Source organism: Halpernia sp. (assembly GCF_048269545.1).
GTDB lineage: Bacteria > Bacteroidota > Bacteroidia > Flavobacteriales > Weeksellaceae > Halpernia.
In genome coordinates, this window is record NZ_JBLXIJ010000006.1 from 1 (window position 1) to 57,671 (window position 57,671).

Here is a 57,671-nt window from a genome sequence, read left to right on the forward strand (position 1 = left end):
AAAAAAATAATTTTAAATTTTTGTATAAACCTTAATTAGTAACGCTTGCCTCAAATCTAACTTTAAATAAAGCCTTTAAATATGAAAAAAATAAAATTATCATTTCATATTTAATTTAACAAATATTCTAAATTGTTTATTAAAAATATAAAAATAGTTTGCGTATTCTTAAAATTGTTTTATATTTGCTTAATATCATTTTACAAAATAACCTTTAATAACTTATTTATTATGAACAAATCTGAATTAATAGATGCAATAGCTGCAGATGCAGATATCACAAAAGTATCTGCAAAAAAAGCTTTAGAATCTTTTGTATCTAACGTAACTAAAGCTTTAAAAACTAAAGATGGTAAAGTTTCTTTAGTTGGTTTTGGTACTTTTTCTGTAGCGCATAGAGCTGCAAGACAAGGAATTAATCCTGCTACGAAACAACCCATTAAAATTGCAGCTAAAAATGTAGCAAAATTTAAAGCTGGATCTGACTTAGCTAATGCCGTAATGGGCGCTAAAAAGAAATAAATCTTTTTGAAAAATATTAATGCCGCTTTTACGCGGCATTTTTTATGGAGCTAAACGAGAGATTTTCCATTTATTATCTTTGCCTTTTTTATAAACAATCCTATCATGAAGCCGATTTGGACGACCTTGCCAAAATTCTATTTCATAAGGAATTGCCAAAAAACCGCCCCAATTTTGAGGTCTTGTAATTTCTTTACCTTCAAATTCTTTTTCTAAAATCTCTAATTTATTTTTTAAAAAATTTCGGTCTGGAATTTCAAAACTTTGTGGTGAAACAACTGCACCTAACTGACTTCCTCGTGGTCTGGAATGAAAGTAAGTTTCAGAATCTTTTTCTGAAACTTTTTCTACATTGGCTTTAATTGTAATTTGTCTTTCTAAATTGGGCCAGAAAAAATGAAGACATGCCTTTCCTGTTTTAAGAATTGCATGTCCTTTTTGACTGTTATAATTGGTATAAAAAATAAAACCTTTTTCATCATAAGCTTTCAGTAAAACGACTCTTGTTCGAGGACAACCGTCTTCATCTAATGTAGAAACCGACATTGCATTTGCTTCCGAAATTTGTGAAGAATTTTCCGCATCTTTAAACCAAATTTTGAATTGGCCTATGGGGGATTTTTTTATTTCACTTTCTAAAAGTTCTGCTTTGTTATAATTTTTTCTTTTATCATAAAGGTTTTCCATAGAAAATTTATTATTTTTGAATATGAATTATTCTTGCAAAGGTAAAATTTTAATTTCCACACCCGATATTTCTGGAGACGTTTTTTCTCGCTCTGTTGTTTTAATTATAGAGCATAATGAAAATGGAGCATTTGGTCTAATTTTAAATAAGAAAAATCCACACGCTTCTGAGATTATGTTGCATTTATTAGGATTTCCTGTAGAAGTTTATGAAGGTGGTCCTGTAGAAAGTGATAAAACATTTTTCATCATAAATGGACCAAAGATTTCAGAATTTTCTATTGAAATTAATGACAATTATTATCTAACAGAAGATGAAAATGCAGTTATTAAAGCCGTTTCTCTGGGTGATCTGGAAATAGAAAATTTAAAGATATTTTCTGGATATTCTGGATGGGCGGCTTTACAACTAGAAACAGAATTAAATGCTAAAATGTGGACTATTGTAGAAGTTTACAATTTAGATTACACCTCGCCAAATGATCAAAATCTATGGAGAAATATTATGCAAAATCTAGGCGGTGAATATTTACTTTGGGCAAATTCTCCCGAAGATATAAGTATGAATTAATTTAACAAAACTTTAGCATTTTTTTAAATACTTTTTAAGAGACAATAATCGTTTCTTTGTAACAACATTGAAATGCTCTTGCAAAACATTCGAGCTATTTTAACTCAAAAAACTCGGTAAAGAACTAATAAACTGGTTGTTTACCGAGTTTGTCAATTTTATTGCAAACTCAATTTCCAATTATATAAAAATTCTGAAAATCTTTTATTTTCAAAAGATTTGTTTCTAATTTTAGATACAGAAAAAATTCCTTTAGCTTCGGAAATCATCAAAATTTCTTCTGATTTTTGAGATTCAAAAGCTAACATTTCTACTTCAAGAATTTTCACCAAATTACTTTTGTGCAAATACGTAACAAAAGCTTCCATCAAAGGAGAAATATATGCTCCTTCTGTAGTTTTTGGAATTTTAATATCATTCTCCGTTAAAAATAAAAAATTTCCATTGATACTTCGCGCCACTCTTTTCTGTGGATTTAGAAAAATAACATCATCCAAATCATTTTCACGAGCATAAATTTCTGCATAAATATTTTCTGAAGAATGTGTGTAAATATTACTAAAGAGATTATTATTAACATTGATTTCTTTTATTAAATCAATTTCAATATTCTTTTCAATACTTAAAATATCTATCTTTTCGATAAATTCACAAAAATGTGAAACACTAGATTTTGCAAGATTTTCATTGTCAGAATTTCTAAAAATCATCATTTTAATAATGCCTTCTTGAAGATTTTTATTTAAAAATTCCGTTTGAAATAAATTTTCAAAATATTCTAAAGTATAATTTGCCGGAATATGCATTCTCATTTTCCGCATGGAAGACATTAAAAAAAAGTAAGAATCTTCAACTAAAAATAATTGATTTTGCCGTACATAAAAAGACACCCAAACCGCATCACCAAATAAAAAGGCTCTGTTTTGCAAGTCAGAATTCACCATTAAAAAAAATTTAAAATTGATATAAAAAAAGAAAGTGATAAAAAAATTACCACTTTTAAAATTAAGAAGCGCCTAATTTCAGGCGAAGATTTTCAATTAAATTTTCCCAATATAATTTATTTTCTTCTCTGTCGTCTTCTTCACAAAAATCTGTAATATTTAAAGATAAATCATCTGTAATTTCGTCAATAACAATAATTAGCTCGAAATAATATTTGCTTCCTTCATCTTCTTCCCATCGGAAACGCACAAAACTTTCTGGTTTATATCGTATTAAAGTCGCTTTTTCTTCCATTCCACCGTTCCAACTGAAATAAAAATCGTCTCCTCTTTCCACTACCTCATCTGCAAACCATTCAGAAAGCCCTTCCGCACTCGCCATATATTCATACAAAATCTCTGAAAGGCAGTGCATTGTATATTCATACTGCACTTTAATTTTCGTCATACTTACTCCTTTTAATTGCCCGCAATATATAAATTAATTTTATATCTAAAAAAAAATTGCATAATTTTCAATTTAATTTTTTAATGAGATTTTGCAGGTTTTTCATCTTTGAAATGTAAAGTAACTTATGAATTATCTAAAAAGTAATTTTTAAAAATTAGTTCTTCTTTTTTCCCTTTTAATTGAAATTTTTTAGATAATAAATTTCTTGCTAAAGCCCGCATAAAAGCTTCTTTATCAATCATTTTCCAATAAAAATCTTCGTGAATTAATTGTGGTTTTCTTATTTCAAAAAATTCTGTTTCCCAAGAATCTGGGTTGTGATAAAACTCTATAATGCCGCAATGCAAAGGAATGTTTTCTTTTTCCACCATTCCCATTGGAAGAAGAAAACTGAATTGATTGCAAATATAATCGCCACAACTAATTTTGTCATGTTTCAAAAATTTTTCTCCAGAAGTTTTATTGGTGTACGACTTTTTAAAATCATTTTTAAAATCAGCTTTAGACAATTTTATTTCAATTTCATGGCTAAAACCTTCTTTATCAATTATTAAAATATCTGCTTCCCAATCCGTGTGAAAATGGTTGGTTAAAATTAAATGCTCTTCCAAATCACAAATTTGCGAAATATAAGCGTGCGTTAATTCTTCAACTTTAATCATTTTTAACTTACCAATAAACTACAACCACGAATATCCGAATGATCTATTCTTCCCAAAACTTGAAATTGATTTCCGTGAATAATTTTTCCTAAATCTTGTGTTGCAATAAAACTACAAGTGTGAAGATTTGCCAAATCAATTATGTTTAAAGCACCGGTTTTTCCTAGAAATTCATAAGAAAGTGGGTCTTCTGTGTTTCTAACTAAAATTCTCATCCAAGATGGACAATCGTAAATATTATTTCCTAAAGAATAAGCTTGCGAAAGCAATTCAGTCATAGAATATTCGGAGTAAATTTTTTCAGTTTTAAAACCATTTTGCAAAATTCTTAACAATTCATCTTTGGTAATTTCTTCTTTTCTGCCTTTCATTCCACCTGTTTCAATAACGATGAAATTAGAGTTTTCTTTTAAAATTAATTGATTTAATTTTAAACTATCCAAAAAATCTAAAAGCGCAAAAGAAACGCCAAACAAAATCACTTTTTTATTTTCTCTTGCTAATTTTTCTAACAAAATATAGAGTTCTAAATGGTTGTAAAGAAAATAATTATTTTCTGCTTTTTCGGATTTCTTCATCAAAAAATCGACCATATAAATTAAGGAAGAATGTTCATTTTCCGAATAATTTGGTAAAAGTCCGAGGAAAATATAATCTTTAGTTTTGCCGATAAATTGCTCGAAACTTTTTGAAATACTTTCTCGGTATAAATTCGTATCCGCAATCCAATGTTTACTTCTAGTTTGCAAAGACGTTCCAGAACTTTGAAAGTATAAATCTGAGGTTTTGCTTTTATCTAAAATCTGGTGATTTTTAAACATTTCAATTGGTAGAAAAGGAATTTTTTCAACTTTATCAATTTTTGAAATATCAATGTTTAAAAAATCTACAAACTTTTTATAGACTTCAACATTTTTGTATTGATATTGGAAAGTTTCTAAACACTTTTGCTGGAATTCTAAATCAGTTTTTATGTTGAATATATTTTTTAACACGGAGTTTATTATTTTTACCACAAAGGCACAAAGATTTTCACAAAGTGCTCAAAGATTTGTTTAATTATTTTGTGTGTCCTTCGCGAAAATCTTTGTGTCTTTGCGTTTAAATGTATTTAATTGAAACTCATTTCCATCAAAAACGCCATAAGTAAAATATGAAATCCAATCGCCAAGATTGATGTATTTTGCTTTTATTATGCAGTGAGAAGTAGAAGCATCTAAATCCAGAACCATTGGAAGATGTCTATGTCCATAAATAAAGAAATCAATTTTTTCATTTTTTAATTTTTCTTTGGAATAAAGAATTAGAAATTCTTTGTCTTCACCGAGAAAAGCTTTGTCTTCATCGCCAGAAATCATCTTGTTTTTAGTGGAAAAATAAATTGCCATTTTCATTGCAATATCTGGATGAAGCCATTTGAAAAACCATTGTGCAACAGGATTTGTAAAAACTTTTTTCATTCTTTTATAACCTTTATCTCCCGGACCAAGCCCGTCTCCGTGAGCTAAGAGAAAGTTTTTAGAATTAATTTCAAAATATTGTTTTTCATAAAAAATAGTCGCACCAATTTCTTGTTCGAGATAATTTTTCATCCATAAATCGTGATTTCCTACAAAAAAATAAATATCAATTCCGGCATCTTTTATTTCGGCTAATTTTCCTAAAACGCGCACAAAACCTTTTGGAATGACGTGTTTCCACTCATGCCAAAAATCAAATAAATCGCCCATTAAAAATAAAACTTGCGCATCTTTTTTTATTTCATCTAACCAAGAAATAAATTTCGCTTCCCGAATCTTGCTGCTTTCAGGATTTGGCGCGCCAAAATGTTGATCGGAAGCGAAGTAGATTTTTTTATCTTTTTGTAAATCGATTTTTATCATTTATGCTTAATTATCTTCCGCAAACCATTCTCCGTAAGAATTCTCTGTTTCGTGCAACTTTAAATAAGCCAATTGAATTTCTGCGGGTAAATTATTTTTAATTTTTTCTGCAATTTCATACAACATATTTTCACACGTCGGTTGATAATCGCAATAAATTACTTTATGTCCTTCTTTTTCTAAGCTTTCTCCTAAAATTTTGTGAGGCGAATTAGCGTTTAACATAACTGCGTGATCCCAATTATCCACGATTTGAGATTTTACAATATCCTTTAAATCACCAAAATCCATTACCATTCCATTTTTTGAACTATCCAAATTGTGAATTGGATTCCCCTTTACAGTTACAAACAATTTATAAGAATGACCATGCATATTTTTGCATTTTCCGTCGTAACCATAGAGAATGTGTGCCGTTTCGAAAGTAAAAATTTTAGTAATTCGTATCATTATGCAAAGATAAGTGAAATTTTAAAGTGAATTCTTTTTGATTTTTGGATTGTTTTTGCAAAATAATTTATGCAACTTCCATTTTTAATTTTAACTTTAGAAAAAGATTCTGAAATGTTTGCAGACTTCTTCTTCCCCGATCGTTGTGTGAATTGCAATCTCATAATTGCAGCGAAAACCTACGTTTGTGAACTTTGTAAAAACCAAATCAGTTTTTGTAATTTAGAATTTGAAGCAGAGAATATGTTAAAAGAACATTGCAAAACGCTTTTTCCTGTGGAGAGTGCATTTTCTTTAATGGAATTTCAAAAAGAAGGTTTTTCACGAGAATTAATGCATCAATTAAAATATAAAAACAGACCAAATATTGGTGAAATATTTGCAGATTGGACGATTGAGCGACTTCATTTTAAACAAAAACCAGATTTAATAACTTCGATTCCACTTCATCCCAAGAAAATGAAAGAACGTGGCTACAACCAACTTCATATTTATACTGAAAAAATTGCGAATTCTTATAAAATTCCATTTGATAATGAATTAATTAAAAGAAATTATTATACAAAAGCACAAGCTTTAAAAAATAAAAAAGGAAGAGAAAAGCAAGAACAATTATTTTCAATAAACAAAGAAATCGTGGGAAAGCACGTTTTAATAATAGATGATGTTTTTACTACTGGAAATACTATGAGTATGATGGCTTGGGAAATTTTAAAAAATAAACACAATAAAGTGAGTATTTTGGTAATGGCACATGATTATTAAAATCAAAAATTACAGAATAAAAATCTAAACACTAAATTACTATATTTGCACTTATGGAATATAATACCGATAGAACTCAACTTCATATGCCGGAATATGGCAGAATTATACAAAGTTTAGTAGAAAGTTGCAAAAAACTTCAAACCAAAGAAGAACGTAATGAAATGGCAACTGCAATAGTAGATTTTATGGGACAAAGAAATCCACAACTTCGTGATGAAGAAAATTACCATCATAAGTTGTGGGATCATTTATATATTTTATCAAATTATGATTTAGATATTGATTCTCCTTTTCCTTTATTGAGTCAGGAAGAGCTTCATACGGCACCAAAAAAAATGGATTATCCAAAATTACAAGGTGATTTTAAATTTTATGGTAAAAGTATTTTGCAACTCATAGAGAAAGCAATAGAATTAGAAGCGGGCGAGGAAAAAGAAGCTTTAATTGAAGTGATTGCAAATAATATGAAAAAGTCTTACAATGTTTATAATAAAGAACATGTACATGATGAAGTCATTTTTAGACATTTAAAAGAACTTTCTGAAAATAGATTGGATTTAACAAATATCGAAAGTTTAGATAAAAGCAAAATTTATTATGCGACTAATAAAAATAATAAAAATAGTCGCTACAACAATAATAATCAAAATAAAAGACGCATTTTTAATTCTAAAAATAATAGAAACCAATGAGCGGAGCCTTTCAAATAAGAGGTGGAAAACAATTGCACGGTGAAATTACGCCACAAGGTGCAAAAAATGAAGCATTACAAATTCTTTGTGCTGTTTTATTAACCGATGAAGAAATTAGAATTAAAAATATTCCAGATATTCAGGATGTTAATCGATTGATAGAAATCTTAGGAGATTTTGGCGTAAAAGTAACTAAAAATGGACACGGCGATTTTACTTTTAAAGCAGACAAAATCAATTTTGATTATATAAAATCTCCAGAATTTAAAAAAGATGGAGCAAAACTTCGCGGTTCAATCATGATTTTAGGACCGATGCTCGCAAGATTTGGAGAAGCTTACATGCCGACTCCGGGCGGAGATAAAATTGGAAGGCGCAGATTAGATACGCATTTCCAAGGATTTGTAGAATTAGGCGCAGAATTTAAATATGATGAAAACGAATATTTCTACACTTTAAAAGCAAAAGAACTTCGTGGGAAATTTATTTTATTAGAAGAAGCCTCTGTTACTGGAACTGCAAATATTATTATGGCGGCCGTTTTAGCGAAAGGAAAAACCAGAATTTATAATGCCGCTTGTGAACCTTATTTGCAACAACTTTGTAAAATGCTCAACAGAATGGGCGCAAAAATTACAGGAATTGGTTCAAATTTATTAACCATTGAAGGCGTTTCTCATCTTCACGGAACTGAACATACGATGCTTCCCGATATGGTTGAAATCGGTTCTTGGATTGGACTTGCCGCAATGACGAAATCTGAAATCACTATAAAAAATGTTCAGTATAATGAACTCGGTGTAATTCCAAATACATTTAGAAAATTAGGAATTACTTTGGAGAAAAGTGGTGATGACATTTTCGTTCCAGCTCAAGAACATTATAAAATTCAAAAATTTATTGACGGTTCTATTCTAACCGTTTCAGACGCGCCGTGGCCAGGTTTTACACCAGATTTATTATCCATAATTTTAGTTGTAGCAACTCAAGCAAAAGGAACACTTTTGGTTCATCAAAAAATGTTTGAATCGAGATTATTTTTCGTGGATAAATTAATTGATATGGGCGCACAAATTATTTTATGCGATCCACACAGAGCGACAGTTGTAGGTTTAAATCACGAATCTCCATTACGCGGAACTACGATGATTTCTCCAGATATTAGAGCTGGAAATGCACTTTTAATTGCTGCACTTTCTGCGGAAGGAAAATCTATAATTCACAATATAGAACAAATTGATCGTGGTTATGAAAATATTGATGGAAGATTAAAAGCTTTAGGTGCAGATATTACGAGAATTTAATTTAAAACAATTCTGTAATTATTTATTTCAAAAATTCTTTCTCATAGAGCGTAATCCAATCAATTGCGCTCATTTTTTGTACTAATTCTGAAATTAAATCAAATGGAATATCGTCCATTTTTTTTAATCTGATACAAGATTTTCCTATATCTATTTTAGACTTTGTGTGTTTCGGATATTCTGACACAAACCAATCATACAAATTTTTATTTGCATACATTCCCATGTGATGGATTGCAATAAATTTTTTTTGGGAAGCAATGCTCAAAAATGGCAAAGGTAATTTTGTGTTACAATGATAACCTTTTGGATAAATGGAATGAGGAACAACCCATCCAATCATTCCATAACTTAAAGTTTCTTCAAATTCTTTTGGAATGTTTTTTTTAATGGTCAAATATAATTTTTTGAAAATTTCTGCTCTTTCTTGCGAAACATTTTCTAAATAATCTTTTACGGATTTTGCGGAATTATTCATAAACTTTTATTTTTTAAAAGAAAAAATTACCAAAATAGGTTTTAAATTTTCTACCAACCGCCTCCTCCGCCGCCGCCACCGCCGCCGCCGGAAAATCCACCACCGCCGGAACCACTTCCAGAACTTGAAGGGGGCGTAGAAGCTTTACTTACAGATTGCGAAAAACTAGAACTGAATGATTGCGAAAAATTATGTGGTGAAATCGTATTACCAATGAACCAAGTATTTTGATAGGTCTCTCCCATATTTTTCAAAACATTTTCAAATTTATTTCCCCAAATATCTTCCACTTTTAAAACCATCGCATACGGCAATAATTTCTCAAAAATTTCTGGTGTCATTTTGGGTGGATTGTGAAATTTTAAAACTTCACTTTCAGCTGCCATTAAATACATTTTAAAACCTTCAATTAGAGATTTTTCTTGAAGTTTTTCTGGCGTTGGTTGTCTAATTAAATAACTGTAAAAAACCAAAACACTAAAAGAAAATAATAAAAAAAGATAACAATAATTAAAATTAGAATCTTGCAGAATATCTAAATTTAACTTTATACCAAAACCTGATAGAAAATACAATCCGAAAATAAAAATGACAATAAATTTATAAGAAAATGAAACTCTTCCTATAAACTGAATGATAAATAAAATCACCATTAATACTACAAAAAGAACCACGCCAAAAACTACTTTTTCAATTTCTGGATTGATGTTATAACTAAAATAAAGCGCAATAAAATAGAAAAAAGTAATGATAAATCCAGGTAAAACCACTTTGTTTTGGTTGTTTCCTTTTGTCAAAAATGCGTTGTGTTGAAATTTAAGGTTCGCTTCAAAATTTTCTACCGCATCTTTTATTTTAGAATTATATTGTCCATCTAAAAGCAAAGATTTTGATTCTGCTGGAAAAAATTCTTTCATTAATAAAATTTCTTCTTCTGGTAAACTTTTATCTGAATCTTTAAGTTTATTTAATCTGTATTTTGTTTGACTTAAAAAACTAAAAACTCCTATTTTTTCTATTTCTTTAATTTGAACAAAACCTTTTATGGCTAAATTTACAAGTGACGCAGAAATAAATTCATTCCTAAAATTTTCAAATTTTAAATAACCCAATGAAGCAGGAGAATCATTATTGGGAACGCTGAATTGCGGATAAACAGTAGGTTTTTCTGGATCTCTTCCAAACTTATCCCAAGTTCTATAAAAATAAACCAATAAACCCAAAGAAATAAGAAAACTTAAAATGAGCAATCCATATTTTTCTAAAAAAGTTGGAGGCGGCGGCGGAATCATAATTCCTTTATTAAAACCAACTGCAACTGTTAATCCTTGATTTTCATATAAATCTTCTGCCGAAAAAAAAATCTCATTTTCCGATAATTTATTAAAAGTGCAGTTTTGTTCTTTACTTCCATAACTTCCTGTATAGCAAGAATTTTGGAGAATTTTTACGCCATCTGGTAATTTAATATTTGCTGAAATATTTTCAATGGGGAAATCCCAATTAACTCCACTTACATTCCAATAAAATTCATCATAATCTTTAAAAAAACCAATTTGATTTTCTGTGTGATAAGACAATTCGTAGTCGTATTTTCCCGCATCTAAATCCCTATCACGACTTCCCATATAAATAAGAATATTGCCGTTTGAATTTTCTGTGTGGAAATCTTCCGTTACTCCATCGCGTTTTACAGAAATATTATCGTAACTTATTCTTTGGTTTTTTCCGTTGATACTTCGGTTTAAAGGCAAAGTTCTAAAAATCCCATGTTTGATATTTTGTCCGTTACTGTAAACTTTAATGTGTTCCACAACATCGATACTATTATTTTTCTGAACTACAATATCGGAATGAAAAGAAATAATTCTCTCATTTGTATTCAAAGAATCTTGCTGCGCAAAAGTATATGCAGCAAAAAGCAACAAGAAAAATAAATAAAATCTCTTCAATTTAATTAAAATTTTACGTTCGGAACGGATCTTTCTGCGGTATTTTCTAATTCAAAGAAAGGAGATTTCGTGAATTTGTACATATTTGCAATAAAATTGCTTGGGAAAGTATCCACCAAAATATTATTTTCACGCACCGTTCCGTTGTAATATCTTCTGGATTTTTCAATGTCTGTTTCCAAGTTAGAAAGTTCACCTTGTAATTCTAAGAAATTTTGATTCGCTTTCAAATCTGGATATTGCTCTGCAACAGCATTTAAATTCATCATGGCTTGACCAAGATTTTTTTCTGCCGCTTCCTTTTCTTGAACGGAATTTGCGCTCATTGCTTGAGTTCTGGCTCTTGTCACACTTTCAAAAGTTCCACTTTCGTGTGCGGCGTAACCTTTTACAGTTTCAACTAAATTTGGGATTAAATCGTAGCGTTTTTTCATCATAACGTCCATACTACTCCACGCTTCTTGCACCAAAGTTTTTAATTTTACAAGTCGATTGTAAATTCCGATTCCGTAAAAGATAAATAATACGGCGATTGCGATAATAATTAAAAGAATAATCATAGTTTTAATATTTAAAGTAAATATAAAGAAAAATTATTGATGTCATTGCGAAAGCAAATCAATCTGTTGAATATTTTAAAAATTAGAAGCAAGACGGATTTCGCTTCTTAAAATTCATTACTCATTTGTAATGGAAAGCCGGAACCAATTTGAAACAGAAAAACCTGCGTCTTGCTCCTAAAAAATTCTTAAATTTGTAGAAAATATTTATAATGCCGAAAATTTCGCAGCGAGCCGTAGAAATGCCCGCTTCTCCAATTAGAAAATTGATTCCCTATTCCATCGAAGCAAAAAAAAGAGGAACCAAAGTGTATCATTTAAACATCGGACAACCCGATATTGAAACGCCAGAAACTGCTCTTAATGCGCTAAAAAATATTGATTTAAAAGTTTTAGAATATTCACTTTCGGAAGGTAATATAGAATATAGAACTGCGCTGAATAATTATTACCATTCTTTGGGTTTTGAAGATTTAACAACCGATAATTTCATTGTAACAAATGGTGGTTCGGAAGCATTAAATTTTGCTATTTCTGCACTTTGCGACGCAGGTGACGAAATCATTATTCCAGAACCGTATTACGCGAACTACAACGGTTTTACAAAAACTTTCAATGTGAATGTCGTGGCAATTCCGTCAACAATTGACACGGGTTTTGCACTTCCACCGATGGAAGATTTTGAGAAAAAAATTACCTCAAAAACTCGCGCGATTATTATTTGTAATCCAGGAAATCCCACTGGTTATTTATACACCAGAGAAGAGTTACAAAAATTGGCAGAAATTGCTTTGAAACACGATATCGTCGTAATTTCTGACGAAGTTTATAGAGAATATGTGTATGACGGAAAACAGCAAGTTTCTATGCTTTCTTTTTCAGAATTGGCGGAAAATTGTATTATCATTGATTCTGAATCAAAACGTTACAGTATGTGCGGCGTGAGAATTGGTTTTATGGTTACTCGGTCAAAAAAAATTCACGATGCGGCGATGCTTTTTGCACAAGCGAGATTAAGTCCGGTTTTAATTGGACAAATTATTGCGGCTGCAGCGCATCAAAATGACAGAGCGTATATTCTAAGTGTTCGCGAAGAATATACAAAACGCAGAAATCTTTTGGTAGATTTACTTAACGGAATTCCGGGCGTAATTTGCCCGAAACCAAAAGGTGCTTTTTATTGCGTTGCAGAATTACCAGTTGATGATACTGAAAAATTTGCGCAATGGCTTTTAGAAAAATATTCTAACAATAACGAAACAGTTATGGTCGCACCGATGGGTGGATTTTACAGCGATTCAGAATTAGGAAAAAAACAAGTAAGAATGGCTTATGTTTTAAATGAAAAAGATTTGCGAAGAAGCGTGGAATTATTGCATGATGCACTTTTGCAATATAATTCTAGGGAGATTTGAGATGTGAGACATTAGATTTTAGACTTTAAATTATGCATAATTTTCAAAAATTAATATTTTGGCAAAAATCGATGGATTTGGAAAAAGATGTTTATTGCTTTGTCTAAAATTGCCAAATGATGAAAAATTTGGTATAATTTCTCAGATGAAAAAATGTGCTATTTCGATTCCATCAAATATTTCTGAAGGATTCGGAAGAAACGGAAATAAGGAGTTTAATCATTTTCTTGGAATTTCAATTGGTTCTTCTTGTGAATTGCAAACTCAATTAATTTTAACTGTAAAATTAGGACTTGTAGATAATAACTCAATTGAAGATTTGTTAACTTCTATAAATGAAATTCAAAAGATGATTTATACTTTTATGAAAACATTAAATTAGTCTAATGTCTCAAATCTCAAATCTCAAATCTCTTAAAAACCACAACACTTTTGGTGTAGATGTTTCGGCGAAATATTTCGCGGAAGTTTCTACTTTGGAAGAACTTTTGGAAGCGTTAAAAACCTTACAACTTTACTACCTTACACCTTCACAACTACTTTTTCTCGGAGGAGGAAGCAATTTATTGTTCACCAAAGATTTTGATGGTTTAGTAATTCAACTTAATTTAAAAGGAATTTCAGAAGAACTAATTTCCGAAAATGAAGTTTTTATCACTGCAAAAGCGGGTGAAAATTGGCATCAATTTGTTCAATATTGTTTGACTAAAAATTATGGCGGACTTGAAAATTTATCTTTAATTCCGGGAAATGTGGGAACTTCTCCGATGCAAAATATCGGCGCTTATGGTGTGGAAATTAAAGATTCTTTTGTGAGTTGTAAAGTTTTAAATTTGGAAACTTTAGAAGTCGAAACTTTCGATAAAGAAAAATGTGATTTTGGTTATCGCGATTCTATTTTCAAAAAAGAAGGCAAAGGAAAATATGTGATTTTGGAAGTGACTTTTAAATTGACTACAAAAAATCATTTCATCAAAACAGAATACGGCGCCATAAAAGTGGAATTGGAAAAAATGGGAATTGAAAATCCAACGATTCAAGAAGTTTCCAAAGCGGTGATCGCCATTCGAGAAAGTAAATTGCCCAATCCAAAAATTGTTGGAAATGCGGGAAGTTTTTTTAAAAATCCAACAATTTCCAAAAAAAATTATTTAGAATTAAAGGAAGAATTTGACACAATTCCAGGTTATCCAAACGAAAACGGAATAAAAGTTCCTGCAGGTTGGCTGATTGAACAATGCGGTTGGAAAGGAAAACAAATCGGAAATGTGGCGAGTCATAAAGACCAATCTTTGGTCATCATTAATGCAACTGGAAAAGCGACGGGTGAAGAAATTTTTAATTTTTCACAGCTGATTATTGATTCTGTTTTGGAGAAATTTGGGATTTTGTTGGAACGGGAAGTGAATATAATTTAGGTTTTTAAATTTCTGTTCTTTTGCCTTGAAGTAAAAGAACCAAAAATTCAAGACTGGAAATTCCAACTAAAATTTTAAAGAATTTTCTAAAATTTCCAAAACTCGGGCGAAAAGAAAATTAGTTATGTAGAATTAAATTTACTGCCGCCACTCAAACAATGGAAATTTCTTAACGAAAATTATTTAAAATTTCTTAACGTTTCCATTTCCTAGGTCATTTAAAAATGCCAGAAATACTTACGAAATCTACGATAATGTTTCGTGAACTTAATCAAAAGTTAGAATTTAAAAATCTGCTTTATCTGCAAAATCTGCGAGAGTAAAATCCTGAAAGTAGAAATTTAAAATAAGCACTAAAACTTCTTTTATACCAATAATTTTTCGGGCGCTCATTTGGTGTAAATTTTGTTGAAATTATTTTATGAAAAATACTGAACTCAAACTTTCCGTTTTAGATTTAGCAACCGTAAAGGAAAACCGAAGTTTAAAGCAAACTTTTGATGAAATATTAGAATCTGCGCAACATTTAGAAAAATTAGGTTACGAAAGATTTTGGCTTGCAGAACATCACAATATGGCAAGTATTGCGAGTTCGGCAACTTCCGTTTTAATTGGATTTGTTGCGAATGGAACCAAAAAAATCCGTGTTGGTTCGGGAGGAATTATGCTCCCAAATCACAGTTCTTTGGTCATTGCAGAACAATTTGGAACTTTAGAAAGTTTATTTCCTGGAAGAATTGATTTGGGCGTTGGAAGAGCTCCCGGAACAGATGGACTTACCGCACAAGCTTTAGGAAGAAATCCCCGAATTATAAATGAACAATTTCCCCGTCAAATTTTAGAATTGCAAAAATATTTTTCAAAAGAAAATTCTTCCGCTTTAGTTCGTGCAATTCCTGGAGAAGGACAATATATTCCAATTTATATTTTAGGTTCGAGTACAGAAAGTGCGTATTTAGCGGCAGAATTGGGCTTACCTTATGCATTTGCAGGACATTTTGCACCAGAAATGATGCGCGAAGCTTTCTATATTTATAGAGAAAATTTTCAACCATCAGAACAATTAGAAAGACCTTACACAATTGCTTGTGTAAATGGAATTGCAGCTGAAACTGAAGAAGAATCAAAAATTTTAGCAACAACTTTATACCAAGCTTTTTTAAATATTATCAGAAACGACAGAAAACCTTTTCCCGCGCCGTCAAAAGATATGGATGAAATCTGGAATCCAATGGAAAAAGCAGGTATTTTGCAGAAATTAAAATATAGTTTTATAGGAAATCCAGAAAGTATTGAAAATCAAATAAAAGAATTTCAAAATACTTTTCATGTGGATGAATTGATGATTACTTCACATATTTACAGTCAAAAAGCAAAATTAAAATCTTATGAAATTCTGAAAACAACAGTTAATAATTTAAACCGTGAATTTGTGAATTCTTGACATTTATAAATACTACAATTTGCTAAAACATAATTTTGTCATTCCGTAGGAATCTAAGCAGTTTAGATTCCTACGGAATGACAAAATGGTTTAAATTAGAAAACTTTGAAGTATAAAATTTTCGTAATTTCGCACTTTGATTTCCCTATGAAATCGCCCTTAATTACTGTAAAAAATCGATATTAATCTGAGTAGGCGATAACATATGTCTTTTTAAAAAAATAAGTAAATCCATATGAAATATTTAGTTTTAAGTCTGATTTCTGCCGTGCTCTTCAGTCTTTCTTGGCCAACTTTCGGCATTCCTTTTTTTATATTTTTTGCTTTTGTTCCACTTTTAATGATGGAACACGACATTTCTAAATTTAGCAAATTAAAAAGAAAATCTTTATCGGTTTTTGGTTTAAGTTATTTGACTTTTATGATTTGGAATATCATCACAACTGGTTGGTTGTACAACGCTTTAAATCCAGATGGAAGTCATTCACTTTTAGCCGTTATTTTCCCAGTTTTATTTAATTCTTTGGTGATGTCTGTTACTTTTTTAATTTATCACCGATACAAAAACGCTGCAGGAACTTATTTCGGTTTGGTATTTTTTGTCGCGATTTGGATGTCAATGGAATTATTAGTTCGTAGTTGGCAATTTACTTGGCCGTGGTTAAATTTAGGAAATGCGTTTGCAGATTATCCGAAAATAATTCAGTGGTATGATACTTTTGGAGCAACAGGCGGCTCTTTTTGGATTTTATTGATTAATATTTTTGCATTTTACACTATTAGAATTTGGGAAGCAGGAAGAGTTCAGAAAAATTTGTTTAAAAATTTGGCAATTTTAACGGTGATAATTTTTGTTCCAATTGCAATTTCTTTTGTTAAATATTACCAGTGTGATGAAAAACCTATCGGAGAAGTGAATGTCGTTTTGCTTCAACCAGATTTAAATCCCTATTCCGAAAAATATACAACGGACAGTCTTACAATCGTCAATGATTTATTAAAATTAGCCGAAGTAAAACCAAATGCTAAAATTGATTATTTTATTGCGCCTGAAACTGCACTTCCCGGTTATGGTTCAATTTCGGAGAACGGATTTCAATCCAGTTTAATTTTAAATAATGTTAAACATTTTCTTAAAAAAAAGCCGAAATCTATTTTCGTAACAGGAATTTCTTCGCATAAATTTTACCCAAACGAAGAATCAAAATCAGAAACTGCTTTTCAAAATCAGCAAGGTTATTATCTTGACAGTTTTAATTCTGCGGTGCAAATAATACCTAATAAAAATGTGGAAGTTTACCACAAAGGAAAACTTGTTCCAGGCGTGGAAATGTTTCCTTACATCAATGTTTTAAAACCGCTTTTAGGAAACGCAATGATAGATTTAGGCGGAACTACAGTTTCTTTGGGAATGAGCAAAACTAGAAAAGTTTTCACTAATTCTTTTAACAAAGGGAAACTCGCTCCAATTATTTGCTATGAAAGTATTTACGGTGATTACGTAACGCAATATGTGAGAAATGGCGCTAATTTTTTAGCAATTATGTCGAACGATTCTTGGTGGGGAATTTCGCAAGGTCACAAACAATTAATGGCTTATGCAAGACTTCGTGCCATAGAAAACAGACGTGAAGTTGCACGAGCTGCAAACAGCGGAATTTCTGCGCACATTAATGCAAGAGGCGATGTTTTAGCAGATACAATTTATGGTGATAAAACGGCACTTCCTGCAACAATTCAACTTTATGATCATCTTACTTTTTACAGCAGAACTGGAGATTTACTCGCAAGAATTTCACTTTTCACTCTTGGGTTTTTGGTGATTTATTATTATGGTGAAAAATGGTTGGCTCGTAAAAAATAGTTTTAATTATTAAATTTAAAAACTTGTATTTATTAGAAAATAAGTATTTAAAAATTCTAAAAGAATAAGTTTAAAAATATTTGTAAGACTGAAAAATTCTTCGTTATTTTGCAAACTCAAATACTTAATCGTAAAAAGAACATCAGGATATGTCTAGAATATGCCAAATTACAGGTAAGCGTGCAATGGTAGGAAACAATGTTTCTCACGCGAAGAACAGAACGAAACGTCGTTTTGAAATCAATCTATTAGAAAAGAAATTTTTTCTTCCTGAGCAGGATAAAAGCGTAACCATAAAAGTTTCTGCACACGGTTTAAGAATCATTAACAAAATCGGTATTGACGAAGCTTTAGAAAGAGCTACTAGAAACGGATTTATTAAAAAAGCGTAAGAAATAATGGCAAAAAAAGGTAACCGAGTACAGGTAATTTTGGAGTGCACAGAACACAGAGAAAGTGGTGTTGCAGGAATGTCTAGATACATTACTACCAAAAATAAAAAGAATACAACTGAGAGATTGGAATTAAAAAAATTTAATCCAGTTTTGAAGAAATATACTATTCATAAAGAAATTAAGTAATTATATCAAATAATTTATAATGGCAAAGAAAGTAGTAGCAACACTTCAAGGTGGTGCAGGATCTAAAAAAATGACGAAAGTAATAAAAATGGAAAAATCTCCTAAATCTGGAGCTTACATTTTTAACGAAAAAGTAATGAATGCAGATGATGTAGAAGCTTATTTGAAAAAATAATTTCTCTTCATAAAATTATATAAAAACTATCCAAAAATTTTGGGTAGTTTTTTTATTATATTTGTTTTCTGTGGAGATTAACCACAAAGTCACAAAGATTTTTAAAATTTCAGAAAATAAAAGAGAACAGAGATAAATATTGTGGAAATTTAATTGAATTGAATTCCCACACACTTTATCAAAATTATTATCAGAGACTTAGAAAATTATTAAATGCGGATTGAAAAATCAATCATCATTTATCACATATCATTTATAAATTATGAGTTGGTTTAAAAATATTTTTAAAAAAGAAGAAAAGGAAACTTTAGATAAAGGTTTGGAAAAATCTAACCAAGGTTTTTTTGAGAAAATTTCCAAAGCAGTGGTTGGTAAAAATACTGTAGATGAAGATGTTTTAGACAATTTAGAAGAAATTTTAATTGCTTCTGATGTTGGTGCAGAAACAACTATAAAAATAATCAACAGAATTGAAGCACGTGTTGCGAAAGACAAATATGTAAATATTGATGAATTAAATGAAATTTTAAAACAAGAAATTTCAGGTTTGCTTTTAGAAAATCCACATGCACAGACTGGAAATATTGATGAAAGCAAAAAACCTTATGTGATAATGGTTGTAGGTGTAAATGGTGTGGGAAAAACTACAACTATTGGAAAACTTGCACATCAATTTAAATCTCAAGGGAAAAATGTGGTTTTAGGAGCAGCCGATACTTTTAGAGCCGCTGCAGTAGATCAATTGGTGATTTGGAGTGAAAGAGTTGGTGTTCCTATTGTAAAACAAAATATGGGTTCTGATCCAGCTTCCGTTGCTTTTGATACCGTTCAATCTGCGGTGGCGCAAAATGCAGATATTGTAATCATCGATACTGCGGGAAGATTACATAATAAAATAAATCTTATGAATGAACTTACTAAAATAAAACGTGTGATGCAAAAGGTTTTACCAGAAGCGCCCCATGAAGTTTTGTTGGTTCTTGATGGTTCTACCGGACAAAATGCTTTTGAGCAAGCCAAACAATTTACTGCAGCCACTGAAGTAACTGCTCTTGCAGTTACAAAACTAGATGGAACTGCAAAAGGTGGCGTGGTAATTGGGATTTCAGATCAGTTTAAAATCCCAGTAAAATATATTGGTGTTGGTGAAAAGATGACGGACTTGCAATTATTTAATGGAACAGAATTTGTAGATTCTTTTTTTAGGAAAAGAAATTAAAAAAGTCATTTTATTAAATTATTCCTATTAATTAGTGAAATATAAAATTTTTTTATAATTTTAATTCTACAAACAACAAATCATTATTAATTTTTAAAATTTAAAACTATGGGAATTTTAACTTGGATCATTTTTGGTCTTATCGCAGGTGCCATTGCAAAAATGATTATGCCTGGAAATCAGGGAATGGGTTGGTTAATGACAATTATTTTAGGAATTGTGGGCGCTTTTGTAGGCGGCGCAATTGGAGTTTATATCCTTCATTGGGGAGATGTTTCTACATTTTGGAATCCTAAAAGCTGGATTTTAGCAATTGGAGGTGCATTAATCGTTCTTTGGCTTTATGGCATGGCGACGAAAAGAGCATAAGAATTAAAACAAAAGCGGTTCTGAAAATTTCAGAACCGCTTTTTTATGTTTCAATTCTATTAGAATTTTATATCATACATCGATTTCATCATTACTGCTTCTTTATTTTTCGGATTAAAAATCTGTTCAAATGTTTGATAATTTTCTTTACCTATTTTATGTTGAATAATTTTTGCTGAGATTTCATCTTCATCCATACTTTTAAATATTTGTTGGAATTTGCTGATTTCTTTCGGATAAGAAGCAACATTGTAAGATTTTAATTTTGCCTTTTTTGCAGCGTACAAAATTGCATCATCTAACGTTCCCAATTCATCTACTAAACCTAATTCTTTTGCACGCGTCCCACTCCAAACTCTTCCACCTCCAATTTCATCGATTTGTTCAAAAGATTTTTTTCGATTTTGAGTAACGAAATACACAAATCTTTTGTAAGTTCCTTCCACACTTCTTGTCATCATCGTTAAAGTTCCTGGTGATAAGCCATTAATAGGAGAAATCATATTAGAATTTGCGTTGGTGGAAACAACATCGGAACGAATTCCATTTTTATTTGCAATGTCTTTAAAATAAGGAATTATACCAAAAACACCGATACTTCCTGTGATGCAATTTGGTTCAGAATAAATTTTATCTGCCGCCATAGAAATATAATAACCACCAGAAGCGGCGTAATCTCCGAAAGAAACAATGAGTGGTTTTTTATTTTTTAATTTTTGTAATTCAAATAAAATTTCATCCGCTGCATTTGCACTTCCACCAGGTGAATTAACGCGTAATACAACTGCTTTTACATCATCATCTTCCGTTAATTTCTTGATTTGTTTTTTAAAATTTTCTGCGTAAATTCCCTCATAACCTTTTCCATTATAGATTTCTCCAGATGCATAAAGCACCGCAATTTGGTTATTTTTGTCTTTATTGTCTTCTTTATTTGATTTTACATAATTCGCAAAGGATATTTTATTAAGTTTTTCATCTTTTTTAATTTTTAATTTTGCTCTTAAAATATCATCATATTGTGATTCCTGAATTAATTGATCTACTAATTTATTTTTCAGACTTAACTCTGGGATTAAAGAATATAAACTGTCCACTGTTGTTTTAAAATTTTCCGGAGAAATATTTCTAGATTTTGCAATTTCAGAAGAAGTTCTACTCCAAATATCATTTAATAAAGTAGAAAGTTGTTCTTTATTTTCTGGTGAAATTTCATTTTTTATAAAAGGTTCTACCGCTGCTTTAAATTTACCATGACGAATAATTTCAGCATTAATGCCATATTTATCCATGAAATTTTTATAAAAAACCACTTCTGCAGCCATACCTTTCAGTTCTACTCCACCTGCAGGATTTAGATAATATTTATCCGCAACAGAACCCAAATAATAAGCAGACTGAGAAACCGTATTTCCATAAGCATAAACAAATTTCCCTGATTTTTTAAAATCAAGCAAAGCATTTCTTACATCTACCAATTGTGTAATTCCTGCAGAAATGTTATCTGTTTCAATGCTTATTCCTTTAATATTATCATCATTTTTAGCTTTTCTTATTGAGAGGAGTGCATTATAAATCGTTACATTTTTATCTTCATTATTAAAGTTAAAAATATTCTCTTTCACTTCAGTTGGACTATCTATTATTTTAGTTTTAAAATCTAAGGTAAGAATAGAATTATTTTTTACAGTAACATCTTTTTCTCCATTCATTGCAGAAACTACAATAAAAAGGAAGAAAAACATTATGATACAAGTAAGCATTATTCCTATTGCTACAATGTTTGCTAAAACCAGTTTGAAAAAATTCTTCATAATTTTGTTACAAATTTAAATATATGTCGCAACATTTAGTGGTTTTGTTACTTGGTAGTAATCTTGGTAAAATAAAGAAAAATATTGATAAAGCTATTAACTTGATTGAGAATGAAATTGGGAAGATTTTAGACAAATCACAATACTTAGAAACCGAGCCATTGGAATACAAAAGTTCAAATAATTTTTGTAATATTGCAGTTAGTTTAAACACGTTTTTATCTCCTTTGGAGCTTTTAAAAAAACTTAAAAAAATTGAGAGAAAAATGGGTAGAGAAAAGGATTCAGCTGAGTTTGGGTTTTATTCGGATAGAATTATAGACATTGATATAATATATTTTAATAAGCTAACTTTTATAAGTAAAAAACTAAACTTGCCTCATTATAAACATATTAATGAAAGAGATTTTTCTAAAAAACTAATATCTCAATTAAAAGACAAATAAATTTAAAAGTATGAAAGTGAAATTATTTTTAGCTTTTATTTTACCTTTTATGATTTTTGCTCAAAAAGCAAAAACAAAAACTGTAGTTTCTGGTGTAACAACATTTTCGTCAGGTTCTTCTGAAGTACAAAAATTTAATAATAGTTCGCGCTTGTTTAATGATTGGGCAATATCTGTTGGCGGCGGAGGTGCGTTTATGAATTATGCAGATCTCACTTCATTCTATGATAGTAAAGTTAATTGGGGTTGGAACGCGTACTTAAGCATCGACAAACAAATTTCTCATGCTTTTGGAATAAGTTTACTTTATCAAAAGGGACAAACTAACCAAAAAGGACAACTTCCTGGTGCTGCAGGAATAAAAGCAGGCATTGCAACCGCTTATACTAAATACAATCAAGTTTCTATAATTGGAGATGTCAATTTTTCTAATTTATTTAGAAGAATTGATAGTAATTCAAATTTTAAATGGGCACTTCATGGATATGGAGGTGTTGGTTTTGTTGGCTATCGTACACAACTTTTAGATAATGATCAATCTAGATTTAGTACAACACCGAGAAGAATTCCTATAATGATTGATCAAGATTTGGACATAAGCTCTTTCTTTTTTGAATTAGGAACAGGCTTAAAATATAAAATTAATAGATTAATTGATGTTGAAGCAAGAGTAATGTATATTTTTTCTGGTGATGATGAATTTGATGGTGGTGGATTTACTCACAGCGATCCTCCTGGTTATAATTTAATAAATGATTCTTATTCTGATGATATGTTTACCACTACATTAGGTTTAACTTTTAAATTAGGGAAACATAGAAACCATCTTACATGGTATGATCCTTTACAAAATGCATATCAAAGAACTCTTAGTTTAGAAAATAAATCTAATATTTTTTCCGTTTGTAAAAGTGGTGACCTTGATAATGATGGAATATGTGACGATTGGGACAGACAACTTGATACTCCACCTGGAGCAAGAGTTGATGGTTCAGGTATTGCTTTAGATATGGATTTAGATGGAGTTATAGATCTGTATGATAAATGTGTAACCGTACAAGGTCCAATCTCAAATAATGGTTGTCCCATAGAAACAAAACAAATAATTGAAAACTCTACAGCTTCTGTAGAAAATGATTTTGAAGGAATTGAATTCGAATTAAATAGTGATAAAATAAAACCAAAATCATTTGATAAATTAAATCATGCTGCAGAAATAATCAAAACTTTAGATAAATCTTACAAATATATAATTGTCGGAGCAACTGATGCAAGAGGTTCGGAAAAATTAAATAAAGATTTATCACAAAGAAGAGCAAATGCGGTTTTAAATTATCTCGTAGAAAAAGGTGTAAGTAAAAATATACTCACTGCAGAAGGACATGGGAAATTAGACTTAAAATACCCGGAATGTGATCCCGCAACAAAATGTCCTGAATGGAAAAATGAAGCAAACAGAAGAGTTTATTTCATAGGAAAATAAATATTAGATTAATTTTATTAAAACAAAAAATATGAAACTAAATTTTGCTAGCGTTTTACTATTATTGATTTTACCAATAATATTTTATGCACAAGATTCCACTTCAGTTTCGTCAATAAAGCAACCAAATAACTCTTTATCCGAAACTTCTAATATTAAATCTTTTACTCAAAAATCTAAAAGATTTAATGATTGGGAAATTTCAATTGGAGCAGGAATTCCGCTCGTTCAATCTGCAGATCTCACTTCAATTAAAAACGGAAATGGAAAAGATGTTTTTGGTTATTCTGCCTATATAAGTGTTGATAAAGCCATTACAAATGCATTTGGAATAAACCTACAATATGACAAAGGAGAAACAAGACAAGGTTGGTTTAATACAAAAAACGCAGGTCCAACAACGGGTCCTGTAAGTCAAAGAAACGGAGCGAGAACTCAATATGACGCTATTTCACTTTTAGGTGATATTAATTTCTCAAATTTATTAAGAAGAATAGATAATAATTCAAATTTCAGATGGACTTTGCATGGTTACGCAGGAATTGGAACTTTAGCGTACAGAGCGTATCTAAAAAATGGAACAACTGAAGTTTTACAAACAGAAATCAAACCATTTAATTTAAATGCCTTATTTGGACAAGCAGGTGCCGGTTTAAAATTTAAAATAAATAGAAGATTTGATATTGAAACCAGAGTAATGTATGTCTACACGGGTGATGATTCTTTTGATGGAGGCGGCGTACAATACAGTTCAATAAATCAAATAGAAGATCAAGTTTCAGATAATTTTTTTAATGCTACTTTAGGTTTGTCATTAAAATTAGGAAAGCATGAATCGCATTTAATGTGGTATGATCCAATGCAAGAAATTTATCACAAATTAGACGTTTTAGCAAATAAGAACCAAGACGTACAAGTTTGTAAAAAAGGAGATTTAGATAATGATGGTGTTTGTGATGATTGGGATAGACAACTTGACACTCCAGCTGGAGCAAGAGTTGATGGCGCAGGTGTTGCATTAGATTCGGATTTAGATGGTGTGATTGATCTTAATGATAAATGTGTAATGGTTCCTGGACCTGTAGAAAACAGCGGTTGTCCTATTGGCAATTCTAAAAGTCCAATAATTAAAGCAGGAACAGGAATTATTTCTGATTCTTCAAGAGCTTTAGAGGGAATAGAATTTGATTTGAATTCTTCAAGAATTTTACCTTCAAATACTCCAATTTTAAATAATGCAGCAAGTGTAATTAATTTATCAAAAACTGCTTTTAAAATAATCGGTGGTACAGATGCAAGTGCTTCAGAATCTTATAATCAAAAACTTTCAGAAGAAAGAGCAAATAGTGTGAAATCTTATTTAATTGGGAACGGAGTTGATCCTTCAAAATTGGAAGCAGTTGGTAGAGGTGAAAATGACCTTAAATATCCAGAATGTAATCCAACTACAAAATGTCCTGAATGGAAAAACAGAGCTAATAGAAGAGTTTACTTCGAAACAAAATAATTTTAAAAATTATTTTAAATTATAAAGCCGTACAATCTGTATGGCTTTTTTGCTTTACAAATTTTCTTTACTTTTACTCAATGATTTCTGATCTACATTTTGAACAACTAAAAACAAAAACACTTCTTCATTTTTGGGGCTTTTCTAAATTTAGAGAGAACCAGGAAGAAATTATAAATTCCGTGATTTCTGGTAAAGACAATCTAGTTCTTTTACCTACGGGAGGTGGAAAATCTCTTTGTTATCAGTTACCCGCTTTACTTTTAGAAGGAACTTGTCTTGTGATTTCACCATTACTTTCTTTAATGAAAGATCAAGTTTTACAATTAAAAAACAGAGGCATTGAAGCAGAATTTATCTCTTCGGAATTAGACGATATAGAATCCGAATTAATTTACAATAATTGCAAAGACGAACTCACAAAATTGCTTTACGTCTCTCCAGAACGTTTAATGGATCCTATTTTTTTAAGTCATTTAGAAAATATAAAACTCTCATTTATCGCAGTAGATGAAGCGCATTGTATTTCAGAATGGGGACAAGATTTTAGACCGAGCTATCAAAACATAGCAAAATTTAGAAAAACATTTTCCAATTTACCTTGCGTCGCACTCACCGCAACTGCAACTCCTAAAGTTTTAATTGAAATTGAAAAAAAACTAGAATTAAAAAATACTCAGATATTCCAAAAAAGTTTTAGAAGAGAAAATATTAAAATTTTCATTGATGAAATTTCTAATAAATATGAAAGGATTTTAAATCTATTAAATTTCGCTAATTCTTCCGGAATTATTTACGCAAGAACTCGCCAAGAAACCGAAGATTTATGTGCTTATTTAAAAAAGCAAAATAAAAGTGTTGATTTTTTCCACGCTGGTTTATCTTCAGATGATAAAAATAGAATTCAAGAATTTTGGCTAAAAAGTGCAAATCACGTTATTGTCGCTACAAATGCTTTCGGAATGGGTATTGACAAAGACAATGTTCGCTTCGTAATTCATCTTTCTCCGTCTGCTTCGCTAGAAAATTATTATCAAGAAATTGGGAGAGCTGGGCGAGATGGAGAAATGAGTTATGCATTTTTGCTTTGGAATAAATCTGAAATAAGCAGTATAAATGACGTGCTTTACAATGCAATTCCAAATAAAAAAGAATTTTTAAGAATAATTTCCTATCTCTACTCCACTTTTCAAATTGCAGAAAATGAATTACCAGAAGAAACATTTGAATTAAAACTTCAGAATATTCAGAATTTTACCAAACTTTCTTTTGCAAAAATTAAAAATGTTTTAAACTTCTTACACACTCAAGAAATCATTTTTTATAAAAATAAAAAATCAAAATCCAGTATAGAACTTAAAATTTCCTCCGATGAAATAGAATTACTTCCCGCGAAAGACTCTTATTTTATAGAATTGTTACTTAGAAATATTTCTGGATTTTCTTCTTATAAAGTTTCATTTAATGAAGATTATTTAAGTCAAAAATTAGGAATCAGTCCACATTTAATAAAACAGAGAATTAAAGAATTGGTTGCTAAAAATTACATCTATTATGTTGATGGAGATTTGGCTTCAGTGAAATTTTTAAAACACAGAAATGAGCGTTTAACAGAGAATTCTTATTGGCAATTATTTGAGCAAATTCAGAAAAATAGATTACAAAAATGGGAAGAAATGAAGTTTTTCATGGAAGACCAAGATTATTGCAAAATGAAATTAATACTCTCTTATTTTGGAGAAAAAAATGTGCAAGATTGTGGGATTTGCAATGTTTGTGAACACAGTAAAAATTTCATAAATCCAAAAACGCTATCTGAAAATATTTTACATCTGCTTAAAGAAAAAAAACTTACAATGGAACAAATTTGCGTGCAAATACCACAATTTCCAAAAGAAAAAATATTAGAAAATGTAATTTTGCTTTTAGATTTAGAGAAAATTAAAATGGCAGATTTTAAAACCTATACTTTAAATTAAAGTTTGAAAAGAAAAAAATGAAGAAATTAAAAGTGGTGTTTTTCGGAACTCCAGAATTTGCAAAAGCTTCTTTGGAAGCTATTTTTAAATCTAAACATGAAATTGTAGGCGTCGTTACAGTCGCCGATAAACAATCTGGAAGAGGTCAAAAAATGCACAGTTCTCCTGTAAAAATTTTTGCTGAAGAAAATAATTTAAAGATATTTCAACCTTTAAAATTAAGAGATGAAAATTTTCTTGAAGAAATAAAAAGTTTAGACGCAGATATTTTTGTAGTCGTTGCTTTTAGAATGATGCCGAAAATTTTATTTGAAATGCCGCAATTAGGAACTTTCAATCTTCACGCTTCACTTCTCCCCGATTATCGCGGCGCGGCACCAATTAATTTTGCAATTATTAACGGTGAAACAAAAACGGGCGCAACCACTTTCTTTATTAATGAAAAAATAGATGAAGGAAATATTTTATTACAGAATGAACTTCAAATTTCAGAAATAGAAAACGCAGGTGAACTTCACGATCGATTAATGGATTTAGGTGCAAATTTAGTGGTTGAAACTTTAAATCGATTGGCTGAAAATACGATTCAAGAAAAACCTCAACCAATCGTTGAAAATCCTAAAAATGCGTTTAAAATTTTCAAAGATGATATGAAAATCGATTGGAATCAACCTGCGGAAAAAGTTTATAATTTCATTCGCGGCCATTCTCCATATCCAGCTGCTTTCACTAAAATTAAAATTAATAATGACGAAAAAACTTTAAAAATATTTGCTGGAACTTTTATAGAAAATAATAGTTTAAAAAAAATTGGAAGTTTAGAAATTTCAAAAAAAGAGTTTAATATTTCAACTCAAAATGGAATTTATAAACCAACAGAAGTTCAATTAGAAGGTAAAAAAAGAATGTCTGTAAAAGATTTTTTAAATGGTTTTAGAGATTTTGAAAATATAGAAATTGTATAAAAAAAAACCGACTTATTTAAAAGTCGGTTTTTGTAAATTGAAATAAATTATTTTCTATTTTCTTTAATTTTAGCTTTAATTTTTGTCTCCAATTCTTCAGCTAATTCTGGATTGTCTTTTATTACGTCTTTCACGGCATCTCTTCCCTGTCCTAATTTAGTAGAATCATAACTGAACCAAGAACCACTTTTTTGTACAATTCCCAATTCCACTCCTTGATCTAAAATTTCACCCACTTTAGAAACTCCTTCTCCATACATAATATCAAATTCTGCAATTTTAAAAGGAGGCGCTACTTTATTTTTTACAATTTTCACTTTCACTCTACTTCCAACTGCTTCATCTCCATTTTTAATTGGTGCACTTGCTTTTCGAATATCAATTCTTACAGAAGCGTAAAATTTAAGTGCATTACCGCCAGTTGTAGTTTCAGGATTTCCAAACATTACACCAATTTTTTCTCTTAATTGGTTAATAAAAATTACAGTACATTTCGTTTTGCTAATTGTTCCGGTTAATTTTCTTAAAGCTTGCGACATTAATCTCGCATGAAGTCCCATTTTAGAATCTCCCATTTCACCTTCAATCTCGGCTTTCGGAGTTAAAGCTGCAACAGAATCTATGACAACAATATCTACTGCTCCTGAGCGAATTAAATTGTCTGCAATTTCTAAAGCTTGTTCTCCATTATCGGGTTGAGAAATAATTAATTCCTCTAAATTGATTCCTAATTTTTTTGCATATCCACGATCAAAAGCATGTTCTGCATCAATAAAAGCTGCTATTCCACCTTGTTTTTGAGATTCTGCAATAGCATGTAAAGTTAAAGTCGTTTTTCCTGAAGATTCTGGACCATAAATTTCAATCACTCTACCTCTTGGATAACCACCTACTCCCAAAGCTAAATCTAAACCTAAAGAACCAGAAGGAATAACTTCAATATCTTCAATCACTGCATCTTCTCCCAAAGTCATTACGGTTCCTTTTCCGTAGGTTTTATCTAATTTTTCTAGCACTAAACTCAGCGCTTTTTTCTTATCTTCTGCTGTTGCCATTTATAATATTTAGAATGTAAAAATACAGAAATTTAATTTTAAAAACTAACAAAAATATTGACTTAAAATTTCAAAAAACTTTTTTTTAAGAATTTTTTCAAAAATAATTGTTTAGTATATAAAATATTTTTAGATTTGCACCACCAAAATAAAAGAGACCCATGGTGTAATTGGTAACACACCGGTTTTTGGTACCGTCATTCGGGGTTCGAGTCCCTGTGGGTCTACAATTTTGAATAAAAAAACGCCTTGATTTTCAAGGCGTTTTTTTATTCAATATGATTATTAAATATAAAATTGTTATTTAAAAAATTATTTCCTTTTATTTTCTTCATTCAACACCGCAATAAAAATTTTCAATTATTTTAAAAGAATTTACTTTATTAGAAATTCAACTAGAAAAATGATTTCTAAACTATGAGAAATTATTGATATATCTTTATTTTATAATAATTACTTAATCAAATCTAAATCTGGTTGTGCATATTTATGAACATTCATATAAAGAGTGGTTTTTGTTTGAAAAACACCATCTATTTTTGCAATTTTTTTGTTCACTAAATTATGCAATTGTTCATTATTTTTGGTCATAATATCCACTTCAATATCAAATTCACCCGAAGTATTTGCTAAGAAACTCACTTCTGGCATTTCCATTAAAAACTTAATAACATCTGGAATCTTTTGCGCTGGTCTCACTGAAACTGCAATATGTGCATAAGCATTAAAACCTACATTTTGTGGATTTATTCTTCCTACAATTTGTATCGTTTTATCCTCTAGTAATTTTGTCACTCTGGATCTTACATTACTTATAGAAACGCCTAATTTATCAGCAATTTCAGTAAAAGAAGCCCGTCCATCTTTTTGAAGTTCCTTCAAAATGGAAAAATCTAAATCATTTAAATGTTGTGAATTCATAAACAAATTTACGAAAAATAATTATTTTTTTGCAAATTTTGTTTTTATATTTATATATTTGATAAAAAAAATTTTAACTAAAGTAAGTTTTAAAATATAACAAATATATGTCAACAGAATTAAAGTACGGAAAAACCAAAAATTTCATTAACGGTCAATTAGTAAATTCTACTTCTAATAGGTGGATTGACATTTATTCTCCATTAAACGGTGAAGTAATTTCTGAAGTCGCTATGTCGTCAAACGAAGATTTAAATAAAGCCGTAAATTCAGCAAAAAAAGCTTTTAAAACTTGGTCTATAACTCCAATAAAAGATCGTGTTCAAGTATTTTTCAAATTCAAAAATCTTCTTGAAAAAAACATGCAAGAATTAGCAGAATTAGTTCAAGAAGAAAACGGTAAAACTTTCGGAGAAGCTAAAGCTGAAGTAGAAAAATCAGTTGAATTAACCGAATTTGCTGTTTCTCTACCACAATTAGTTCAAGGTGAACTTTTAGAAGTCAGTAAAGGTGTAGAATGTCGTACAGAACGTGTTCCCGTAGGAATTGTGGCGTCAATTGTTCCTTTTAATTTTCCTTCAATGGTTCCAAACTGGACGATTCCAAACGCTATTGCCTTGGGAAATTGTATGATTTTAAAAACTTCAGAAGCCGTTCCTTTAAGTGCAATGAAAATTGCAGAATTATTGAAAGAAGCTGGACTTCCAGATGGCGTTTTAAATATTATTCATGGAGACAAAGAAATAGTAGAAGCTATTTGCGATCATCCAGAAATTAAAGCAATTTCATTTGTGGGCTCTACAAAAGTGGCAAAAATTGTCTATCAAAGAGCCACTTCAAATCTTAAAAACTGTCTTGCTTTAGGTGGTGCAAAAAATCATTTGTTGGTTTTACCAGATGCAAATCCAGAAATGACCGCTGCAAATGTAACGGCATCAATGGCTGGTTGCGCCGGACAACGTTGTATGGCTGCTTCTGCAATGATTGCAGTTGGAGAAACTGATCATATTATTTCCAAAATGGTCGATGAAGCAAAAAAAATAATTCCTGGCGAAAATTTAGGATCAGTTATTTCAAAAGTATCAAAAGATCGCATCGAATCTTATATCACGCAGGCTGAAAAAGACGGTGCCAAAATTCTTTTAGACGGAAGAAATACTATTGTTAAAGGAAAAGAAGGTGGTTTTTATGTGGGACCAACTATTATTGATTTTGTAAAACCAAATATGTCTGTCGCAACTGAAGAAATTTTCGGTCCGGTGATCTCGATTATGCGAACTAATAACATTGATGAAGCTTTAGCGATTGAAAATGCAAATCCTTATGGAAATGCAGCCGCAGTTTTCACTCAAAGTGGTGGTGCTGCAAGATATGTTGCAGATCATGCTTCTGCAGGAATGATTGGTGTAAATATCGGTGTCCCCGTTCCAAGAGAACCTTTTTCTTTCGGTGGTTGGAATGATTCTAGTTTCGGAGTTGGTGATATTACAGGAAAAAGTTCCATAGAATTTTGGACGAAACTAAAAAAAACAACTATTAAATGGAATTCTGAAGCCAGTATAAATTGGATGAGTTAATTACATTTAAAAATAAAAAAACAAATAAAATGTCAGAAACTTTAAATAAAACAGAGAAAAAAAAAGTTGTTGATAATGCTTTGAATCATACCATAATGTCTTGGAGTAAACAGAAAGGACTTGATCCTTTCGCTATTCAACGTGCAGAAGGTGTTTATCTTTATGAATTCGACGGTAGAAAAATTATAGATTTTTCTTCTGGTTTGATGAATTCAAATATTGGTTATGGAGATCAACGTGTTACAGAAGCTGTTGTAAAACAAATGCAAGAAGTTTCATTTATTTCACCCGCTTGTGTTTCAAAAGTGCGAGGAGATCTGGGTAAAAAATTAGCAGAAATTTGTCCGGGAGATTTAAACCGAGCTTTTTTTACAGTTTGTGGCGCAACTTCTAATGAAAACGCAATCAAATTAGCACGACTTTATACGGGTCGTCATAAAATTTTTGCAAGATATCAATCATATCACGGTGCAACTATCGGGACTATTTCCGCAGGTGGTGATCCCAGAAAAATTCCTGTAGATTCTCAACAAGCACCAAATTTTGTACATTTCGATTTACCCTATTCTTATCGTTACGAACAGGGCGAAGAAAACTTACTAAAAGAATCAATTGCTTCTTTAGAACGACAAATACATTACGAAGGTCCAAATACAATAGCTGCAATTCTTTTGGAAGGCGAATCTGGAACTTCTGGATGTTTAAAATATCCTGAAAATTATTTAAAAGAAGTTCGAAAAATTTGCGATAAATACGGTATCCTTTTAATTATGGATGAAGTAATGTCTGGATTTGGACGTACCGGACAATGGTTTGGTTTTCAAAATCACGGCATCGTTCCCGATATGATTTCCATGGCAAAAGGTTTAACTTGTGGTTATTTACCTTTAGGTTGCGTGATGGTAACAGAAAAAATTGCTTCAAAATATGACGATACGGTTTTACCATTAGGTTTAACATATTCGGCTCATGCAGTTTCTTGCGCAGCTGCATTAGAAGTTTTAAAAATTTACGAAGAAGACAACCTCATCGAAAGAGCTCGCGAAATGGGAAAATACATGGAAGAAAAAGTAGAAGAATTAAAGAAAATCCATCCTTCAATCGGCGATTTTAGAAATACAGGATTATTGGGTTGTATCGAAATAGTAAAAAGCCGTAACACCAAAGAACCAATGGCGCCATTCAACGCAAAACCAGAAGAAATGGTTGTCATGAATAAAGTGGCGGCAAAAATTAAAGAATTGGGAATGTACACTTTTGTAAAATGGAACTTCGTTTTCGTTGCGCCACCTTTGATAGTAACAAAAGAACAGATTGATGAAGGTTTAGCCATTATTTCTGAAGCCATTAAAATTGCAGATCAAGCGGTAATTTAAATATAATTATGATCGACGAAGACATAAAACAATCCAAACTTTATAGTAAAGATTTAGCGCCAATCGCGTTAAAAGATCGAACTTGGGGCACATTTAATTTTGCCGCACTTTGGATTTCTATGTCGATGTGTATTCCAACTTATATGCTCGCAAGTTCTTTGATAGAAGGCGGAATGAATTGGTGGCAATCTGTTTTAACCATATTTTTAGGAAATTTAGTAGTGCTAATTCCGATGATTCTAAACGGTCACGCTGGAACAAAATACGGAATTTCTTTCCCAGTTTTTGCAAGAGCAAGTTTTGGAACTTTCGGGGCAAATATTCCGGCGATTTTACGGGCAATTGTTGCGTGCGGCTGGTTTGGAATTCAAACTTGGATTGGTGGTGCGTCACTTTATCAAATTCTAAAAATCTGGTTCCCAAGTCTTCCCGACGGAACAGTCAAGGGATTTTTTCCTGATTTATTACCATTCCTTTGCTTTATATTCTTTCTTCTAATTAATATGTACGTCGTTTATTTGGGCGTTGAAAGTATAAGAAAACTTTTGGTTTTCAAAGCGATTTTTCTTCCAGCTGCAGCAATTGCATTGCTTTGTTGGGCGATTTTTGCAGCCCACGGTTTAGGTCCAATTTTATCGCAACCTTCAAAATTTGATGATGATTCCGCAGGTTTCTGGAAATTTTTCTTTCCCGCTTTAACAGGAATGGTCGGTTATTGGGCAACTTTATCTCTCAATATTCCAGATTTTACAAGATATGCAAAAAATCAAAAAGCACAAATAACAGGACAAATTCTTGGTTTGCCTACTTCAATGGCCCTTTTTTCTTTTATTGGTGTCGTTGTTACTTCTGCAACTTTCATTATTTATGGCAAAACAATTTGGGATCCAGTTATTTTAGCAGGGAAATTCGAAAATAAATTTATTGTTGCTTTTGCAATGTTGGCGGTTGCACTTTCCACTTTGGCAACTAATATTGCAGCAAATATTGTAAGTCCGGCAAATGATTTTGCACATTTAAATCCTAAAAAAATAAATTTCAGAACGGGCGGTTACATCACAGGAATTATTGGAATTTTAATTTGTCCTTGGAAATTAATTGCAGATCCTTCAGGCTACATTTTCACTTGGCTCGTGGGTTATTCTTCACTTTTAGGACCAATCGGCGGGATTTTGATTGCGGATTATTATTTCGTAAAAAAACAAAGATTAATTCTAAATGATTTATATAAAAATAAAGGAATTTATAGTTATACCAATGGAATAAATAGAAAAGCAGTTTTAGCTTTGATTATCGGAATTTTACCAAATATTGCAGGATTTTTAATCACTATAAAAGTCATTCCAGAAAATTCAATTCCGGAATGGATTAATCATTTGTACAGTTACGCTTGGTTCGTTGGATTTTTCGTGAGCGCAATTGTTTATTTGATTTTAATGAAGTCTAAAAAAACTGAATTAATTAAATGAATTATTAAAATTTAATTTAAAATTAAGAAAATGAGTATTTTAATAAAAAACGGAAATATAATTACCTCATCCGATAACATTATCGGCGACATTTTTATCGAAAGTGAAACCATTTCTGCAATTGGAAAAGATTTGAATTTTGAGGCAGACGAAATAATTGATGCAACTGGAAAAATGATTTTCCCCGGCGGAATTGATCCACACGTTCATTTGAGCATGCCTTTTATGGGAACTTTTTCCAGCGACACTTACGAAACCGGAACTCGTGCCGCACTTTTTGGTGGAACGACAACTGTGATAGATTTCATCCTTCAAACCCAAGGAAAATCGCTTCATTCTGCTTTAGAAGATTGGCAAAGTCGCGCAACCGGAACTGCAGTTGGCGATTATTCTTTTCACATGGCGGTTACTGATTTTAATGAAAATACAAAACCAGAAATCAAGCAATTTATTGAAGAAGAAGGCATTACTTCTTTCAAAACTTTTATGGCCTACAAAGGCGCTTTGATGATTGATGACCGACAAATGATAGGCTTAATGGAAGAAGTAAAAAAATATGGCGGTTTAATAAATGTTCACGCAACCAACGGCGATGTTATAGATTATTTGGTTCAAAAAAATTTAAAAGAAGGTAAAACTGCGCCGCTTTATCATTATTTATCGCAACCCGAAGTAACCGAAGCCGAAGCCAGCGAAAGATTTATCGATATGGCAAATTATACTGGTTGTCCTGGTTATATTGTTCACATGACTTGTGAAGGCGCTTTGAATGCCGTGAGAAATGCAACAAAAAGAAATCAAGATATTTTTGTAGAAACCTGCATTCAATATTTACTTTTAGATGCTTCACTTTATGAGAATAATTTTGAAGGTGCAAAATGGGTGATGTCGCCGCCTTTAAGAGAAAAGAAAGATCAGGAAACACTTTGGGCAGGAATTAACCAAGGTTTGGTGCAAGTGGTTGCAACCGATCATTGTCCATTTATGTGGGAACAAAAATTATTGGGAATTGATGATTTTTCTAAAATCCCGAATGGTCATCCCGCGGTTGAAAACCGAATGGAATTATTATTTTCTGAAGGTGTAAAAAAAGACAGAATCACTTTACAAAAATTCGTGGAAGTTTCTTCCACAAACGCTGCAAAAATCTTCGGAATGTTTCCTAAAAAAGGAACTATTTCAATTGGTTCAGATGCAGATTTGGTAATTTTTGATCCAAATGAAAAACACACGCTTTCCGCCAGAAAACACCATATGAACGTCGATTACAGCGGTTACGAAGGTTGGGAAATAACCGGAAAAGTGAAAACAGTTTTCTTGCGTGGTAAAAAAGCAATTGACAACAACGAGTGCTTTGCAGAAAAAGGTTTCGGACAATTTATCCGAAGAAATAAAGTGCAAAATAAAATTTAAGAAAGTAATTATCTTTCAAACTTTGCTAAGTGAAACGCCTTTGCGAACTTAAAATATTTTCAAAATGTTAAAAAAATCTTTGCGCTCTTTGCGTTAAAAAACAAAAAAATGGCTAGAAAAATAAAATCAGGATTAATCCAAATGTCACTCGCAATCACCGAAGGCGAAGGAAGTATTGATGAAATAAAACAAGCGATGCTTGAAAAACATCTGCCTTTTATTGACGAAGCCGGGAAAAAAGGCGTTCAGATTTTATGCTTGCAGGAAATTTTCAACACGCCTTATTTTTGTCCGGGACAAGACGCAAAATGGTATGCTTCCGCGGAAACCGTTCCCGGACCAACAACTGATTTAATGAGTGATTACGCCAAAAAATATCAAATGGTAATCATCGTTCCGATTTATGAAAAAGATGGCGAAGGAATTTTATACAATACTGCAGCAGTAATTGATGCAGACGGAAAATATTTAGGAAAATATCGGAAAAATCATATTCCACAAACTGGTGGATTTTGGGAGAAATTTTTCTTCAAACCCGGAAATTTAGGCTACCCCGTTTTTCAAACAAAATATGCAAAAGTGGGCGTTTACATTTGCTACGACCGACATTTTCCTGAAGGCGCAAGAGCATTGGGTTTAAATGGCGCCGAAATCGTTTATAATCCTTCCGCAACAACTGTTGGTCAATCTCAAAATTTATGGAAACTCGAACAACCTGCACACGCAGTAGCAAACGGTTATTTCATGGGTTGCATCAACAGAGTTGGGATTGAAAAACCTTGGAATTTGGGCAAATTTTACGGCACTTCTTATTTTGTAAATCCTTTCGGAGAAATTTTCGCTTGTGCTTCTGAGGATAAAGACGAACTTCTAATCGCAGATTTAGATATGAATCTAATTACTGAAATCCGTTCAAAATGGCAGTTTTATCGAGATAGAAGACCAGAAACTTATCAGGATTTAACTGAACTTTAAAGACTATAAAAAGATTAAGATCAAAAAAATATTATCCATCAACTGACAACTGACAACTAAAAACTATGATAACAAAAAACCGTTTGTCGCCAGAAAATTATTTAGAAAATTTCTCGGATATTCATCCACCATTTGAAAATAATGAAGGTGCTATTTTGGAAGCGAATCGTTGCATTATGTGTTACGATGCGCCTTGCACTAAAATGTGTCCGACAAGTATTGACATTCCAAAATTCATTAAACAAATTGCAACTGAGAATTTGAAAGGTTCTGCACGAACTATTTTCACATCAAATATTTTTGGTGGTGGCTGTTCTAAAGTTTGTCCCGTAGAAAAATTGTGCGAAGGCGCCTGCGTTTATAATTTGTTAGACGAAACGCCGATTCACATTGCAAAACTTCAACGTTACGCAACCGAACCGGCAATCGCAAATAAATGGAAATTATTTGAAAGAAAACCGTCAAACGGCAGAAAAGTTGCCGTAATTGGCGCTGGTCCGGCTGGATTATCCTGTGCATTTTATCTTTCCCTTGAAGGAACACATGTAACTGTTTTTGAGAAAGAATCCAAAGGCGGAGGTTTAATGACTTACGGAATTGCGGCTTATAAAGTTACACCAGAATTCTGCGAGGACGAAGTAGAATACATCAAATCCATCGGCGGAATTGACATTCAATACAACCAAGAGTTAGGAAAAGATTTTCAATTGGAAGATCTACAGAATAATTTTGATTCTGTTTTCTTGGGAATTGGTGTTGGTGTTGCACGACAATTAGGAATTCCAGAAGAAAATTCCATCGGCGTTCAAGATGCTATTTCTTATATTTATGATTTAAGAACCCACGATTTTTCTGAAATTCCTGTTGGCGATAAAGTCGCAGTAATCGGACTTGGAATGACGGCAATTGACGCCGCAACTCAAGCCAAAAGATTAGGCGCAAAAGAAGTGACCATTGTTTACAGAAGAACTGAAAATGAAAAACCTTGCACCGACGTTGAATTGAATATCGCAAAATTAGACGGTTGCAGATTAGAATTTTTAGCCGCGCCAAAAGAAGTTTTGCTTAATGACGGAAAAGTTTCCGGGTTGGTTTGCAGCAGAATGACTTTAGGCGAACCCGACGCTTCGGGAAGAAGAAGCCCGATTGACACGGGTGAAACTTTTACTTTGGAAGTCGATATGATCATCAAAGCAGCAGGACAAACCCCTTTTGAGAATTTGGTTAATGACAATCAACTTCACAATAATTACGGAAAAATCTCTGTGAACGGAGATTTATCTACGAATTTAAAAGGTGTATTTGCCGGCGGCGATTGCATCAACGGCGGAAAAGAAGTTGTGAATGCCGTTCAGGACGGAAAAGAGGCAGCGCAATCTATTTTAGAATACATTTTAAATTAATATCCATTTTAAGCATAAAATTATGGCAGATATTTCTTGTAATTTTTTAGGTATAAAATCCCCAAATCCTTTCTGGCTCGCTTCTGCGCCGCCAACTGATAAAAAAATAAATGTAATGCGCGCTTTCGAAGCTGGATGGGGCGGCGTTGTCTGGAAAACTTTAGGTTCCCAAGTGAAAAACGTTTCCTCACGCTATTCTGCGATTGATTTCAACGGACAAAGGGTGGCAGGATTTAATAATATTGAACTGATTTCTGACCGTCCTTTAGATATTAATTTAAGGGAAATCGTGGAAGTCGTCAAAGAATTTCCCGATCGTGCGATGATCATTTCTTTAATGGCAGACAACGATAAAAAAAGTTGGCAGGAAATCGTGAAACGTTGCGAACAAACCGGCGCGCACGGATTTGAATTAAATTTCGGTTGTCCACACGGAATGACAGAACGCGGAATGGGCGCCGCAGTTGGGCAAGATCCCGAAATCGCAAAAATGGTTGTAGAATGGGTGATGGAAGTCGCCACTTTGCCCGTCATCACGAAATTAACGCCAAATGTGCATTCTGTAGTTCCAACAGGAAGAGCCGCAATTGAAGGCGGAACAAACGCATTGTCTTTAATAAACACCATTCAATCCGTTACTGGGATTGATTTAGATACTTTCGTTCCCAATCCCAACGTTGGTGGGAAATCCGTTTTTGGCGGTTATTGCGGTCCTGCCGTGAAACCAATTGCCTTGAAAATGTTGACCACCATTGCAAAAGATTCCATCACCAATCAAGTTCCGATTTCCGGAATTGGCGGCGTTTCCAATTGGAAAGATGCGGTCGAATTTATGCTTCTCGGCTCAACTTCCGTGCAGGTTTGCACCGCTGCGATGAAATATGGTTTCCGAATTATTGAAGATTTAAACGAAGGTTTAAGCAATTGGATGGACGAAAAAGGTTTCGAAAAAACCACAGATTTCATCGGTAAATCTTTGCCGACAATGACCGAATGGGAAAAACTCGACATCAATTACCACGTCATTGCAAAAATCGACCAGGACAAATGCATCCATTGCGGTTTGTGCCACATCGCTTGTGAAGACACTTCGCACCAGGCGATTTTCAAAATTGATGGAATGCCGTACAATGATTATGTGGTAAATGATCCGGAATGTGTTGGTTGCAATTTGTGCAATTTGGTTTGTCCCGTGGAAGATTGCATCACGATGGAAGAACACCGCGTGGCACCGGAATATCAGAACTGGAAGATGTTTCAGGAAACTGGATTGCCATGGAATGAGCATTAAAATTTAAATTATAAAAATATTTTGGGCGCCTTTTTCCGCCTTCCGTTCCCAATCTTTTTGTAATTACGAACGAATTTTTGTAATTTGTTGAAAGTTTTTAGAATCGCAATTACAAAAAGGATTTCCACTCAAGTCGGGGCGCGGTTTAGTTATAAAAAGAAAATTATTGTTATAAAAGAAATTCAATAATAGAACCTCCTTTCTATTTTTTACAATAGTTTATTTTAATAATATTTGCGATTTTTGAGTACAAAAAAATAGGAAATTTCCTAAGTTGTAAAACAACTAGAAAAAATCCTATTTTTAAAGTAAAATTAATTTTAATTACTTGTCTCTATTTTCTTGTACCGGCGCATTTCTGGATCCAAAAATTGATATCCCAAAAGCATTTCTGTAGAAGAAATTGACATTATATTAGTAGTAGTATATTGAGTTTGGCAATTAAATTTTAAGTTAAGAACTTTTAAGTCTTTAGAAAAATAAAAAGTGCCATTTGCACAATTTGATGGTTCACCATTCCCATACAAAGTGCCATCTTTTTTATATTCAACATCATAAACTTTTCCACTATCGAATGGCTTAAAATCACAAGTACTAGAACCGTCACTCTGGCAAATCTCTACAAGTTTCCATTTACCAACAAACTCTTTCGGTGTCGGTACGTCGGGAACTTCCTCATTATTATTTGTACTTCTACTACAAGATGAAAATATAAAGAGAATACTTAATATTGTTATTAAATTTTTCATATTAAATTATTTTAGAGTTAGTTTCAAATTAATAAGGTTATTTTTAATCTTTGCTCTTACAAAATATACTCCTTTTGGTAAATTTCTTGTATCAAAAAGATTTTTATTTTTATACGAAAGTACTTTTACACCTTGAACTGAATAAAAATTTGTGTATTCTATATCTCCCGCATTAACAAGTAAACTTGATGATTTTGAAGTATTTGATGATTTTGATAAAGTTGAATTACTTTGTGTTGCAGAAGAACAAGGAAAAATAATATTATTGACAATACTGTATTGTCCACTTCCATTTTCAGCAATCATAAATTTTGAACCTATGTTCCAGAAGGTGTTCCGCAGGTCCAACTTTGTGAAAAAGATAGAATGGGTAAAATCGCAAATGAAATGTTAATTAGTAATTTTTTTATCATATTTAATTTTTTTTAAAGATAATAATTATTTTTAAAGTATTAAATTCCAAAAACAACAGATATATTTAAAAATCTTTTTATAAAATACCTTCATATAAATTGAAAAATTCGCAAAAAAAAATAACATTATTGTTAATTGTCTCCACCATTATATTTTTCTTAAATTTGATAATACTAAATTAATTTAATGAACATCAATTCCTTACGCCTAGAAAATCACTTTACCGAAATGAGTCTCATCGGGAAAATCGGTGAAACAGGAACCAATCGTCCCGCACATTCCGCCGACGAAAAAAAAGCCTTTGAACTCGCTTCAACCTGGATTCAAGACGCAGGAATGCAAACCCGGATTGATAATTTTGGCAATTTAATCGGAACATTAAAAGGCACAAATCCAGATTTACCTATCTTAATGCTCGGTTCACATCTCGATTCTCAACCTTACGGCGGAAGATATGACGGTGTTGCAGGCGTTCTATGCGCCATTGAAGCCGTAAAAACTTTAACAGAAAATAATATAAAACCCGAAAGAACCATCGAAATTATTTCTTTCGCCGATGAAGAAGGATGGCGTTTTAACAAAGGTTTATTCGGTTCCCGTGGAATTTTAGGAAAATTAGAAGAAGGCGAACTCCAAAGAACCGACGCCGACGGAATTTCCAGAAAAAAAGCCCTCGAAGATTTTGGTTGCGACACCACAAAATTTGCCGATTCTGAATACAAAGAAGGAAGCGTTTATTGCTATTTGGAACTTCACATTGAGCAAGGTCCGGTTTTAGAATTTGGAAATCACCCGATTGGAATTGTTTCCGGGATTTCTGGTCCACTTTGGTTAACCGTGAAATTAAAAGGAATGGCGGGACATACAGGTTCTGTTCCAATGCCGATGCGGAAAGATGCATTAGTTGGCGCGTCAGAAATTATTTTAGAAATAAACAAAATTGCAAACTCAGTTCCGGGAAATCCAACCGTTGGAACTTGTGGAACAATCAAGGTTTTTCCGGCATCGCGAAATATTATTCCCGAAGAATGCGAGTTTACTTTAGATTTACGCGACATTGATTTAGACCGAAGAAACCGCTACGAAAAACAATTGCGCGATAAAATTAATGAGGTTTGCAAAAAACACAATTTAACTGCTGAAATTTCAGAAGACTGGAATTCCGAACCGCGATATTGCGCAGACTGGATTAAAGATTTAATTAAACAAAATTGCGACAAAATAAATCTTGATGCGCCAGAATTAATGAGCGGACCTTTTCACGATGCGATGGCAATGTCTTACGTCTGCGATTACGGAATGATCTTTATTCGTTGCAAAGACGGAATTTCTCACAATCCTTTAGAATTTTCTACGCCAGAGGATTTGGCTTTGGGAACTGAAGTTTTGTATGGAACCGTTTGGGATATTTTGGAACAGTAAAAACTTTATTATTGTTAAATAAAATTTATTTATTAATTACGCTTTGATTTTCAGGGCGTTTTTTTGATTATTTTACCAAAAAACGAATATTTAGAATGTTGAAAATTTTAACTTTCTAATCCTTTCAAAATCACTACTTTTGCAAATTCAAAAATCAGTTCAATTTTAAATTTTTAAAGCGTGCTTTCAGTTCAGGGTTTAGGTCTTCATCATTCGGGAAATTATTTATTTTCAAACGTCAATTTTACCATCAAAAAAGATGATAAAATCGGTCTTGTTGGGAAAAATGGTGCCGGAAAATCAACACTTTTAAAAATGTTTACCGGCGGCATTAATTTCTACGAAGGCACAATCGTTCCTGAAGGAAATATTACCATTGGTTTTTTAAAGCAGGATTTAGATTTTGTAAAAGGACGAACTGTTTGGGACGAAACAATGCAGGCTTTTGAACAAATAAATGCTTTAAAAAATGAATTGGAAGACGTTAATGAACAATTGACGACGAGAACAGATTACGAAAGTGATGATTACGCGCAATTGATCCAAAGAATGACAGATTTAAACGATTTGTTAATGCACCACGACGCTTATAATTTGGAAGGCGACGTTGAAAAAGTACTTTTTGGTCTTGGTTTTAAAGCCGATGATTTCAGAAAAATTACCGATGAATTTTCAGGCGGATGGAGAATGCGAATTGAACTCGCAAAGTTATTGCTTCAAAAAAATGATTTAATGCTTCTGGATGAGCCAACCAATCACCTGGATATGGAATCCATTATTTGGCTGGAAGATTTTTTGAAAACTTACAATGGCGCAATCGTTTTGGTAAGTCACGATAAACAGTTTATGACGTCGGTTTGTAACCGAACTTTTGACATTAACAACAAAAAAGTTGATGATTATAAAGCCAATTACTCCAAATATTTAGAATTAAGCAAGGAGCGAAAAGAAAAGCAAATTCAGGCGAAGAAAAACCAGGATGTGGAAATTAAGCAGATGGAAGACAATATCAATCGTTTTCGTGCGTCTGCAACAAAGTCTTCATTTGCGCAATCTTTGATAAAAAAACTCGATAAAATTGACCGGATTGAAGTTGATAATGAAGACGTTTCAAAGTTTAACATTCGTTTCACACAATCCGTAGTTCCTGGAAAAATAATTTTTGAAGCTAAAAATTTAGGAAAATCTTATGGTAACAAAAATGTTTTTAAACACGTGGATTTCTTTGTAGAACGTGGCGAAAAAATTGCACTTTTGGGACAGAACGGACAAGGAAAAACCACTTTAGCCAAAATTTTAGCCGGCGAGATTACAAATTACATCGGCGAATGGAATTTAGGTCACAACGTAAATATTGGTTATTTTGCCCAAAATCAGGAAGAAGTTTTAACGCCAAATAAAACTGTTTTAGAAGAAGCCGAAGACGCTGCAACCGAAGAAACACGACCAAGAGTTCGGGATTTATTGGGAAGTTTCCTTTTTCAGGGCGATGATGTGACAAAAAAAACAAAAGTACTTTCCGGTGGAGAAAGAAACCGTTTGGCTTTGTGTAAATTATTGCTGCGTCCGTTCAATGTTTTAATCATGGATGAGCCGACGAATCACTTAGATATTCAGTCCAAAGAAATTATCAAATTGGCTTTAAATAAATATGAAGGAACATTGATCGTGATTTCTCATGACAGGGAATTTCTTCAAGGTTTGGCTGATAAAATCTTTGAATTCCGTGATGGAAGAATGAAAGAATTCCTTGGAAATATTGATGAATATTTGGAATACCGCCAAAAAGAAAGCATACGTGAAATTTCTGCAGAACGTTCAAAATTACAATTAGAAAAAGATGCAAACTCAGTTTCTGCGAAAAAAATTGAAGTTGAAAAACCATCAACCGACAACCACCAACCGACAACTTTAGTTAGCAAAGAGCAGAAAAATCTCATCAATAAAATTAAAAAAGTAGAAGAAAAAATTTCAGAACTGGAAACTGAAGTTGAAACTTTAGAAAAATCTTTTACCACAGAAAATCCTTCAGAACAAACCTTAGAAAATTATAATTCTAAAAAAGAAGAATTGAGTTCGGCTTTGGAAGAATGGTCTTTTTTGGCAGATCAGATTGAAGCTTAAAATTATAAATTTAATTCATCTTCCCATTTGTGTAAACCAAATACTACGTTTTATTTTTATCGGGAATAATTTCAAAATTAATAGCATAACCTTTTACAATAAGTTCTCTAAAATTTTTATTATCAAAAAATTTAGACTGTTTATGCTTGTAAGGCATATTTATAATTTTTCTAATTTCTGAGTAGATAAGTTTGCTAAAATTTTTAGCTGCAAACGGTTTGTCAAAAGAAATGTAAATTAACTGTCTACGTAGTTTTTGTTGAAATTGCGGTGTAATTTCAATTTTCATTTTTTTTTATAAATAAATCCATTTCCGCTTCGGCTTCATTTACAGTTAAAACATCTGTTGGATTTTGTTTGTATAACTCGTAATCTCTTTGCAATTCAGATTTTATTTTTTCAAATGTTGATATTTCTTCTACTTCCAAATCTTCTTTCGAGAAGGTATCAAAAAAATTTTTCAATTTTTCAGCGATAGATTCTTTATAGTGTAATGTAATAGTCTTCATCAGAAAATATTTATTAAAACAAATTTAGTGATAAAATATTTAGACGATAATAAAATTTTTCGCATTTATTTAAACTAAACCTCAATTTAATCTCATCCTAATTTTCCTTATCTTTGAAATTCAAACGCAATTTCTATGAATCACACGCCGATAGAAGGTTTTTCTAAATTATCAAAAGAGCAAAAAATTGATTGGTTATTACAAGAATATCTCAATAATGATCAGGATTACAAAAAAGTTTTAGAACAGTATTGGAGCGACGATCGGGCGTTGCAAAAATTGCACGATGAGTTTTCAGAGAATACCATTTCAAACTTTTTTATGCCTTATGGAATTGCGCCAAATTTCCTGATTGACGGAAAATTACTGGCGCTTCCAATGGCAGTTGAAGAAAGTTCTGTGGTTGCGGCGGCTTCAAAATCAGCCAAATTTTGGTTAAATAAAGGGGGGTTTAAAACAACCATTATCAACACCGAAAAGCTCGGTCACACGCATTTTATTTTAAATGTTGAACCGCACAAAGTGCTGCATTTTTTTAATTTTAAATTAAAAAAGAAACTTTTTGAAGCCACAGAAGCGATTACCAAAAATATGCGAAACCGCGGCGGCGGCATTTTAAATATAAAACTGATCGACAAAACCGCAGATCTGGAAAATTATTTCCAATTGAAAGCAAGTTTTGACACGGTTGATTCGATGGGCGCAAATTTCATCAATTCCTGTTTGGAACAATTTGGAAAAACCTTGAAAGAAGAAGTTTCTAAAAACGAAGATTTCACGGAAAAAGAAAAAAATTCTTTACAAATTGTGATGAATATTCTTTCGAATTACACGCCGCATTGTATTGTGAGAGCTGAAGTTTCCTGTAAAATTGATGATTTAAAAGATGATAGCGGAATTTCTAATGAAGAATTTGCGTGGAAATTTAAACAGGCTGTAACCATCGCAGAAATTGAACCATACCGCGCAACCACGCATAACAAAGGCGTAATGAATGGCGTTGATGCAGTAGTTATTGCCACTGGAAATGATTTCCGTGCAACCGAAGCCTGTGCTCATGCGTATGCAGCAAAATCTGGAAGTTATAAAAGTTTGACCCATTGCACAATTGATAATGGAATTTTTAGATTTTGGATTGATTTACCAATTTCTGTCGGCGTTGTCGGCGGTTTGACAAATCTCCATCCTTTGGTGAAATTTTCTTTATCACTTTTAGGAAAACCTTCCGCACAAGAGTTAATGAGTATTTTAGCGGTTTCTGGTTTGGCGCAAAATTTCGCTGCGTTACGTTCTTTGGTTACAACTGGAATTCAGAAAGGGCATATGAAAATGCATTTGCTCAATATTTTAAATCAAATGGGCGCAACTGAAGAAGAAAAGAAATATTTTGTAAATTATTTTAAAGATAAAACTGTAACGCATCATGAAGTGATTTCGGAGTTTAATAATTTAAGAATTAAATAAAATGGTTGGAATAATACTTAGTATTGGATTGATATTTTTCGGCATATTTTTAAAAAATACAGAGAAACCAGGTTTTCAAAACTCTAAAAAATTTGCATGGTATTTCATCATTTTGGGATTTATCACTTTAATTGGCAAAATTATATTGCAATATTTACAAAAATAAAAAGAAATTTAAATGAAAAACTTAACATTAATTTTTGGTGCCGTGTATGGTTTAATCTCCGTAATTTTGGGTGCTTTTGGCGCACATTTATTTAAAAAAATACTTACGATAGAAAAACTTCAAAGTTTTGAAACTGGCGTCCGTTACCAAATGTATGCGGCTTTTTTTCTTTTAATAATTGGTTTCTTTTTAAAATTTGAAACTGGAACAGAAAAATGGATTTCAATTCTAATGATTGTAGGAACTTTTCTATTTTCAGTAAGCATTTATCTCTTAGCCTTTCAAGACACTTTAAATTTGAATATAAAAATCATCGGTCCAATTACTCCACTGGGTGGACTTTTGATGATTATTTCTTGGGGAATATTGATTTTGTTTTTTGTGAGAAATAAAGCTTAAATAAGTTTTCTAAAAAATAAAATATTTTATAAAAGTAAAATTTTGATTATTAAAATTAATGGACATTAATTTGTAATTTTTTTAATTTAATTTTTTCCTTGCTCAAAAATAAGCTCTTAATATTTATAAAATTCTGAAATAAACCTCCAAAGAATATTAATTAATCTGTAAAAACGTTTTACATTTTTTCTTAAATTTGCGAATCTGAAAAATATTTATAGTATTTTTTAAATTAAGTTAAAAATGAAATTACACCGTCGTAGGAAATTAGTCACAAGACTCAATATTTTAGATCAACCGATTAAGTTTAGTCCATTTGTTTTTAGTAGAAATTTTGTAATGTGGGCAACTGTCGGTTTGGTTGGTGGTTTTATTGCAGGTTTATATTGGATTGTTTTATTATTTTTAACTGAAAAAGCACATTTTTTCACTGGATGGGAAGTCATTCCTTTAATGTCAATTGCCGGACTTTTAGCAGGTTTAATTATTCATTTCATCGGTGATCCGGGAGAAATGCATTTGATTGTAAATAATATTAGATTTAATAAAGGAAAATTAGACCCTAAAAATAATCCGTCTGCAATTTTATCTTCACTTTTGTGCGTTGCTTCCGGCGGGAGTTTAGGTCCAGAAGCGCCTTTAGTACAAATTACAGGTTCTACTGGAACTTGGTTGGGGAAAATTTTCAGATTAAAAGGAGAAGAACTTCGATCTTTAACAATTGCAGGAATGGGCGCAGGTTTTACTGCATTATTTGGTGCTCCTCTTGGTGGAAGTTTATTTTCTTTAGAAATTTTACACCACGAGCACGCAGTAGAATATTACAAAGCAATTATTCCAGCCTTGGTTTCCAGCTGTTTCAGTTATGTTGTTTTTGCATTAATTATTAATGTTGGTTTAGGTGCGACATGGGATTTACAGAATTATGAATATTCTGGTGTTTACGATTTTTTATATGCAGTTTTGTTTGGAATTGCTGCGACTTTTGTAGGTTGGATGTTTATTATTGTAACTAAATTTTTTAAGAAAGTATTTGAGAGCAAACCGATGCCAATTTATGTGAAAACTTTAATTGGTGGTATTTTACTTGGAATTATTTCTTATTATTTTCCCATTACAAGATTTTTTGGACATTATGAAATAAATGAATTGATGGGTTCTAATTACACATTAGTAATGCTCATTTTAGTTTTAATTTTTAAAATTTTCGCAACTTCAATTACGGTTACTTCTGGATGGCGAGGTGGATTTATTATTCCTTTATTTTTTGTAGGGACCGCTTTGGGATTAATAATTCATCACATTTTTCCTGCAACTAATTTAACTTTAGCAATTGTAAGTTGTATGGCTGCAATCAATTCCTGCGTAACTAGAACACCAATGAGTACAACAATTTTACTCGCGACTTTAACTGGATTCACTTATTTTATTCCTATTCTTTTTGCGAGTTTAACTGGTTATTTCTTAGCACCAAAAATTCCATTTATTAGTGCTCAATCTGACAGAAAAAGAAAAGATATTTTCTAAAAAATTTTGAATCTGAAATTTTTGAATCCAAAAAATCTCAAAAAAGCGATAAACTTGTTATCAATTTCTAAAATTCAAAACGATTTCTCAATTGCAGCCCGACTTGAGCGGAGCTCTACGCGGAAGCGGAAGCGGGAGTGGAAGGCGGAAAAGCTGCCCAAATAATTTTAGTTATAAAAAGCATTAATGAAAATTTGCAAGGAGAAATTGCTGGTTTTTTCTTAAATTTGTAAAACTTAAAAAAATAATTAATTAAAATAAATTATGAATCTTCACGAATATCAATCTAAAGAAATTTTAGCAACTTATGGCGTAAGAGTTCAACGCGGTCATGTTGCAAATACTGTAGAAGAAGCAGTAAAAGCAGCAAATAAATTATCTGACGAAACGGGCGCAAAAGCTTGGGTTGTAAAAGCACAAGTGCATGCAGGTGGACGTGGAAAAGGTGGCGGTGTGAAGTTTTCACCCAATATGGATAAATTGAAAGAGAATGCAACAAATATTTTAGGAATGCAACTTGTAACTCCTCAAACTTCGGCTGAAGGAAAAAAAGTTCATTCTGTTTTAATTGCAGAAGATGTGTATTATCCTGGAGAAACTGAGACGAAAGAATATTATGTATCTGTTCTTTTGGACAGAGCGCAAGGAAAAAATATGATTGTATATTCTACTGAAGGTGGAATGGATATTGAGCACGTTGCAGAAGTAACTCCACATTTAATTCATAATGAAGTAGTAGATCCTGCAGTGGGGTTACAAGGATTTCAAGCGAGAAAAATTGCGTTTAATTTAGGCTTAAGTGGTGATGCTTTTAAAGATTTTACAAAATTTATTGTCTCTCTTTACAATGCGTATGTTGGAATTGATGCTTCATTATTTGAAATTAATCCGGTTCTAAAAACTTCTGATAATAAAATAATTGCAGTTGATGCGAAAGTTTCCTTAGATGATAATGCACTTTTTCGTCATAAAGATCTTGCAGCTTTGCGAGATAAACGTGAGGAAGATGCAACTGAAGTTGAAGCTGGAGAAGCGGGTTTAAATTTCGTAAAACTGGATGGGAATGTTGGTTGTATGGTAAATGGAGCTGGTCTCGCAATGGCGACAATGGATATTATTAAATTATCTGGTGGAAATCCAGCAAATTTCTTAGACGTTGGTGGAACTGCAGATGCTGAAAGAGTTGAAAAAGCTTTTGGAATTATTTTACAAGATCCAAATGTGAAAGCTATTTTAATTAATATTTTTGGTGGAATTGTACGTTGTGATAGAGTTGCGCAAGGTGTTGTAGATGCTTATAATAATATGGGCTCACTTCCGGTTCCTTTAATTGTAAGACTTCAAGGAACTAATGCAGTTGAAGCCAAAAAATTAATTGATGAATCTGGTTTGCCTGTTCATTCTGCAATTACTTTGGAAGAAGCGGCAGATAAAGTGAAAAAAGTTTTAGGAAACTAAGATTTAATTTTATAAAGTATTTAAAAGAAGACCTATTTGGTCTTCTTTTTTCATTAGGAGTTATTGTATATAAATTACTTAACTTTAAATAAAAATTATGGATTTTAAAAACAACAGAAATGGGAACGGTGGCTTTATTACATTAAATAAAGAATCGGAAGAAGTTGGTAGATTAACTTACACTATTTTTCCTGAGGAGAGTAAATTGATAATTTCATTTGTTTTGGTTCATCCCAAATTTGAAGGTCGCGGAATGGGAAAATATCTCGTGGAAGATGCGATAAAATTTGCGCGTGAAAATGAATGGAGCGTTTATCCGCATTGCAGTTACGCAAGATCTGTAATGACAAGAATGAAAGATATAGAAGATGTTTTTCAATAAAAAAAGAGCGCCGAGAAAGCGCTCTTTTTTTAAAGTAATTCTAAAAATTCATCTTTGATATCCATATTATGATATACATTTTGGACATCATCATCTTCCTCAAACCGATCTAACATTTTCATATTAATTTTAAATTGATCGGCATTCACTTCTTTAATATTATTTGGAATTCTTTGAAGTTCTCCTACTTTTACTTCTATTTTAAGTTCATCTAAACGATGAGACAAGGAACCAAAATCTTCAAATGCTGTTGTAATAAAAACTTCATTTCCGTCTTGATCAATATCTTCTGCACCCGCCTCTATCATTTCCATTTCGAATTCATCCCAAACCATTTTCACAGCTGTACTCTCTAAGTGAAAAATTCCTTTTCTATCGAATATAAAAGCAAGTTCACCATTTTTACCAAGGTTTCCATCAAATTTATTGAATATTGCACGAACATTTGCAACCGTGCGAGTAGGATTATTTGTTGTACATTCTATAAAAAATCCAACTCCGCCTTGTCCATAACCTTCATAGGTTATTTCTTCATAATTTTCTGCATCTGCTCCACTTGCTTTTTTTATAGCTCGCTCCACATTATCTTTAGGCATATTCGCGCCTTTTGCATTTTGTATACAACGCCTTAAAGCTGGATTTGCTTCTACATCGGAGCCACCAGATTTAACAGCTAATGCAATATCTTTTCCAATTTTAGAAAAAGTTTTAGCCATTTTATCCCATCTTGCCATCTTTGTGGCTTTTCTATATTCGAATGCGCGTCCCATAAGTTTTATTAGTTAATATTTGCAAATTTACATAAAAACATAAAAAACGCCCTCAAATTTGAGAGCGTTTTTTTTAATATATTAAAAAGAATTTCTAATTATTTTCTTTTTTTAGAAGATTTCTTTTTTGTAGATTTCTTAGTTGTTGTTTTTTTAACAATAGGTAAATCAGATTTATCCATTGCATCAAAAGCAGCTTTATCAACAGCAGTTACAACTACTTTTCTATCTGCCATTCTTTCAGCATCAGAAGCATTTTCTGGAACAGTTGCGTTTGCTTCACCCACACCTTTAGATTTCAACTGGTTTGTTGATACTCCTCTTGCTTCTAAAGCAGCTACAACTGAAGCAGCTCTTTCTCTTGAAAGTTTCAAGTTATAAGCATCAGAACCTTTTTTATCTGTTTCTCCAGTAACAAGGAATGTTCCACCATTTGAAGATTTAACAATACTTGCAGCTTGATCTAATTTATCACTAGATTCTGGTCTTAGAGTAGATTTGTTAAAGTTAAAGAAAATACCTTTAAGAGCTCCTGTAGCATCATCTGCGTAAGCAGACTGTGGTTTTGGACATCCATTATATTCTTTTAAACCGAATACTGTAGGACATGCATCATCTTTATCTAAGATTCCGTCACCATCTGTATCTGGCCATGGACATCCTTTATTTTCTGCAGGACCTGCAACTGTAGGACATGCATCATCTTTATCTAGAACACCATCACCATCAGTATCTGGCCATGGACATCCGTCGTTTTCAGCTGGACCAGCAACTTCTGGACATTTGTCAACTTTATCAAAAACGCCGTCACCATCAGTATCTGGACATCCGTTAAATTCTGGATTTGAAGAAGCTATTCCAGGTGTATCTGGACAAGCGTCATCTTTATCTAAGATTCCGTCTTTATCTCTATCTGTGTTTCCAAATCTAAATAATAAGGAAGCTGAAGCTTGCCAAAAGTTTGGAACATTAGATTTATCTGTTGGAGTCGAAACATAATCTCCTTGTAATCCCAAACCAAAACTTTTCGTTAGCCAGAAATTAGACCCAATACCGGTAGAAAGAGTAAAATGATTAGCTTTTCCAGAAAGATTCCCATCAGAATCATAAGCACTATATCCGCGACCATTTATATCAGTTAGCGGAAAAGTAAGACCTGAGTAATCATGTCTTAAATAGTTTGCCCCAACTCTTACATACGGATCAAACCATGAATTCTCATTCCAAAGTCCATTAACTTTAAATTGTAAACCAAGACCTGTCATAAGGAAAAATTGTTTTCCGTAGTTAAATCTTTTATTATCTACATTCCCTACTGTAGTTTGCCAGTCAAGAACTAAATACTTGTTAAGATTTCTCGCAACAGTTAATTTTGATAAAGGAGGTGTAATTGTAAAGTTGTTAACATTATACAATAGACCACCATTTCCACCGAATGCGGTAGATAAAACATCGCCAACGCCACCACCTGAAGCAACATGATTTTCACCATGAGCACCAATACCAATAAGCCATGGATTTGTGGTAGTTTGAGCGAAAACAGTAGAGGCTACAGTAAGTGCCAATGCCGAAATTCCTAATTTTAGATTTTTCATAGAATTAAATGATTAAATAATTGATATTGCAAAATAAATATAATTTTTCCTTATAAACAAAGATTTTGAGAGTTTTTTTAACTTTTCTTTAATATTCTATCTAAATTTCTTTTACTCTCTCTATCTTTAATACTCTCTCTTTTGTCATACAATTTCTTACCACGTCCGACTGCTATTAATACTTTTGCCTTTCCCGCATCATTAATAAACAATTTTAGTGGTATAATTGAGTTTCCTATGTCATTTAGTTTTTTGTTAAATTTTAACAATTCCTTTTTGTGAAGTAGCAATTTCCGTTCCCTTTTTATCTTATGATTATAAAAAGTTCCTAATTTATATTCTTCAATACTCATATTTATAATATAAAGCTCATCATTAATAAATTGACAGAAAGATTCTGTAATAGATGCTTTAGAACTTCGTAAAGATTTTATTTCGGTACCGGTAAGTACAATTCCCGCTTCAACTTCATCGGAAAGTTCATATTCAAACCGCGCACGTTTATTTAAAATGGTAACTGTCTTATGTATCTTCATTAATGCTTTATTTAATAGCACTCTCTTTTTCGTCTTATTTTGTGCGTAAAATTTCGTACTTTTGCGCCAAATTTACAAAACAATATGTTAACAGTATCAAACTTATCCCTACAATTCGGTAAAAGAGTTCTCTTTGACGAAGTTAATATAAAATTTACAAAAGGAAATTGTTATGGTATTATTGGTGCAAATGGCGCTGGAAAATCTACATTTCTTAAAATTTTAAGTAAAGAGCAAGATCCTACATCTGGAAACGTTTCGTTGGAACCTGGAAAAAGAATGTCAGTTTTAGAGCAAGATCACTTTGCGTATGATAATTTCACTGTTCTTGATACTATATTAAGAGGAAATAAAAAACTTTATGATATTAAAGAAGAAATGGATGCCCTTTATGCAAAAGAAGATTTCTCTGATGCAGATGGTATAAAAGCGGGGGAATTGGGCGTTATTTATGAAGAAATGGGCGGTTGGAATGCAGAATCTGATGCTCAAACAATGTTATCTAATGTAGGAATTACTGAAGATATGCATTACCAAATGATGTCTGAATTAGAAAATAAAGATAAAGTTCGTGTTCTTTTAGCACAAGCGCTTTTTGGGAATCCAGATGTTTTAATTCTAGATGAACCAACCAACGATTTAGATATCCAAACAATTGCGTGGTTAGAAGATTTTCTTTCAACTTATGAAAATACCGTAATTGTTGTTTCTCACGATAGACACTTTTTAGATACAGTTTGTACACACATTGGAGATTTAGATTATTCAAAATTAAATCTTTATACAGGTAATTATTCATTTTGGTATCAAGCTTCACAATTAGCGACACGCCAAAAACAGCAAGCCAATAAAAAAGCTGAAGACAAGAAAAAAGAATTACAAGATTTTATCGCGAGATTTAGTTCAAACGTTGCGAAAGCAAAACAAGCAACCGCTCGTAAAAAAATGATTGATAAACTCAATATCGAAGATATAAAACCCAGTTCCAGAAGATATCCTGCAATAATTTTTGATACAGAAAGACAAGCAGGAGATCAAATTTTAGAAATAAAAGATTTAGAAAAAACCAAAGACGGTGAGTTGTTATTTTCAGATATACATCTTAACTTAAAAAATGGTGATAAAGTAGCCGTAATTTCTAGAAACTCTTTAGCAATTACTGAGTTTTTTGAAATTCTTACCGGAAATGCAAAAGCAGACAAAGGCAATTTTAATTGGGGAATTACTACCACACAATCTTATATGCCTCTAGACAATACCAATTTTTTTACAGAAAAAATAAATTTAGTAGATTGGTTAAGACAATTTACTAAAAATGATGAAGAACGTCACGAAGAATATATGCGCGGTTTTCTCGGTAAAATGTTATTTTCTGGAGACGAAGCTTTAAAATCTTGTACTGTACTTTCTGGGGGAGAAAAAATGCGTTGTATGTTTTCTAGAATGATGTTGCAACGGGCTAATTTTTTACTATTAAACGAGCCAACCAACCATTTAGATTTAGAAAGTATTACCACATTAAACAACTCTTTGGTTAATTTCAAAGGTGGAATTTTACTTGCATCTCATGATCACGAAATGCTTGAAACCGTTTGTAATAGAATAATTGAACTCACTCCGAAAGGAATTATTGATCGTGAAATGACTTACGATGAATATCTTTCTGACAAAAAAGTAAAAGAATTGCAAGAAGAAATGTACGCATAACTTTTTTAAAATTATTTGGGCAGCTTTTTCCGCCCTCCGCTCCCATTCTTTTTTTGCCGAAGTTATTTCCCCAGCAAAAAAAAGGAATTCCGCTCAGGTCGGGCTGTAAAAAAACGCTTTCAAATTAATATTTGAAAGCGCTTTTTATTTAGAAACTTGTTTAAATAAAAACCATACACAAATTGTATATGGTTTTAGAAAAAATAATTGATTTGAATATTCTAAGCAATAAATGTCCCTGCAATCATTTTTGCGACATCTCCTGTAATAGTTTCGTCAAAAGACGCTGAACCTGCAGCTGCTCCAAATAATTTACTGGTATCAAAACCTGCTTGGATTACATTATCTTCACCTGCGTAAACTGCATATGTTGCAGCGGGCATATTTCCGCCTACATTTCCTTCAATCCAGCCTTTATTACCACGCATTCTTCTTACTTGTGAAGCATGTCTTGCTTCTACAGAGTGAATCTGTAAAGCAACTGTTAAAACATCTTTGTTAGAAGCTACATTTCCTGCTTGACCTTTATAAGCTCTTACACCTGTATCTTCAAACGCTTGTGCTAAAGTTAAAAAAGTAGGATAATCTGTGAATGGTTGAAAGTTTCCACCTGCAGTAAAATCAAAAGTAGGTTTTGAAACTGGTGTTTCACCTAGACTTTTAATAGCTGCCGTCAAATAGGTAACGTGTGCACTTTCGTGTTTAGAAATTTGCCCGAAAACTGTTCTATCCGCTGAAGGAATTAAACCTGAAGCAGCCAAACCTTTTACATAATATTCTGCTTCAAGATATTCTAAAGTTAATGCTAATTGCAAAGCATCTGTTAAAGCACTTTGAGCACTTGCGCTTGCAAATTTTGCAGTGCTTTCTAAGCTTCCTGCTTTTGCATCAGTTGACATATAAGAACTAAGTCCTACAGGAATTCCAAAAAGTGCCGCTTTTTTACCAATATTTGCTAATTGAGAAAATGAATCTTTTCTCGTTACTCCATCTGTATTGAAAAATTTATCATCAGAGAGTTGATCTAATATTTTTAATAAGTTCATAATATAAATTTAATAGTGTTAAAGATTATCCTAATCCTTGTTCTTTCCAAGTAAAAGGTGTTTTAATAAAAGGACCTGCAGCTGCAACAATATCTTTCGGTGGTTTTGCAACATCTAATCCATTAATATCTACAACATCATCTCCTGAGAAAGACGCTGATCCTGGATTAATTACATCTCTTATTGCAGACGCGTGTCTTGCTTCAATAGAAACAATTTTACCTGCAATTACTAAATAATCTAAATTTGTAAGTAACTTTCCTGCTCCGTTATATGCAGCAACTCCTGTGTCTTCTAATGCTTTTGCTGTAGCAAGTATAGAATCTCTGCTTTTAAAATCTACTCCATCGTATTTAAATTCTAAAGTTGGCAATATAGAACTTGGAGCCGCTCCTGTAATAGCAGCTTTAAAAAAATCTCTGTGTATTACCTCGTGATTATAAATATCTGTGAATAATTGTTTTTCTTTAGTGCTAATTCCGCTGTAGAATGAATTCACAACTTTAGTGTAAAAATCAGCTTCTAATTGTTCCAAAGCATAAGCATAATTTAAAACACCCACATCTCCTTTTCCTAAATCAAATATTGCAGGATCTTCTACATATTGATAATTATCATCTCTACAACCTGCTAAAGTAAGTCCAGCTACTGCAAGACCAATTCCGCCAAGTTTTAAGAAATTTCTTCTACTAGTATCTAGAGTTGCCCCTTTATTTGATACGATGATTGGTTTTTCCATAATATATTTTTTTTAATGGTTTCTTAACTGTTACTATCAATTACGAAGAATTTTCTTGACTGGATTTATTATTTGAAAAAAAATATGATAATTCTCATATTTCCTATCTTTTAGACAACAAAATATTTAGAAAAAAAATGGAAGCGATTATACTTAAATAAAAATATTTTTAATTTAAAATAAAATCATTTACCGAGTGGATTAAGAATTTGCAATTAATATTTTACTTATTTTTGTCCTATGACGCAAAAATGGATATTTCATGATGAACCCGATACAGAATTAGTAGATTCTATTAGTTCTTCTTTAGGTTTTGGAACTTTAGAATCTAAAATTTTAGTTCTAAGAGGAATAGATAATTATCAAAAGGCGCGAGAATATTTTAAACCAAATCTAAACGATATTCATCTTCCTTTTTTAATGGCAGATATGCAAAAAGCAGTAGAACGCATAGCAATTGCAATTGAAAATGGTGAAAAAATATTAGTTTTTGGTGATTATGATGTAGACGGAACCACAGCTGTTGCTTTAATGTATCTTTATTTATCTAAAATTGTTCAGAAAAAATATTTAGATTATTA

The 57,671-nt window shown here is 31.9% G+C and carries 58 protein-coding genes and 1 tRNA gene (1 of these 59 running past the window's edge); 37 read left to right on the forward strand and 22 right to left on the reverse strand.

Features of this window, described 5'->3' with window-relative positions; translation table 11 throughout:
* The first annotated feature begins 231 nt into the window (after positions 1-231).
* Entirely contained in the window at positions 232-522 is a 291-nt protein-coding gene (locus tag ACN0WB_RS08265) for an HU family DNA-binding protein (protein ID WP_417430697.1), read from the forward strand.
* Between the two features lie 42 nt (positions 523-564).
* Here the strand turns inward: ACN0WB_RS08265 and pdxH are convergent, their stop codons facing one another.
* Entirely contained in the window at positions 565-1,209 is a 645-nt protein-coding gene (pdxH, locus tag ACN0WB_RS08270) for a pyridoxamine 5'-phosphate oxidase (protein WP_417430699.1), read from the reverse strand.
* A gap of 22 nt (positions 1,210-1,231) precedes the next feature.
* On the opposite strand from pdxH, the gene ACN0WB_RS08275 reads away from it, so the two are divergent.
* On the forward strand, positions 1,232-1,780 hold the full coding sequence (locus ACN0WB_RS08275) for a YqgE/AlgH family protein (RefSeq protein WP_417430701.1): 549 nt from the start codon (positions 1,232-1,234) through the stop codon (positions 1,778-1,780).
* A gap of 158 nt (positions 1,781-1,938) precedes the next feature.
* On the opposite strand, the gene ACN0WB_RS08280 is transcribed toward ACN0WB_RS08275, so the two are convergent.
* The 6 genes from ACN0WB_RS08280 to queD all read right to left on the reverse strand — a co-directional run bounded on the left by ACN0WB_RS08280 (position 1,939) and on the right by queD (position 6,170).
* Entirely contained in the window at positions 1,939-2,724 is a 786-nt protein-coding gene (locus ACN0WB_RS08280; protein WP_417430703.1) for an aminotransferase class IV, read from the reverse strand.
* A 61-nt stretch (positions 2,725-2,785) separates the two neighbouring features.
* Complete coding sequence (locus ACN0WB_RS08285; protein WP_417430705.1) at positions 2,786-3,172, reverse strand: START-like domain-containing protein; 387 nt, start codon at positions 3,170-3,172, stop codon at positions 2,786-2,788.
* A gap of 125 nt (positions 3,173-3,297) precedes the next feature.
* Positions 3,298-3,837 (reverse strand): hypothetical protein, encoded by a 540-nt coding sequence (locus ACN0WB_RS08290; RefSeq protein WP_417430706.1) that lies wholly within the window; start codon positions 3,835-3,837, stop codon positions 3,298-3,300.
* 2 nt (positions 3,838-3,839) lie between these two features.
* Entirely contained in the window at positions 3,840-4,832 is a 993-nt protein-coding gene (locus ACN0WB_RS08295) for an acyl transferase (RefSeq protein ID WP_417430708.1), read from the reverse strand.
* A 60-nt stretch (positions 4,833-4,892) separates the two neighbouring features.
* Entirely contained in the window at positions 4,893-5,720 is an 828-nt protein-coding gene (locus ACN0WB_RS08300; RefSeq protein ID WP_417430710.1) for a UDP-2,3-diacylglucosamine diphosphatase, read from the reverse strand.
* Between the two features lie 6 nt (positions 5,721-5,726).
* On the reverse strand, positions 5,727-6,170 hold the full coding sequence (gene queD, locus ACN0WB_RS08305) for a 6-carboxytetrahydropterin synthase QueD (RefSeq protein ID WP_417430712.1): 444 nt from the start codon (positions 6,168-6,170) through the stop codon (positions 5,727-5,729).
* A gap of 69 nt (positions 6,171-6,239) precedes the next feature.
* On the opposite strand from queD, the gene ACN0WB_RS08310 reads away from it, so the two are divergent.
* From ACN0WB_RS08310 to murA, 3 genes are read left to right on the forward strand one after another with little or no spacing between them, the layout of a single operon-like run.
* Positions 6,240-6,935 (forward strand): ComF family protein, encoded by a 696-nt coding sequence (locus tag ACN0WB_RS08310; RefSeq protein WP_417430714.1) that lies wholly within the window; start codon positions 6,240-6,242, stop codon positions 6,933-6,935.
* Between the two features lie 53 nt (positions 6,936-6,988).
* Positions 6,989-7,630, forward strand: coding sequence for a DUF4290 domain-containing protein (locus ACN0WB_RS08315; protein WP_417430716.1), 642 nt, complete (start codon positions 6,989-6,991; stop codon positions 7,628-7,630).
* Positions 7,627-8,934, forward strand: a complete 1,308-nt coding sequence (gene murA / locus ACN0WB_RS08320; protein WP_417430718.1) for a UDP-N-acetylglucosamine 1-carboxyvinyltransferase — start codon at positions 7,627-7,629, stop codon at positions 8,932-8,934. Before ACN0WB_RS08315 ends, murA begins: the two co-directional genes overlap by 4 nt.
* A 22-nt stretch (positions 8,935-8,956) precedes the next feature.
* Here the strand turns inward: murA and ACN0WB_RS08325 are convergent, their stop codons facing one another.
* The 3 genes from ACN0WB_RS08325 to ACN0WB_RS08335 are packed head-to-tail and all read right to left on the reverse strand — an operon-like array spanning position 8,957 to position 11,924.
* Complete coding sequence (locus ACN0WB_RS08325; protein ID WP_417430720.1) at positions 8,957-9,412, reverse strand: DUF1801 domain-containing protein; 456 nt, start codon at positions 9,410-9,412, stop codon at positions 8,957-8,959.
* A gap of 50 nt (positions 9,413-9,462) precedes the next feature.
* On the reverse strand, positions 9,463-11,364 hold the full coding sequence (locus tag ACN0WB_RS08330; RefSeq protein WP_417430722.1) for a DUF2207 domain-containing protein: 1,902 nt from the start codon (positions 11,362-11,364) through the stop codon (positions 9,463-9,465).
* A 5-nt stretch (positions 11,365-11,369) separates the two neighbouring features.
* Entirely contained in the window at positions 11,370-11,924 is a 555-nt protein-coding gene (locus tag ACN0WB_RS08335; RefSeq protein ID WP_417430724.1) for a LemA family protein, read from the reverse strand.
* 212 nt (positions 11,925-12,136) lie between these two features.
* On the opposite strand from ACN0WB_RS08335, the gene ACN0WB_RS08340 reads away from it, so the two are divergent.
* From ACN0WB_RS08340 to ACN0WB_RS08385, 10 genes are all read left to right on the forward strand, one after another.
* Positions 12,137-13,339, forward strand: coding sequence for a pyridoxal phosphate-dependent aminotransferase (locus ACN0WB_RS08340; RefSeq protein WP_417430726.1), 1,203 nt, complete (start codon positions 12,137-12,139; stop codon positions 13,337-13,339).
* A gap of 58 nt (positions 13,340-13,397) precedes the next feature.
* Complete coding sequence (locus ACN0WB_RS08345; protein ID WP_417430728.1) at positions 13,398-13,721, forward strand: four helix bundle protein; 324 nt, start codon at positions 13,398-13,400, stop codon at positions 13,719-13,721.
* 4 nt (positions 13,722-13,725) lie between these two features.
* Positions 13,726-14,757, forward strand: coding sequence for a UDP-N-acetylmuramate dehydrogenase (gene murB / locus ACN0WB_RS08350; protein WP_417430730.1), 1,032 nt, complete (start codon positions 13,726-13,728; stop codon positions 14,755-14,757).
* A gap of 421 nt (positions 14,758-15,178) precedes the next feature.
* Positions 15,179-16,201: an LLM class flavin-dependent oxidoreductase gene (locus ACN0WB_RS08355; protein WP_417430732.1), complete on the forward strand. Its 1,023-nt coding sequence runs from the start codon at positions 15,179-15,181 to the stop codon at positions 16,199-16,201.
* A gap of 235 nt (positions 16,202-16,436) precedes the next feature.
* Positions 16,437-18,065 (forward strand): apolipoprotein N-acyltransferase, encoded by a 1,629-nt coding sequence (lnt, locus tag ACN0WB_RS08360; protein WP_417430734.1) that lies wholly within the window; start codon positions 16,437-16,439, stop codon positions 18,063-18,065.
* 149 nt (positions 18,066-18,214) lie between these two features.
* Complete coding sequence (gene rpmB / locus ACN0WB_RS08365; RefSeq protein WP_417430736.1) at positions 18,215-18,457, forward strand: 50S ribosomal protein L28; 243 nt, start codon at positions 18,215-18,217, stop codon at positions 18,455-18,457.
* Positions 18,458-18,463: 6 nt separating this feature from the next.
* Complete coding sequence (rpmG, locus tag ACN0WB_RS08370) at positions 18,464-18,646, forward strand: 50S ribosomal protein L33 (protein ID WP_417430738.1); 183 nt, start codon at positions 18,464-18,466, stop codon at positions 18,644-18,646.
* A gap of 19 nt (positions 18,647-18,665) precedes the next feature.
* Complete coding sequence (locus ACN0WB_RS08375) at positions 18,666-18,821, forward strand: DUF4295 domain-containing protein (protein WP_103913420.1); 156 nt, start codon at positions 18,666-18,668, stop codon at positions 18,819-18,821.
* Positions 18,822-19,083: 262 nt separating this feature from the next.
* Positions 19,084-20,040 (forward strand): signal recognition particle-docking protein FtsY, encoded by a 957-nt coding sequence (gene ftsY / locus ACN0WB_RS08380; protein ID WP_417430740.1) that lies wholly within the window; start codon positions 19,084-19,086, stop codon positions 20,038-20,040.
* Positions 20,041-20,148: 108 nt separating this feature from the next.
* Positions 20,149-20,409, forward strand: a complete 261-nt coding sequence (locus ACN0WB_RS08385; RefSeq protein ID WP_417430742.1) for a GlsB/YeaQ/YmgE family stress response membrane protein — start codon at positions 20,149-20,151, stop codon at positions 20,407-20,409.
* Between the two features lie 59 nt (positions 20,410-20,468).
* On the opposite strand, the gene sppA is transcribed toward ACN0WB_RS08385, so the two are convergent.
* A complete protein-coding gene (sppA, locus tag ACN0WB_RS08390) occupies positions 20,469-22,223 on the reverse strand; it encodes a signal peptide peptidase SppA (RefSeq protein WP_417430744.1) in 1,755 nt (584 codons plus the stop codon).
* Positions 22,224-22,246: 23 nt separating this feature from the next.
* Between sppA and folK the strand changes: the two genes are divergently transcribed.
* The 5 genes from folK to fmt all read left to right on the forward strand — a co-directional run bounded on the left by folK (position 22,247) and on the right by fmt (position 28,603).
* Positions 22,247-22,669 (forward strand): 2-amino-4-hydroxy-6-hydroxymethyldihydropteridine diphosphokinase, encoded by a 423-nt coding sequence (gene folK, locus ACN0WB_RS08395; protein ID WP_417430746.1) that lies wholly within the window; start codon positions 22,247-22,249, stop codon positions 22,667-22,669.
* Between the two features lie 10 nt (positions 22,670-22,679).
* Positions 22,680-24,152 carry an OmpA family protein gene (locus tag ACN0WB_RS08400; protein ID WP_417430748.1) on the forward strand — a complete coding sequence of 491 codons (1,473 nt, stop codon included), beginning with the start codon at positions 22,680-22,682 and terminating at the stop codon, positions 24,150-24,152.
* A 31-nt stretch (positions 24,153-24,183) separates the two neighbouring features.
* On the forward strand, positions 24,184-25,659 hold the full coding sequence (locus ACN0WB_RS08405; protein WP_417430749.1) for an OmpA family protein: 1,476 nt from the start codon (positions 24,184-24,186) through the stop codon (positions 25,657-25,659).
* Positions 25,660-25,739: 80 nt separating this feature from the next.
* Positions 25,740-27,638 carry a RecQ family ATP-dependent DNA helicase gene (locus ACN0WB_RS08410; RefSeq protein ID WP_417430751.1) on the forward strand — a complete coding sequence of 633 codons (1,899 nt, stop codon included), beginning with the start codon at positions 25,740-25,742 and terminating at the stop codon, positions 27,636-27,638.
* Positions 27,639-27,655: 17 nt separating this feature from the next.
* On the forward strand, positions 27,656-28,603 hold the full coding sequence (gene fmt / locus ACN0WB_RS08415) for a methionyl-tRNA formyltransferase (protein WP_417430753.1): 948 nt from the start codon (positions 27,656-27,658) through the stop codon (positions 28,601-28,603).
* Positions 28,604-28,650: 47 nt separating this feature from the next.
* On the opposite strand, the gene recA is transcribed toward fmt, so the two are convergent.
* Positions 28,651-29,658: a recombinase RecA gene (gene recA, locus ACN0WB_RS08420; RefSeq protein ID WP_417430755.1), complete on the reverse strand. Its 1,008-nt coding sequence runs from the start codon at positions 29,656-29,658 to the stop codon at positions 28,651-28,653.
* A 155-nt stretch (positions 29,659-29,813) separates the two neighbouring features.
* Here recA and ACN0WB_RS08425 point away from each other — a divergent pair.
* Positions 29,814-29,885, forward strand: a tRNA-Gln gene (locus ACN0WB_RS08425).
* 226 nt (positions 29,886-30,111) lie between these two features.
* Here ACN0WB_RS08425 and ACN0WB_RS08430 read toward each other — a convergent pair.
* Positions 30,112-30,579 (reverse strand): Lrp/AsnC family transcriptional regulator, encoded by a 468-nt coding sequence (locus ACN0WB_RS08430; RefSeq protein WP_417430757.1) that lies wholly within the window; start codon positions 30,577-30,579, stop codon positions 30,112-30,114.
* Between the two features lie 107 nt (positions 30,580-30,686).
* Between ACN0WB_RS08430 and ACN0WB_RS08435 the strand changes: the two genes are divergently transcribed.
* The 7 genes from ACN0WB_RS08435 to preA all read left to right on the forward strand — a co-directional run bounded on the left by ACN0WB_RS08435 (position 30,687) and on the right by preA (position 40,083).
* Positions 30,687-32,156 (forward strand): CoA-acylating methylmalonate-semialdehyde dehydrogenase, encoded by a 1,470-nt coding sequence (locus tag ACN0WB_RS08435; protein ID WP_417430759.1) that lies wholly within the window; start codon positions 30,687-30,689, stop codon positions 32,154-32,156.
* Between the two features lie 29 nt (positions 32,157-32,185).
* Positions 32,186-33,532: an aminotransferase class III-fold pyridoxal phosphate-dependent enzyme gene (locus tag ACN0WB_RS08440; protein WP_417430761.1), complete on the forward strand. Its 1,347-nt coding sequence runs from the start codon at positions 32,186-32,188 to the stop codon at positions 33,530-33,532.
* Between the two features lie 8 nt (positions 33,533-33,540).
* A complete protein-coding gene (locus ACN0WB_RS08445) occupies positions 33,541-35,001 on the forward strand; it encodes an NCS1 family nucleobase:cation symporter-1 (RefSeq protein WP_417430763.1) in 1,461 nt (486 codons plus the stop codon).
* 30 nt (positions 35,002-35,031) lie between these two features.
* Positions 35,032-36,414: a dihydropyrimidinase gene (hydA, locus tag ACN0WB_RS08450; protein ID WP_417430765.1), complete on the forward strand. Its 1,383-nt coding sequence runs from the start codon at positions 35,032-35,034 to the stop codon at positions 36,412-36,414.
* Positions 36,415-36,522: 108 nt separating this feature from the next.
* Positions 36,523-37,389 (forward strand): nitrilase-related carbon-nitrogen hydrolase, encoded by an 867-nt coding sequence (locus tag ACN0WB_RS08455; protein ID WP_417430767.1) that lies wholly within the window; start codon positions 36,523-36,525, stop codon positions 37,387-37,389.
* Between the two features lie 65 nt (positions 37,390-37,454).
* A complete protein-coding gene (locus ACN0WB_RS08460) occupies positions 37,455-38,792 on the forward strand; it encodes an NAD(P)-dependent oxidoreductase (protein ID WP_417430768.1) in 1,338 nt (445 codons plus the stop codon).
* Positions 38,793-38,814: 22 nt separating this feature from the next.
* A complete protein-coding gene (gene preA, locus ACN0WB_RS08465) occupies positions 38,815-40,083 on the forward strand; it encodes an NAD-dependent dihydropyrimidine dehydrogenase subunit PreA (protein ID WP_417430770.1) in 1,269 nt (422 codons plus the stop codon).
* 320 nt (positions 40,084-40,403) lie between these two features.
* Here the strand turns inward: preA and ACN0WB_RS08470 are convergent, their stop codons facing one another.
* Positions 40,404-40,832: a lipocalin family protein gene (locus ACN0WB_RS08470; RefSeq protein ID WP_417430772.1), complete on the reverse strand. Its 429-nt coding sequence runs from the start codon at positions 40,830-40,832 to the stop codon at positions 40,404-40,406.
* Positions 40,833-40,838: 6 nt separating this feature from the next.
* Positions 40,839-41,138, reverse strand: a complete 300-nt coding sequence (locus ACN0WB_RS08475; RefSeq protein ID WP_417430774.1) for a hypothetical protein — start codon at positions 41,136-41,138, stop codon at positions 40,839-40,841.
* A 294-nt stretch (positions 41,139-41,432) separates the two neighbouring features.
* Between ACN0WB_RS08475 and ACN0WB_RS08480 the strand changes: the two genes are divergently transcribed.
* On the forward strand, positions 41,433-42,668 hold the full coding sequence (locus ACN0WB_RS08480; protein WP_417430776.1) for a M20 family metallo-hydrolase: 1,236 nt from the start codon (positions 41,433-41,435) through the stop codon (positions 42,666-42,668).
* A gap of 180 nt (positions 42,669-42,848) precedes the next feature.
* Positions 42,849-44,792, forward strand: a complete 1,944-nt coding sequence (locus tag ACN0WB_RS08485) for an ABC-F family ATP-binding cassette domain-containing protein (RefSeq protein ID WP_417430778.1) — start codon at positions 42,849-42,851, stop codon at positions 44,790-44,792.
* 43 nt (positions 44,793-44,835) lie between these two features.
* Here the strand turns inward: ACN0WB_RS08485 and ACN0WB_RS08490 are convergent, their stop codons facing one another.
* Positions 44,836-45,081 (reverse strand): type II toxin-antitoxin system RelE/ParE family toxin, encoded by a 246-nt coding sequence (locus ACN0WB_RS08490; RefSeq protein WP_417430780.1) that lies wholly within the window; start codon positions 45,079-45,081, stop codon positions 44,836-44,838.
* Positions 45,071-45,301: a hypothetical protein gene (locus tag ACN0WB_RS08495; RefSeq protein WP_417430782.1), complete on the reverse strand. Its 231-nt coding sequence runs from the start codon at positions 45,299-45,301 to the stop codon at positions 45,071-45,073. Before ACN0WB_RS08495 ends, ACN0WB_RS08490 begins: the two co-directional genes overlap by 11 nt.
* Before the next feature lie 135 nt (positions 45,302-45,436).
* Here ACN0WB_RS08495 and ACN0WB_RS08500 point away from each other — a divergent pair, with 135 nt between their 5' ends.
* The 5 genes from ACN0WB_RS08500 (at position 45,437) to ACN0WB_RS08520 (ending at position 50,697) form a co-directional block, all read left to right on the forward strand.
* Entirely contained in the window at positions 45,437-46,765 is a 1,329-nt protein-coding gene (locus ACN0WB_RS08500) for a hydroxymethylglutaryl-CoA reductase, degradative (RefSeq protein WP_417430784.1), read from the forward strand.
* Between the two features lie 178 nt (positions 46,766-46,943).
* A complete protein-coding gene (locus ACN0WB_RS08505) occupies positions 46,944-47,330 on the forward strand; it encodes a DUF423 domain-containing protein (RefSeq protein WP_417430786.1) in 387 nt (128 codons plus the stop codon).
* A 243-nt stretch (positions 47,331-47,573) separates the two neighbouring features.
* Positions 47,574-48,857 carry a chloride channel protein gene (locus ACN0WB_RS08510; RefSeq protein ID WP_417430788.1) on the forward strand — a complete coding sequence of 428 codons (1,284 nt, stop codon included), beginning with the start codon at positions 47,574-47,576 and terminating at the stop codon, positions 48,855-48,857.
* Positions 48,858-49,121: 264 nt separating this feature from the next.
* The gene (gene sucC, locus ACN0WB_RS08515; protein ID WP_417430790.1) at positions 49,122-50,315 is read left to right on the forward strand and encodes an ADP-forming succinate--CoA ligase subunit beta; all 1,194 of its coding nucleotides are present in this window, start codon (positions 49,122-49,124) and stop codon (positions 50,313-50,315) included.
* Positions 50,316-50,412: 97 nt separating this feature from the next.
* Positions 50,413-50,697, forward strand: coding sequence for a GNAT family N-acetyltransferase (locus ACN0WB_RS08520; RefSeq protein ID WP_417430792.1), 285 nt, complete (start codon positions 50,413-50,415; stop codon positions 50,695-50,697).
* Positions 50,698-50,726: 29 nt separating this feature from the next.
* On the opposite strand, the gene ACN0WB_RS08525 is transcribed toward ACN0WB_RS08520, so the two are convergent.
* From ACN0WB_RS08525 to smpB, 3 genes are all read right to left on the reverse strand, one after another.
* Entirely contained in the window at positions 50,727-51,467 is a 741-nt protein-coding gene (locus ACN0WB_RS08525; RefSeq protein WP_417430794.1) for a YebC/PmpR family DNA-binding transcriptional regulator, read from the reverse strand.
* Positions 51,468-51,565: 98 nt separating this feature from the next.
* On the reverse strand, positions 51,566-53,062 hold the full coding sequence (locus tag ACN0WB_RS08530; RefSeq protein ID WP_417430796.1) for an OmpA family protein: 1,497 nt from the start codon (positions 53,060-53,062) through the stop codon (positions 51,566-51,568).
* 77 nt (positions 53,063-53,139) lie between these two features.
* Positions 53,140-53,598 carry an SsrA-binding protein SmpB gene (gene smpB / locus ACN0WB_RS08535; protein ID WP_417430798.1) on the reverse strand — a complete coding sequence of 153 codons (459 nt, stop codon included), beginning with the start codon at positions 53,596-53,598 and terminating at the stop codon, positions 53,140-53,142.
* Positions 53,599-53,682: 84 nt separating this feature from the next.
* Between smpB and ACN0WB_RS08540 the strand changes: the two genes are divergently transcribed.
* A complete protein-coding gene (locus tag ACN0WB_RS08540; protein ID WP_417430800.1) occupies positions 53,683-55,305 on the forward strand; it encodes an ABC-F family ATP-binding cassette domain-containing protein in 1,623 nt (540 codons plus the stop codon).
* A gap of 221 nt (positions 55,306-55,526) precedes the next feature.
* Here ACN0WB_RS08540 and ACN0WB_RS08545 read toward each other — a convergent pair whose 3' ends face one another.
* Together ACN0WB_RS08545 and ACN0WB_RS08550 are read right to left on the reverse strand one after the other, a co-directional pair.
* Positions 55,527-56,351: a ferritin-like domain-containing protein gene (locus tag ACN0WB_RS08545; protein WP_417430802.1), complete on the reverse strand. Its 825-nt coding sequence runs from the start codon at positions 56,349-56,351 to the stop codon at positions 55,527-55,529.
* A gap of 25 nt (positions 56,352-56,376) precedes the next feature.
* Positions 56,377-57,090: a ferritin-like domain-containing protein gene (locus ACN0WB_RS08550; RefSeq protein ID WP_417430804.1), complete on the reverse strand. Its 714-nt coding sequence runs from the start codon at positions 57,088-57,090 to the stop codon at positions 56,377-56,379.
* Between the two features lie 240 nt (positions 57,091-57,330).
* Here ACN0WB_RS08550 and recJ point away from each other — a divergent pair, with 240 nt between their 5' ends.
* A protein-coding gene (gene recJ, locus ACN0WB_RS08555; RefSeq protein WP_417430806.1) for a single-stranded-DNA-specific exonuclease RecJ crosses the window boundary here: on the forward strand, positions 57,331-57,671 show its start. 1,369 nt of this gene lie beyond the right edge of the window; the window shows 341 of its 1,710 coding nt (coding positions 1-341); the start codon lies at positions 57,331-57,333; its stop codon lies off the right edge, out of view.

Bases quoted from the DNA above. Each gene is read 5' to 3' on its own strand.
- ACN0WB_RS08265 (WP_417430697.1), top strand. From the start codon at position 232: ATGAACAAATCTGAATTAATAGATGCAATAGCTGCAGATGCAGATATC.
- pdxH (WP_417430699.1), bottom strand. From the start codon at position 1,209: ATGGAAAACCTTTATGATAAAAGAAAAAATTATAACAAAGCAGAACTT.
- ACN0WB_RS08275 (WP_417430701.1), top strand. From the start codon at position 1,232: ATGAATTATTCTTGCAAAGGTAAAATTTTAATTTCCACACCCGATATT.
- ACN0WB_RS08280 (WP_417430703.1), bottom strand. From the start codon at position 2,724: ATGGTGAATTCTGACTTGCAAAACAGAGCCTTTTTATTTGGTGATGCG.
- ACN0WB_RS08285 (WP_417430705.1), bottom strand. From the start codon at position 3,172: ATGACGAAAATTAAAGTGCAGTATGAATATACAATGCACTGCCTTTCA.
- ACN0WB_RS08290 (WP_417430706.1), bottom strand. From the start codon at position 3,837: ATGATTAAAGTTGAAGAATTAACGCACGCTTATATTTCGCAAATTTGT.
- ACN0WB_RS08300 (WP_417430710.1), bottom strand. From the start codon at position 5,720: ATGATAAAAATCGATTTACAAAAAGATAAAAAAATCTACTTCGCTTCC.
- queD (WP_417430712.1), bottom strand. From the start codon at position 6,170: ATGATACGAATTACTAAAATTTTTACTTTCGAAACGGCACACATTCTC.
- ACN0WB_RS08310 (WP_417430714.1), top strand. From the start codon at position 6,240: ATGCAACTTCCATTTTTAATTTTAACTTTAGAAAAAGATTCTGAAATG.
- ACN0WB_RS08315 (WP_417430716.1), top strand. From the start codon at position 6,989: ATGGAATATAATACCGATAGAACTCAACTTCATATGCCGGAATATGGC.
- murA (WP_417430718.1), top strand. From the start codon at position 7,627: ATGAGCGGAGCCTTTCAAATAAGAGGTGGAAAACAATTGCACGGTGAA.
- ACN0WB_RS08325 (WP_417430720.1), bottom strand. From the start codon at position 9,412: ATGAATAATTCCGCAAAATCCGTAAAAGATTATTTAGAAAATGTTTCG.
- ACN0WB_RS08335 (WP_417430724.1), bottom strand. From the start codon at position 11,924: ATGATTATTCTTTTAATTATTATCGCAATCGCCGTATTATTTATCTTT.
- ACN0WB_RS08340 (WP_417430726.1), top strand. From the start codon at position 12,137: ATGCCGAAAATTTCGCAGCGAGCCGTAGAAATGCCCGCTTCTCCAATT.
- murB (WP_417430730.1), top strand. From the start codon at position 13,726: ATGTCTCAAATCTCAAATCTCAAATCTCTTAAAAACCACAACACTTTT.
- ACN0WB_RS08355 (WP_417430732.1), top strand. From the start codon at position 15,179: ATGAAAAATACTGAACTCAAACTTTCCGTTTTAGATTTAGCAACCGTA.
- lnt (WP_417430734.1), top strand. From the start codon at position 16,437: ATGAAATATTTAGTTTTAAGTCTGATTTCTGCCGTGCTCTTCAGTCTT.
- rpmB (WP_417430736.1), top strand. From the start codon at position 18,215: ATGTCTAGAATATGCCAAATTACAGGTAAGCGTGCAATGGTAGGAAAC.
- rpmG (WP_417430738.1), top strand. From the start codon at position 18,464: ATGGCAAAAAAAGGTAACCGAGTACAGGTAATTTTGGAGTGCACAGAA.
- ACN0WB_RS08375 (WP_103913420.1), top strand. From the start codon at position 18,666: ATGGCAAAGAAAGTAGTAGCAACACTTCAAGGTGGTGCAGGATCTAAA.
- ftsY (WP_417430740.1), top strand. From the start codon at position 19,084: ATGAGTTGGTTTAAAAATATTTTTAAAAAAGAAGAAAAGGAAACTTTA.
- ACN0WB_RS08385 (WP_417430742.1), top strand. From the start codon at position 20,149: ATGGGAATTTTAACTTGGATCATTTTTGGTCTTATCGCAGGTGCCATT.
- sppA (WP_417430744.1), bottom strand. From the start codon at position 22,223: ATGAAGAATTTTTTCAAACTGGTTTTAGCAAACATTGTAGCAATAGGA.
- folK (WP_417430746.1), top strand. From the start codon at position 22,247: ATGTCGCAACATTTAGTGGTTTTGTTACTTGGTAGTAATCTTGGTAAA.
- ACN0WB_RS08400 (WP_417430748.1), top strand. From the start codon at position 22,680: ATGAAAGTGAAATTATTTTTAGCTTTTATTTTACCTTTTATGATTTTT.
- ACN0WB_RS08405 (WP_417430749.1), top strand. From the start codon at position 24,184: ATGAAACTAAATTTTGCTAGCGTTTTACTATTATTGATTTTACCAATA.
- ACN0WB_RS08410 (WP_417430751.1), top strand. From the start codon at position 25,740: ATGATTTCTGATCTACATTTTGAACAACTAAAAACAAAAACACTTCTT.
- fmt (WP_417430753.1), top strand. From the start codon at position 27,656: ATGAAGAAATTAAAAGTGGTGTTTTTCGGAACTCCAGAATTTGCAAAA.
- recA (WP_417430755.1), bottom strand. From the start codon at position 29,658: ATGGCAACAGCAGAAGATAAGAAAAAAGCGCTGAGTTTAGTGCTAGAA.
- ACN0WB_RS08430 (WP_417430757.1), bottom strand. From the start codon at position 30,579: ATGAATTCACAACATTTAAATGATTTAGATTTTTCCATTTTGAAGGAA.
- ACN0WB_RS08435 (WP_417430759.1), top strand. From the start codon at position 30,687: ATGTCAACAGAATTAAAGTACGGAAAAACCAAAAATTTCATTAACGGT.
- ACN0WB_RS08440 (WP_417430761.1), top strand. From the start codon at position 32,186: ATGTCAGAAACTTTAAATAAAACAGAGAAAAAAAAAGTTGTTGATAAT.
- ACN0WB_RS08445 (WP_417430763.1), top strand. From the start codon at position 33,541: ATGATCGACGAAGACATAAAACAATCCAAACTTTATAGTAAAGATTTA.
- hydA (WP_417430765.1), top strand. From the start codon at position 35,032: ATGAGTATTTTAATAAAAAACGGAAATATAATTACCTCATCCGATAAC.
- ACN0WB_RS08455 (WP_417430767.1), top strand. From the start codon at position 36,523: ATGGCTAGAAAAATAAAATCAGGATTAATCCAAATGTCACTCGCAATC.
- ACN0WB_RS08460 (WP_417430768.1), top strand. From the start codon at position 37,455: ATGATAACAAAAAACCGTTTGTCGCCAGAAAATTATTTAGAAAATTTC.
- preA (WP_417430770.1), top strand. From the start codon at position 38,815: ATGGCAGATATTTCTTGTAATTTTTTAGGTATAAAATCCCCAAATCCT.
- ACN0WB_RS08470 (WP_417430772.1), bottom strand. From the start codon at position 40,832: ATGAAAAATTTAATAACAATATTAAGTATTCTCTTTATATTTTCATCT.
- ACN0WB_RS08475 (WP_417430774.1), bottom strand. From the start codon at position 41,138: ATGATTGCTGAAAATGGAAGTGGACAATACAGTATTGTCAATAATATT.
- ACN0WB_RS08480 (WP_417430776.1), top strand. From the start codon at position 41,433: ATGAACATCAATTCCTTACGCCTAGAAAATCACTTTACCGAAATGAGT.
- ACN0WB_RS08490 (WP_417430780.1), bottom strand. From the start codon at position 45,081: ATGAAAATTGAAATTACACCGCAATTTCAACAAAAACTACGTAGACAG.
- ACN0WB_RS08495 (WP_417430782.1), bottom strand. From the start codon at position 45,301: ATGAAGACTATTACATTACACTATAAAGAATCTATCGCTGAAAAATTG.
- ACN0WB_RS08500 (WP_417430784.1), top strand. From the start codon at position 45,437: ATGAATCACACGCCGATAGAAGGTTTTTCTAAATTATCAAAAGAGCAA.
- ACN0WB_RS08505 (WP_417430786.1), top strand. From the start codon at position 46,944: ATGAAAAACTTAACATTAATTTTTGGTGCCGTGTATGGTTTAATCTCC.
- ACN0WB_RS08510 (WP_417430788.1), top strand. From the start codon at position 47,574: ATGAAATTACACCGTCGTAGGAAATTAGTCACAAGACTCAATATTTTA.
- sucC (WP_417430790.1), top strand. From the start codon at position 49,122: ATGAATCTTCACGAATATCAATCTAAAGAAATTTTAGCAACTTATGGC.
- ACN0WB_RS08520 (WP_417430792.1), top strand. From the start codon at position 50,413: ATGGATTTTAAAAACAACAGAAATGGGAACGGTGGCTTTATTACATTA.
- ACN0WB_RS08525 (WP_417430794.1), bottom strand. From the start codon at position 51,467: ATGGGACGCGCATTCGAATATAGAAAAGCCACAAAGATGGCAAGATGG.
- ACN0WB_RS08530 (WP_417430796.1), bottom strand. From the start codon at position 53,062: ATGAAAAATCTAAAATTAGGAATTTCGGCATTGGCACTTACTGTAGCC.
- smpB (WP_417430798.1), bottom strand. From the start codon at position 53,598: ATGAAGATACATAAGACAGTTACCATTTTAAATAAACGTGCGCGGTTT.
- ACN0WB_RS08540 (WP_417430800.1), top strand. From the start codon at position 53,683: ATGTTAACAGTATCAAACTTATCCCTACAATTCGGTAAAAGAGTTCTC.
- ACN0WB_RS08545 (WP_417430802.1), bottom strand. From the start codon at position 56,351: ATGAACTTATTAAAAATATTAGATCAACTCTCTGATGATAAATTTTTC.
- ACN0WB_RS08550 (WP_417430804.1), bottom strand. From the start codon at position 57,090: ATGGAAAAACCAATCATCGTATCAAATAAAGGGGCAACTCTAGATACT.